The organism is Janthinobacterium goodfellowi, from assembly GCF_051380695.1.
Taxonomy (GTDB): Bacteria; Pseudomonadota; Gammaproteobacteria; order Burkholderiales; family Burkholderiaceae_D; genus Janthinobacterium.
Genome location: NZ_JBNYXN010000003.1, coordinates 257,136 through 312,742, shown reverse-complemented (window position 1 = coordinate 312,742; position 55,607 = coordinate 257,136). Strand labels below are relative to the sequence as shown.

Annotated in this window: 60 protein-coding genes (2 of these 60 cut by a window edge); 50 read left to right on the top strand and 10 right to left on the bottom strand. The window is 59.8% G+C overall.

Annotated features, from left to right (window positions below):
• The 6 genes in view from ACQ4WQ_RS13845 to ACQ4WQ_RS13820 are tightly spaced (at most 28 nt apart) and all read right to left on the bottom strand, a layout consistent with a single transcriptional unit that may run on beyond the window.
• Positions 1–783 carry the 5' portion of a sensor histidine kinase gene (locus ACQ4WQ_RS13845; protein ID WP_436497799.1) on the bottom strand. 534 nt of this gene lie to the left of the window's left edge, so only the first 783 of its 1,317 coding nucleotides appear in the window; it begins with the start codon at positions 781–783; its stop codon lies beyond the left edge, outside the window.
• A gap of 14 nt (positions 784–797) precedes the next feature.
• Complete coding sequence (locus ACQ4WQ_RS13840; RefSeq protein ID WP_436497797.1) at positions 798–2,147, bottom strand: sigma-54-dependent transcriptional regulator; 1,350 nt, start codon at positions 2,145–2,147, stop codon at positions 798–800.
• Positions 2,148–2,175: 28 nt separating this feature from the next.
• Entirely contained in the window at positions 2,176–3,414 is a 1,239-nt protein-coding gene (locus tag ACQ4WQ_RS13835; protein WP_436497795.1) for an ABC transporter permease, read from the bottom strand.
• A 28-nt stretch (positions 3,415–3,442) separates the two neighbouring features.
• A complete protein-coding gene (locus ACQ4WQ_RS13830) occupies positions 3,443–4,765 on the bottom strand; it encodes an ABC transporter permease (RefSeq protein WP_436497793.1) in 1,323 nt (440 codons plus the stop codon).
• A gap of 9 nt (positions 4,766–4,774) precedes the next feature.
• Entirely contained in the window at positions 4,775–5,491 is a 717-nt protein-coding gene (locus tag ACQ4WQ_RS13825; RefSeq protein ID WP_436497792.1) for an ABC transporter ATP-binding protein, read from the bottom strand.
• 28 nt (positions 5,492–5,519) lie between these two features.
• Positions 5,520–6,785, bottom strand: a complete 1,266-nt coding sequence (locus tag ACQ4WQ_RS13820; protein WP_436497790.1) for an efflux RND transporter periplasmic adaptor subunit — start codon at positions 6,783–6,785, stop codon at positions 5,520–5,522.
• Between the two features lie 207 nt (positions 6,786–6,992).
• Here ACQ4WQ_RS13820 and ACQ4WQ_RS13815 point away from each other — a divergent pair, with 207 nt between their 5' ends.
• Positions 6,993–8,558 (top strand): MutS-related protein, encoded by a 1,566-nt coding sequence (locus ACQ4WQ_RS13815; protein ID WP_436497788.1) that lies wholly within the window; start codon positions 6,993–6,995, stop codon positions 8,556–8,558.
• Positions 8,559–8,575: 17 nt separating this feature from the next.
• Here ACQ4WQ_RS13815 and ACQ4WQ_RS13810 read toward each other — a convergent pair whose 3' ends face one another.
• On the bottom strand, positions 8,576–10,501 hold the full coding sequence (locus tag ACQ4WQ_RS13810; protein WP_436497786.1) for a phosphoethanolamine transferase: 1,926 nt from the start codon (positions 10,499–10,501) through the stop codon (positions 8,576–8,578).
• 425 nt (positions 10,502–10,926) lie between these two features.
• Between ACQ4WQ_RS13810 and rpsL the strand changes: the two genes are divergently transcribed.
• From rpsL to ACQ4WQ_RS13775, 7 genes are all read left to right on the top strand, one after another.
• Complete coding sequence (gene rpsL, locus ACQ4WQ_RS13805; RefSeq protein ID WP_010394376.1) at positions 10,927–11,310, top strand: 30S ribosomal protein S12; 384 nt, start codon at positions 10,927–10,929, stop codon at positions 11,308–11,310.
• A gap of 152 nt (positions 11,311–11,462) precedes the next feature.
• On the top strand, positions 11,463–11,933 hold the full coding sequence (gene rpsG, locus ACQ4WQ_RS13800) for a 30S ribosomal protein S7 (protein WP_010394377.1): 471 nt from the start codon (positions 11,463–11,465) through the stop codon (positions 11,931–11,933).
• Positions 11,934–12,041: 108 nt separating this feature from the next.
• Positions 12,042–14,147, top strand: a complete 2,106-nt coding sequence (gene fusA / locus ACQ4WQ_RS13795) for an elongation factor G (protein WP_326459438.1) — start codon at positions 12,042–12,044, stop codon at positions 14,145–14,147.
• Positions 14,148–14,219: 72 nt separating this feature from the next.
• A complete protein-coding gene (gene tuf / locus ACQ4WQ_RS13790) occupies positions 14,220–15,410 on the top strand; it encodes an elongation factor Tu (RefSeq protein WP_077398776.1) in 1,191 nt (396 codons plus the stop codon).
• A 179-nt stretch (positions 15,411–15,589) separates the two neighbouring features.
• Positions 15,590–15,907, top strand: coding sequence for a 30S ribosomal protein S10 (rpsJ, locus tag ACQ4WQ_RS13785; protein ID WP_010394389.1), 318 nt, complete (start codon positions 15,590–15,592; stop codon positions 15,905–15,907).
• Between the two features lie 351 nt (positions 15,908–16,258).
• Positions 16,259–19,066: a TonB-dependent receptor plug domain-containing protein gene (locus ACQ4WQ_RS13780; RefSeq protein WP_436497783.1), complete on the top strand. Its 2,808-nt coding sequence runs from the start codon at positions 16,259–16,261 to the stop codon at positions 19,064–19,066.
• 145 nt (positions 19,067–19,211) lie between these two features.
• A complete protein-coding gene (locus tag ACQ4WQ_RS13775; RefSeq protein WP_436497781.1) occupies positions 19,212–20,057 on the top strand; it encodes a DUF817 domain-containing protein in 846 nt (281 codons plus the stop codon).
• 19 nt (positions 20,058–20,076) lie between these two features.
• Here ACQ4WQ_RS13775 and ACQ4WQ_RS13770 read toward each other — a convergent pair whose 3' ends face one another.
• Positions 20,077–20,625 (bottom strand): tetratricopeptide repeat protein, encoded by a 549-nt coding sequence (locus ACQ4WQ_RS13770; protein WP_436497779.1) that lies wholly within the window; start codon positions 20,623–20,625, stop codon positions 20,077–20,079.
• Positions 20,626–20,801: 176 nt separating this feature from the next.
• Between ACQ4WQ_RS13770 and creB the strand changes: the two genes are divergently transcribed.
• The 33 genes from creB (at position 20,802) to dsbD (ending at position 41,441) form a co-directional block, all read left to right on the top strand.
• Complete coding sequence (gene creB / locus ACQ4WQ_RS13765) at positions 20,802–21,533, top strand: two-component system response regulator CreB (RefSeq protein ID WP_436497777.1); 732 nt, start codon at positions 20,802–20,804, stop codon at positions 21,531–21,533.
• Positions 21,530–22,951, top strand: a complete 1,422-nt coding sequence (creC, locus tag ACQ4WQ_RS13760; protein WP_436497775.1) for a two-component system sensor histidine kinase CreC — start codon at positions 21,530–21,532, stop codon at positions 22,949–22,951. Before creB ends, creC begins: the two co-directional genes overlap by 4 nt.
• A gap of 86 nt (positions 22,952–23,037) precedes the next feature.
• Positions 23,038–24,429, top strand: coding sequence for a cell envelope integrity protein CreD (gene creD, locus ACQ4WQ_RS13755; protein ID WP_436497773.1), 1,392 nt, complete (start codon positions 23,038–23,040; stop codon positions 24,427–24,429).
• A 219-nt stretch (positions 24,430–24,648) separates the two neighbouring features.
• Positions 24,649–24,861, top strand: a complete 213-nt coding sequence (locus ACQ4WQ_RS13750; RefSeq protein ID WP_436497771.1) for a hypothetical protein — start codon at positions 24,649–24,651, stop codon at positions 24,859–24,861.
• 346 nt (positions 24,862–25,207) lie between these two features.
• On the top strand, positions 25,208–25,864 hold the full coding sequence (gene rplC, locus ACQ4WQ_RS13745; protein WP_010394393.1) for a 50S ribosomal protein L3: 657 nt from the start codon (positions 25,208–25,210) through the stop codon (positions 25,862–25,864).
• Positions 25,865–25,867: 3 nt separating this feature from the next.
• Positions 25,868–26,488, top strand: coding sequence for a 50S ribosomal protein L4 (gene rplD, locus ACQ4WQ_RS13740; RefSeq protein ID WP_034753197.1), 621 nt, complete (start codon positions 25,868–25,870; stop codon positions 26,486–26,488).
• A complete protein-coding gene (rplW, locus tag ACQ4WQ_RS13735) occupies positions 26,485–26,802 on the top strand; it encodes a 50S ribosomal protein L23 (RefSeq protein WP_010394398.1) in 318 nt (105 codons plus the stop codon). The genes rplD and rplW overlap by 4 nt, the downstream gene beginning before the upstream one ends.
• Positions 26,802–27,629 (top strand): 50S ribosomal protein L2, encoded by an 828-nt coding sequence (gene rplB / locus ACQ4WQ_RS13730; RefSeq protein WP_034753198.1) that lies wholly within the window; start codon positions 26,802–26,804, stop codon positions 27,627–27,629. Before rplW ends, rplB begins: the two co-directional genes overlap by 1 nt.
• Positions 27,630–27,639: 10 nt before the next feature.
• On the top strand, positions 27,640–27,915 hold the full coding sequence (gene rpsS / locus ACQ4WQ_RS13725) for a 30S ribosomal protein S19 (RefSeq protein WP_008444295.1): 276 nt from the start codon (positions 27,640–27,642) through the stop codon (positions 27,913–27,915).
• On the top strand, positions 27,912–28,244 hold the full coding sequence (gene rplV / locus ACQ4WQ_RS13720) for a 50S ribosomal protein L22 (protein ID WP_170840583.1): 333 nt from the start codon (positions 27,912–27,914) through the stop codon (positions 28,242–28,244). Before rpsS ends, rplV begins: the two co-directional genes overlap by 4 nt.
• Positions 28,245–28,253: 9 nt before the next feature.
• Positions 28,254–29,078 carry a 30S ribosomal protein S3 gene (gene rpsC / locus ACQ4WQ_RS13715; protein ID WP_034753199.1) on the top strand — a complete coding sequence of 275 codons (825 nt, stop codon included), beginning with the start codon at positions 28,254–28,256 and terminating at the stop codon, positions 29,076–29,078.
• A gap of 2 nt (positions 29,079–29,080) precedes the next feature.
• The gene (rplP, locus tag ACQ4WQ_RS13710; protein WP_034753201.1) at positions 29,081–29,500 is read left to right on the top strand and encodes a 50S ribosomal protein L16; all 420 of its coding nucleotides are present in this window, start codon (positions 29,081–29,083) and stop codon (positions 29,498–29,500) included.
• 12 nt (positions 29,501–29,512) lie between these two features.
• On the top strand, positions 29,513–29,704 hold the full coding sequence (gene rpmC, locus ACQ4WQ_RS13705) for a 50S ribosomal protein L29 (protein ID WP_010394412.1): 192 nt from the start codon (positions 29,513–29,515) through the stop codon (positions 29,702–29,704).
• A complete protein-coding gene (gene rpsQ / locus ACQ4WQ_RS13700) occupies positions 29,701–29,973 on the top strand; it encodes a 30S ribosomal protein S17 (protein ID WP_010394415.1) in 273 nt (90 codons plus the stop codon). The genes rpmC and rpsQ overlap by 4 nt, the downstream gene beginning before the upstream one ends.
• A gap of 253 nt (positions 29,974–30,226) precedes the next feature.
• Positions 30,227–30,595 carry a 50S ribosomal protein L14 gene (rplN, locus tag ACQ4WQ_RS13695; RefSeq protein ID WP_008444317.1) on the top strand — a complete coding sequence of 123 codons (369 nt, stop codon included), beginning with the start codon at positions 30,227–30,229 and terminating at the stop codon, positions 30,593–30,595.
• Positions 30,596–30,604: 9 nt separating this feature from the next.
• Positions 30,605–30,919 carry a 50S ribosomal protein L24 gene (rplX, locus tag ACQ4WQ_RS13690; RefSeq protein WP_010394419.1) on the top strand — a complete coding sequence of 105 codons (315 nt, stop codon included), beginning with the start codon at positions 30,605–30,607 and terminating at the stop codon, positions 30,917–30,919.
• 6 nt (positions 30,920–30,925) lie between these two features.
• Positions 30,926–31,465 carry a 50S ribosomal protein L5 gene (gene rplE, locus ACQ4WQ_RS13685; RefSeq protein ID WP_010394421.1) on the top strand — a complete coding sequence of 180 codons (540 nt, stop codon included), beginning with the start codon at positions 30,926–30,928 and terminating at the stop codon, positions 31,463–31,465.
• Between the two features lie 2 nt (positions 31,466–31,467).
• The gene (gene rpsN, locus ACQ4WQ_RS13680) at positions 31,468–31,773 is read left to right on the top strand and encodes a 30S ribosomal protein S14 (protein ID WP_010394423.1); all 306 of its coding nucleotides are present in this window, start codon (positions 31,468–31,470) and stop codon (positions 31,771–31,773) included.
• A gap of 14 nt (positions 31,774–31,787) precedes the next feature.
• Positions 31,788–32,183 (top strand): 30S ribosomal protein S8, encoded by a 396-nt coding sequence (rpsH, locus tag ACQ4WQ_RS13675; protein WP_071325662.1) that lies wholly within the window; start codon positions 31,788–31,790, stop codon positions 32,181–32,183.
• Positions 32,184–32,193: 10 nt separating this feature from the next.
• Positions 32,194–32,727 (top strand): 50S ribosomal protein L6, encoded by a 534-nt coding sequence (rplF, locus tag ACQ4WQ_RS13670; protein WP_065310145.1) that lies wholly within the window; start codon positions 32,194–32,196, stop codon positions 32,725–32,727.
• Between the two features lie 13 nt (positions 32,728–32,740).
• On the top strand, positions 32,741–33,103 hold the full coding sequence (rplR, locus tag ACQ4WQ_RS13665) for a 50S ribosomal protein L18 (RefSeq protein WP_010394431.1): 363 nt from the start codon (positions 32,741–32,743) through the stop codon (positions 33,101–33,103).
• 9 nt (positions 33,104–33,112) lie between these two features.
• A complete protein-coding gene (gene rpsE / locus ACQ4WQ_RS13660) occupies positions 33,113–33,631 on the top strand; it encodes a 30S ribosomal protein S5 (protein ID WP_010394433.1) in 519 nt (172 codons plus the stop codon).
• A gap of 10 nt (positions 33,632–33,641) precedes the next feature.
• A complete protein-coding gene (gene rpmD, locus ACQ4WQ_RS13655; protein WP_010394435.1) occupies positions 33,642–33,821 on the top strand; it encodes a 50S ribosomal protein L30 in 180 nt (59 codons plus the stop codon).
• A 30-nt stretch (positions 33,822–33,851) separates the two neighbouring features.
• The gene (gene rplO / locus ACQ4WQ_RS13650; protein ID WP_034753211.1) at positions 33,852–34,283 is read left to right on the top strand and encodes a 50S ribosomal protein L15; all 432 of its coding nucleotides are present in this window, start codon (positions 33,852–33,854) and stop codon (positions 34,281–34,283) included.
• A 32-nt stretch (positions 34,284–34,315) separates the two neighbouring features.
• On the top strand, positions 34,316–35,650 hold the full coding sequence (secY, locus tag ACQ4WQ_RS13645; protein WP_010394438.1) for a preprotein translocase subunit SecY: 1,335 nt from the start codon (positions 34,316–34,318) through the stop codon (positions 35,648–35,650).
• An 18-nt stretch (positions 35,651–35,668) separates the two neighbouring features.
• Positions 35,669–35,887 carry a translation initiation factor IF-1 gene (gene infA, locus ACQ4WQ_RS13640; protein ID WP_005663428.1) on the top strand — a complete coding sequence of 73 codons (219 nt, stop codon included), beginning with the start codon at positions 35,669–35,671 and terminating at the stop codon, positions 35,885–35,887.
• A 42-nt stretch (positions 35,888–35,929) separates the two neighbouring features.
• Positions 35,930–36,043: a 50S ribosomal protein L36 gene (rpmJ, locus tag ACQ4WQ_RS13635; RefSeq protein ID WP_010394471.1), complete on the top strand. Its 114-nt coding sequence runs from the start codon at positions 35,930–35,932 to the stop codon at positions 36,041–36,043.
• A gap of 14 nt (positions 36,044–36,057) precedes the next feature.
• Positions 36,058–36,423, top strand: coding sequence for a 30S ribosomal protein S13 (gene rpsM, locus ACQ4WQ_RS13630; RefSeq protein ID WP_046681666.1), 366 nt, complete (start codon positions 36,058–36,060; stop codon positions 36,421–36,423).
• A gap of 17 nt (positions 36,424–36,440) precedes the next feature.
• Positions 36,441–36,845 (top strand): 30S ribosomal protein S11, encoded by a 405-nt coding sequence (rpsK, locus tag ACQ4WQ_RS13625; RefSeq protein ID WP_010394475.1) that lies wholly within the window; start codon positions 36,441–36,443, stop codon positions 36,843–36,845.
• Between the two features lie 258 nt (positions 36,846–37,103).
• Positions 37,104–37,727: a 30S ribosomal protein S4 gene (gene rpsD / locus ACQ4WQ_RS13620; protein ID WP_071325659.1), complete on the top strand. Its 624-nt coding sequence runs from the start codon at positions 37,104–37,106 to the stop codon at positions 37,725–37,727.
• Between the two features lie 102 nt (positions 37,728–37,829).
• The gene (locus ACQ4WQ_RS13615) at positions 37,830–38,807 is read left to right on the top strand and encodes a DNA-directed RNA polymerase subunit alpha (RefSeq protein WP_008444343.1); all 978 of its coding nucleotides are present in this window, start codon (positions 37,830–37,832) and stop codon (positions 38,805–38,807) included.
• A 133-nt stretch (positions 38,808–38,940) separates the two neighbouring features.
• Positions 38,941–39,333: a 50S ribosomal protein L17 gene (gene rplQ / locus ACQ4WQ_RS13610; protein ID WP_034753219.1), complete on the top strand. Its 393-nt coding sequence runs from the start codon at positions 38,941–38,943 to the stop codon at positions 39,331–39,333.
• Between the two features lie 158 nt (positions 39,334–39,491).
• Entirely contained in the window at positions 39,492–41,441 is a 1,950-nt protein-coding gene (gene dsbD, locus ACQ4WQ_RS13605; protein WP_436497768.1) for a protein-disulfide reductase DsbD, read from the top strand.
• Between the two features lie 102 nt (positions 41,442–41,543).
• Here dsbD and ACQ4WQ_RS13600 read toward each other — a convergent pair whose 3' ends face one another.
• The gene (locus ACQ4WQ_RS13600) at positions 41,544–42,065 is read right to left on the bottom strand and encodes a Spy/CpxP family protein refolding chaperone (protein WP_436497766.1); all 522 of its coding nucleotides are present in this window, start codon (positions 42,063–42,065) and stop codon (positions 41,544–41,546) included.
• 198 nt (positions 42,066–42,263) lie between these two features.
• On the opposite strand from ACQ4WQ_RS13600, the gene ACQ4WQ_RS13595 reads away from it, so the two are divergent.
• From ACQ4WQ_RS13595 to ACQ4WQ_RS13575, 5 genes are all read left to right on the top strand, one after another.
• Positions 42,264–42,992, top strand: coding sequence for a response regulator (locus tag ACQ4WQ_RS13595; protein WP_034753223.1), 729 nt, complete (start codon positions 42,264–42,266; stop codon positions 42,990–42,992).
• Positions 42,989–44,347 (top strand): ATP-binding protein, encoded by a 1,359-nt coding sequence (locus tag ACQ4WQ_RS13590; protein WP_436497764.1) that lies wholly within the window; start codon positions 42,989–42,991, stop codon positions 44,345–44,347. Before ACQ4WQ_RS13595 ends, ACQ4WQ_RS13590 begins: the two co-directional genes overlap by 4 nt.
• Positions 44,348–44,434: 87 nt before the next feature.
• Complete coding sequence (locus ACQ4WQ_RS13585) at positions 44,435–45,607, top strand: efflux RND transporter periplasmic adaptor subunit (RefSeq protein WP_436497762.1); 1,173 nt, start codon at positions 44,435–44,437, stop codon at positions 45,605–45,607.
• Positions 45,604–48,714, top strand: a complete 3,111-nt coding sequence (locus ACQ4WQ_RS13580; protein ID WP_436497760.1) for an efflux RND transporter permease subunit — start codon at positions 45,604–45,606, stop codon at positions 48,712–48,714. The genes ACQ4WQ_RS13585 and ACQ4WQ_RS13580 overlap by 4 nt, the downstream gene beginning before the upstream one ends.
• 318 nt (positions 48,715–49,032) lie before the next feature.
• A complete protein-coding gene (locus tag ACQ4WQ_RS13575; protein WP_436497758.1) occupies positions 49,033–49,881 on the top strand; it encodes a hypothetical protein in 849 nt (282 codons plus the stop codon).
• 76 nt (positions 49,882–49,957) lie between these two features.
• Here ACQ4WQ_RS13575 and yihA read toward each other — a convergent pair whose 3' ends face one another.
• Complete coding sequence (gene yihA / locus ACQ4WQ_RS13570; RefSeq protein WP_070221698.1) at positions 49,958–50,695, bottom strand: ribosome biogenesis GTP-binding protein YihA/YsxC; 738 nt, start codon at positions 50,693–50,695, stop codon at positions 49,958–49,960.
• Positions 50,696–50,881: 186 nt separating this feature from the next.
• Between yihA and ACQ4WQ_RS13565 the strand changes: the two genes are divergently transcribed.
• From ACQ4WQ_RS13565 to msrP, 4 genes are all read left to right on the top strand, one after another.
• Positions 50,882–51,553 (top strand): c-type cytochrome, encoded by a 672-nt coding sequence (locus ACQ4WQ_RS13565; protein WP_436497756.1) that lies wholly within the window; start codon positions 50,882–50,884, stop codon positions 51,551–51,553.
• Positions 51,554–51,738: 185 nt separating this feature from the next.
• Entirely contained in the window at positions 51,739–53,835 is a 2,097-nt protein-coding gene (locus ACQ4WQ_RS13560; protein WP_436497754.1) for a cytochrome c biogenesis protein ResB, read from the top strand.
• A 64-nt stretch (positions 53,836–53,899) separates the two neighbouring features.
• Positions 53,900–55,051 (top strand): c-type cytochrome biogenesis protein CcsB, encoded by a 1,152-nt coding sequence (gene ccsB / locus ACQ4WQ_RS13555; protein ID WP_152252335.1) that lies wholly within the window; start codon positions 53,900–53,902, stop codon positions 55,049–55,051.
• Between the two features lie 191 nt (positions 55,052–55,242).
• On the top strand, positions 55,243–55,607 hold the start of the coding sequence (msrP, locus tag ACQ4WQ_RS13550) for a protein-methionine-sulfoxide reductase catalytic subunit MsrP (protein WP_326455944.1). It continues 613 nt past the right edge of the window; the window shows 365 of its 978 coding nt (coding positions 1–365); its start codon is at positions 55,243–55,245; its stop codon lies beyond the right edge, outside the window.

Below are 55,607 nucleotides of genomic sequence, written 5' to 3'. Positions count from 1 at the left end.
GCGGCGCACCAGCTCGGCGCCGGAATGGGCCAGCGAGGCCAGGGGCGCCAGCGAGTTGTTGAGTTCATGGCTGATGACGCGGATGACTTTTTTCCAGGTCTGCACTTCCTGGCGCCGCAGTTCCAGGGTCAGCTGGCGCAGCAGCAGCAGTTCGTGCTTGCGCCCGTTCAGGCTGAAGCTGCGCCGCGCCAGGTGGTACACCTCTTCCTGTTCCCCTTCGCCGCTGGTAAACAGGCCATCGTTGCGGCGCGCCAGCGCTTCGGCCAGGGCCGGCGCCGCCTCGCGCACGATGTCCGCCAGGTGATGCCCTTCGAGCCGGCGGCCGTGGTGCAGCAACTGGCGCGCGGCCAGGTTGGCGTAGACGATGGCGCTGCCCTCGGCCACCAGCAGCATGGCCACCGGCGTGTTTTGCACCATGGTGTCGAGCAGCAGTTCGCGCTGCACCAGGTCCAGGCGCTGCTTGCGCAGAACGTCGCCCAGCGCATTGTGGGCCGCCACCAGATCGGCCAGTTCATCGTTCTGCGGCCAGCGCAAGCTGAAGCCGAAGTCGCCGTCCTGGTAGCTGGCGACCGTGCCGCTCAAGGCGCGAAACAGCGACAGCATCGCCTGCAATTGCGCTCGGATGGTAATGACGGCCACCGGCAGCACGCACAGCAGGGTACCGGCCAGCACCAGCAGCGGCTGGCCTGGCAAGAAATGCGCGAGCAGCAGGGCGATGACGATGCCCAGCACCAGCAAGGTGACGATCAGCGCCGTCCAGCGCGTGAGCAGGGAGAGGCGCATGGCGCGGTCTGCCATCAGCCGCGCGCGATGCCCAGGCGCTCCATGCGCCGGTACAGCGCCTGGCGCGACAGCCCCAGTTCCTGCGCGGCCTGCGCCACCACGCCGTGTGCGCGCGCGAGCGCCGCGGTGACGCTGTCGCGGTCCGGTTCCGTCGCGACATCCTGCGGCACGCTTGGCGATGCCGCACCGGCCAGCGGCAAGCCCGTTTCCTGCGCGCCGATGACCGGGCCGGCCGTCAGCAGACTGGCGCGCTGCATGACGTTTTTCAGTTCGCGCACATTGCCCGGCCAGCTGTGGGCCAGCAGGGTGGCCTGCGCCTGTGCGTCCAGCGTTTTTTCGCTGCCCAGGAAATGCCGCGCCAGTACCAGGATGTCCAGCGGGCGCTGGGCCAGCGGCGGCAGGCGCAGTTCGATCACGTTCAGGCGGTAGAACAGGTCTTCGCGAAACGTGCCGGCCTTGATCATCGCCGGCAGGTCGGCGTTGCTGGCGCTGATGACGCGCACTTTCACTTGCCGCTCGCGGTTCGATCCGAGACGCTCGAAGCGTCCCGTTTCGAGCACGCGCAGCAGTTTCATTTGTCCGGCCAGCGGCAGGTTGCCGATCTCGTCGAGGAACAGGGTGCCGCCGTCGGCCGCGTCGAACTTGCCGTCGCGCGCGCGCGTGATGCCCGTGTAGGCGCCGGCCTCGGCGCCGAACAGTTCCGCCTCGATCAGCTCCACCGGCACGGCGCCGCAATTGAGCACGACGAAGGGACCGCCGGCGACCTGCGAATTGGCTTGCACGATGGCGGCGATGCGTTCCTTGCCGCTGCCGTTCGGCCCCGAAATGAGCACGGGCACGTCGGCGCGCGCCACCTGGCACGCCAGGTGCACCACTCTTTCGGTGGCCGGGTCTTGCCACACCATGCCGCGCAAGTCGAAGTCGTGTTCCAGGGCGTGGCGCTGGCGCTGCTCGGCCACCACGCGCTGGCGCAGCGCGCGGTTGGCCTGTCCCAGTTCCAGCAGATTTTGCACGCTGGCGATCAGGCGCCGGTCATCCCAGGGCTTGGCCAGGTAGTCGGCCGCGCCGGACTTGATCAGGTCGACGGCCGCGTCGAGCTGGGTCCATGCCGTCAGCAGGATCACGGGCAGGTCCGGGTAGCGCGCGCGGATGGCGTGGAACAGCGCGCCGCCTTCCTCGCCCGACGTGGTGTCGGCCGTGAAGTTCATGTCCTGCACCACCAGGTCGATGGCGTGGCGCTCGAGCAGGCGCAGGCCTTCCTCGGGCGAGGCGGCGCGCACGGCGTCGATCTCGTGCAGGGAGAACAGCACGTCGAGCGCGACGGCCACGGCGGCATTGTCGTCAATAATCAGTACGGTAGGCATGCGCGCAGCATATCACTCAGGTGCGGGCTCAGGTACTGCGCGTGGCAGTGGCCGGCGAAATGCTGGCCGCGCGCCATGCCGGGCCGTACACTGCGACCAGTCCCAGCAGCCAGAACACCAGCGCGCCGGCCAGCAGGTAGCCGGGGGGCAGGCGCGCCATTTCCAGCTGGCTCACCAGCAGCTGGTTCAAGCCCAGGGCCAGCAGCACGCCGCACGCCACGCCGACGCTGCTGATCATGAAATTCTCGGTCAGGAAGTAGCGCAGGATGTCGATGCGGCGGGCGCCCAGGGCGCGCCGCACGCCGATCTGCTTCTTGCGCTGCGTCACCCACAGGCTGGCGATGCCGACGATGCCGCTGGCGGTGACCAGCAGCAGCAGGGTCGAGACGGCGATCAGCATCCAGGACAAACCCTGGTCGGCCCGGTAGCGTGACGTGCGGTGCTTTTCCAGCGTGTCGGTGCGTACCAGCAGGCGCTCGCTGGTGGCGCTGCGGATGGCTTGCTCGGCCTCCTTCATCAGGCGGTCGCGCTGTCCAGGCTCGGCCCGCACGGCGTACAGCAGCGAGTCGCGCGAACCCGTCAGGCGCGCCGGCAGGATCAGCGAATGCTCGCCCTGCGCGCTGGCCTGGCCGACCTGTGTCTGCAGCCGCTCCACCACGCCGATCACGCGCATTTCGTCGTCATCGTCACCGGTGCCGTTGAACAGGGTCTTGCCGACAAAGCTGCTCTCGCCAGGCCAGATCTTTTGCGCCGCGGCGAGCGTCACGATGACCACCTTTGGAAAGATCGCATCGACGCTTTCATCGATTTCCGGCACTTCGTCGGGATGGAAATCACGGCCTTCCACCAGCTTGAGTCCATATGTCTTGACCAGCGAGTCAGGCGTGAAATACATCGACGTGGTGGCGCTGGCCGTGGGCTGTCCACGCTTGATGGAGACATTGGTGCTGCTGCCGGAACGCGACAGCACGGCCTGCGAGGTCTGCGCCACGGAGAGCACGCCGGGCAGGCTGCGCAGCAAGGCGGCCTGGCGTTTCTGGTCGGCCAGCTGGCGCTGGTGGCTGCCTTTGTCCATGCTTTGGATGTTGACATAAAAGATGTCGTTTTCAGCGGCCACGCCGGTGGGGCGGGCGGCGATCGCCTGGCGCAGGTTAACGATATGCAGGGCGTTGGCCAGGATGGCCAGGCTGATGGCGATCTGCACGGCGACGAGTACGGCACCGGTTTTGCTGCGCATCAGTGCCGACAGGATGGGGCGGATTTCCATGTTGAACCTCATTGCGGTACGGTGAATGTCATTGGGATTTGAGCTGTATCGCCGGCGTCACCTGGCAAGCGCGCCAGGTGGGCAGCAAACCCGCCAGCAGGGAGGCCAGCACGGAGACGGCAAACGTCAGCAGCAGCATCGGCATATCCATGTGCGCCACCGTGCCCAGTTCCTTCGATTGCGAACGCACGACGGCCAGCGCTGCATACGCCAGCAGCAGGCCCAGTACGCCGCCGGCCAGGCCGATGACGCCCGTCTCGATCAGGAACTGGCGAAAGATATCGCGCCGCGTGGCGCCCAGCGCACGGCGGATCCCCACTTCACTGGCGCGCACGGAAAACTTCGCCAGCAGCAGGCCGATGGTATTGACCAGGCATAGCAGCAGGAAACCGAAGGCCAGCCAGGCCGCCAGCTTGTTGTCGTTGTCGACCACGTTCAGGAACACCATCCATTCCTTGACGTTGTACAGGGCGTTGGGCGCGTGGCGCGGCATGCGGCCCAGCTTGCGCTGCTCGGCAGCATAGCTGTCGAGATATGCCTGCAGCTCGCCACGCTGGCCTGCGCTTTCCATCTCGAACCAGAACTGCAGCCAGGTGCAGTCCGACGCCAGGACGCCCTGGAAGCCGGGGCCGCGTTCGACGCCGCTGCAGGCCATGCCGCCGTCATGCCGCGTTTCATGGCGGATGGCGCTGGCAAACGGAATGAAGAATTCATCTTCCGTGCCAAAGGCGCCCTTGCTGCCGATGATGCGGTGTATGCGCGGCACGGGATCCCAGTGATCGAGCACGCCGCTGATCAGATAGGGCTGTCCCAGGACGGTCACGCGCCGCCCCACGGGATTGACCGTACCCAGCAGTTTTTCCGCCAGCGAGCGGCTCAGCACGATGACGTCGGCGCCGCTGGCGTCATCGGCTTCGCTCCATGGCTGACCATACAGGAAGGGGACTTCGAACATGGCGAAAAAGTCGCGCGTGGGCGCCAGGCCCTGGGCCTGGAAGGCGCCGATATCCGTGCGTGCCGGCTCGACCGGGCCGGCCACGCCGTACATGACGGTGCGGCGCACGCCCATGTTGCTGGCCATGAAATTCTTCGCGTCGGTATAGGCCAGCTGCGACTGGCCGAAGCTGGGCTTGGCGCCCGGCACATAACTTTTCAAGGGGACGACGTCGATCATCGGCACGAACAGGCGGTCGCTCTTGTGCGGCAGCGGATCGCCCGACATGGCATGCAGGATGGTGACGGTCGACACGCTGGCGGCCACGCCGACGGCCAGGGTCAGCACCATCAGCGCGGTCAGGGCGCGGTTGCGGCGCAGGCTGCGCAGGCCCAGCGTGAAATAGTAGCGGAACATGGTCTCTCCTTACGCGGTCGCGGCGTGCTGCGGCCTGGCCGACAGCGAGGCGCTGTGCTGCACCAGGTCCGACACCTGGCCGTCGATGATGTGCACGTTGCGCTGGCTGCGCAGCGCCAGTTCGGGATCATGCGTGACCATCAGGATGGTGGTGCCCTGCGCGTTGATGTCTTCCAGCAGCTCCATCACGCCGCGCGCCATCTGTGTATCGAGGTTGCCCGTCGGCTCATCGGCCAGCAGCAGCTTGGGCGAGCCGGCCAGCGCGCGCGCGATCGCCACGCGCTGCTGCTGGCCGCCCGACAGTTCGGCCGGATAATGCTTCATGCGCGACGCCAGTCCTACCTTGGCCAGCGCGTCTTCGATGCGCTCCTTGCGCTCGGCGCGGTTGAAGCCCCGGTAGCGCAACGGCACGTCGACGTTGTCGAACAGCGACAGGTCGGGGATCAGATTAAAACCCTGGAAGATGAAGCCGAGTTTTTCATTGCGCAGACGCGAGCGGGCATTGTCGTTCATGCCTTTCACGTTGACGCCGTCGAGGATGTATTCGCCATCGGTGAATTCCTCCAGCAGGCCGGCGATGTTCAGAAAGCTCGTCTTGCCGGAGCCGGATGGCCCCGTGACGGTGACGAATTCCCCCTGCTTGACGTGGATTTCAAAACCGCGCAGCGCGTGCGTTTCGATCATGTGGGTGCGATAGACTTTGTTCAGGTTTTGCATGCGCAGCATGGCGAGTCTCCGGGTAGATGAGAATGGATTAATTGAGCGAGACGCGGGCCGCGTTCTCGAAGGCTTCCGTGCCGGCGATGACCACCTTGTCACCCTGCTTCAGGCCGCCGAGGATTTCCACGGACGAGACGCTGGTGGCACCCATCCTGATGGGCGTGCGGACGGCCACGCCATCGCGCACCACGTAGGCGAAGCGGCCGCCTTCGGCCTCGACGAAGGGACCGCGCGCCAGCATCAGCACATTCGGTTTTTCGTCGATCAGCAGGCGCGCCGAAACGCGCTGGTTCTGCCGCAGGCCGGCCGGCTGTTCGCCGTTGAAGCGCACGCGCGCCAGCACCTGGTTTTTGACCACTTCGGGCGACAGCGCCGAGAGTTTGCCCGTTGCCTTGACGGCGCCCGTCTCGATTTCCGCGCCCATGCCCAGGCCAATGTCGGCCACATACGTTTCCGGTACTTCCAGCTCCACTTCCAGCTGCGACAGGTCGACCAGCGTCATCAGCGCCGTATTGGCTTGCACCACGCTGCGGTTGGCCACCGAGAGGGTGCCGATGAAACCGTTGACGGGCGCGCGCACGGTCAGCTCGTCGACCCTGCGCTGGGCGTTGTCGCGGACGAGGCGCTGGCGTTCCAGTTCGTTGACCTTGGTCTTCAGCGCCAGGGTCACGTCCTCGCTTTCCAGGCCGGCCGCCTGCGAAGCGTGCTTGCTGCGGATATCGGCCGAATTCAAGGCATCCTTCGCCTTCTGGTAATCGATCTTGGCGATGATGCCCACCTGCGCCACGCTTTCGTAACGCTCGAGCGTGCGCTGCGCGGACAGGCGCTCGATCTCCGCCGTATCGGCTTCGCGCCGCGCCAGCAGCTTCTGCTTCTTGGCCAGGATCTGCTGGCGCGCCACTTCCGCCTCCAGCTGCTGTACGCTCGATTGTTCGCGCTTCAGGGCGTCGAACAGGTCCGGCGACTCCAGCACGGCCAGGATGTCACCCTTCTTGACCGTGTCGCCCGCCTTGGCCTTCAGGGTCACGGTGGCCACCGTGGTCGAGTACAGGGTGGGGCTGATGGCCGCCACCACGCGGCCATTTACGGCGGCATCGCGGATCAGGGTGCCGCGCGTGACGTCGGCGATGCGCAGGCGGCTGGCATTGACGGAATGCTCGCTGTTGCGCCAGCCGGCAACGACAGCGATGGCGGCGCCGATGACGATGACGGCGCCGGCCAGCAGCAGGGCGCGTTTCTTGTGGCGCTGGCCCGGCGGGGCGGACAGTACGGCGTCTTGAGAGGAAGTATCGCGGATCATGGTCATGTCTCGTGAAGGATGACTTTTCCAATGCACGATCCATGCCAGTGATTACGTCGTTGATTTGAATGGGAAAAATTTTTTATGTCCGGCTGTCCGCCGTGTCCGCACCGTCCGGCGTGTCCGTCCGTGCATGCGACGCTTGATAAATTGGCAATCGCCTGCATCTGCTGTTGCATTCCCTTCATCGACTCCTCCTCCGGCGCCATGCATCCATTCCTCCAGCAACTTTTCCCTGCCGCTGCCTTCGCGCCGACGCTCGATTATCCTTTCGCGCGCAGCGACGTGGCGATGCTGCAGCGGCTGACGGGCGAGGCGCCATCGCTCGATGGCCAGACCTGGGACGAGCTGCTGCTCGACCAGTATGCGGCGCAGCTGGCGTGCGAGACCAGCATCTTCGGCCAGCAGGAGCTGCACCGGCGTCTGAGCGGCGGCCAGGCCGATCCGGCCTCTGTCGCGCGCGTCCGGCGATTGCTGGACGATCCGGCCCAAGTGGCCAGCCTGGAGCGCGCCTGCCTTCCCTTGCGCCAGACCGATACAGAGGTGAGCGAGACCCTGTTCGGCGCGGCGCTGCCGCCGGCGCCATGGTGGAGTGCCTGGCTATGGGTGGTGCCGCTGGCCCTGTTGCTGGCCATCGCCGCCACTTGGCTGGTGGGCTGGCCGGCGCTGTTTGGCGTGCTGGCCGCCTGTGTCGCGCTGATGGCTGTACAGGTGCGTTTTTACGAAAGCGCCAAGCTATGGGAACGCACGCTCGCTACCTTGCGCCACCTGCTGAAAACCCGTGCCGCGCTGGCGCGGCTTGACGGGCCGGCAGCCTTGCCATGGGCTGCCGGCGGCGCGCAGGCGGCCAGGCTGACGCGCGCCATCGAGCGTTCGCTGCTGCACTACGTGCCCTTCATCGATACGCTGCTGGTCGAGTATGGCGATTGGCTCCTGCTGAAAAACATCAAGCGCTATTTCCGCACGCGCCAGTTGGTGGCGCAGCAGCTGCCCTTGCTGCGCGACAGCTTTACCCGGGTGGCACAGTTGGAAGCGGACCTGGCGCTGGCGCGGCACCTGCGCGCGCTCCCCGTGTTTTGCTGGGCGGGCACCGCGGCGCCGCGCTCCCTGGCCTTGCAGGGCATGCGGCATCCACTGCTGGAGAATGCCGCACCGCTGTCGTTCGGCGTGCAGGGCAAGGGGAGCTTCATCTCCGGCCAGAACGGGATTGGCAAGAGCACCTTGCTGCGTGGTATAGGCTTGAACCTGGTCTGCGCGCGGGCCTTCGGCTTTTGTCATGCGCACAGCGCCGATGTGCCGCGCCTGGCCGTGTATGCGAGCATGCAGAACGAGGACTCGCTCGATGGCGGCGAAAGTCTATATATCGCCGAATTGCGGCGTGCGCGCGAATTGCTGGCGCTGGCCGAGGAGGGCGCGCCGGCGCTGTTCCTGATCGACGAGATTTTTCGCGGCACGAATCACCTCGAGTCGGTGGCGGCGGCGGCCGCCGTGCTGCATACGCTGGCCGCGCGCCATCTGGTGATCGTCTCGTCGCACAACCTGGTGCTTGGCCCCTTGCTGGAAGACTGCCTGGCGCCCTGGTGCGTGCGCCGCGACGATGCGGGCGCGCTGCTGCTGGCGCCCGGCGTGCTGCAGGCCACGAATGGCATCGCCCTGCTGGCGCAGCGGGGCTTTGGCAGCGCCATCGAAGACAAGGCGGGACGCGTCTTCGACTGGCTCAGCACGCATATGGCGCAGCCGGCCGATTGTAGCGGCGTGCTGGAACGGGCCTGAGGGCGCCCTTACCGCCTTTACTTGTCCTGCTTTTCCGGCGTGCTCTTGTCGATCACTTCGCGGCAATCGCCGCGGATGATGGCGTTGTCGTAGTTGGTCCAGCCGTAGCTGTCGACGTAGCGCTTGTGCTGCTTGAAGCGGGGGCTGACGATGCTCCATTCGGGCTGTTCGCCGGCGAAGCGGATGTCGCCCAGGTCGAGCAGGGTGTGGAACATGTTTTCCGTCGACAGGCGCGCCTTCTGATGGCGCCGCAGCTGCGCCACCTTGTCCGGGTAGTGCTGCTGGAATTGCGGCGAATACCAGACGAAGGCGGGCACGTGGAATTCGAACTGCGTGTTGTGGCCATGGAAGGCCAGGCGGCAGGTGCCGTCATACAGGGTCTGGCCGTGATCGGCCACGTAGACGAGCGAGCTGCGCAGGGCAGTGCGCTGGCCATCGTCCTTCAGCATCCCGATCACGTTCGACAGGAACCAGTCCGTGTACAGGATGGAGCTGTCGTAGCTGTTGTTCAGCTGCGGCTTGATGGCCGTGTCCGTGTAGACGGGCTTGTCGACGCCGAACAGCGACGGCTGCCACTTGTCGAACGATTTCGGATAGCGCTGGCTGTAGTTCCAGTGGCTGCCCAGGGTGTGCAGCACGATGAGTTTTTTCGGCGCCGGGTCGGCCAGCGCATTCTTGAACGGATCGAACAGGATCTGGTCGAAATTCGAACTGTTGGTAAAGCCGCCCAGGTTCAGGAATTGCACCACGTCCGCTTCCTTGGCAAAGACGGACACGGGTGTGTCGAACTGGCCGAACGAGATCTGGTTCGACAGCCAGTAGGTCTTGAAGCCCGCTTCCTTGTAGGCGGTGAGGAAGGATTTTTCCGAGAAGCCATCCTTGAGGCTTTGCGTGGCCGGCTTGCGCGAGATGATGACGGGCACGGACAGGCGCGTGGCGGAAACGGCCGTGATGACGTCGGCCAGCGGCACCAGGTTGGCTTCCTGCTTCAGCAGGGGATTGGTGTCGCGTTCGTAGCCGTTCAGGCTCCAGCGGTCGTAGCGCGACGATTCGCCGATCACCATGACCACCACTTCCGGATGGGGATCGGGTTGTTGCTGGTGCGCGCCGAAACGGAAGGTGCTGCTCTTCTGTCCCAGCTCGGCCAGGTATCTGCGTTCCTTGTAGAAATCGAAGCCGCGCGCGGCCAGGCCGAAGGGCCAGGAATTGCTGATGGTGTCGAAGGCGTAGGGCAGGCGCGCCCAGTGGGGCAGGCTGGGCCAGCCCAGGCCCGTCTCGTCGGCGCCGGCGATGCTGGCGTTCTCGGGCTTGCTGCTTTCTTCGTCTTCCTCGGCCGTCTCGTCGTCGGCCGAACTGGCGTCGCCGAAGCCGGAGGCGCCCGCCTTGCCGCTGGCCGCCGGATGGCTGGCCTTGGCGGACGCGGGGGCGCTGTGCAGCACCTTGGCCTCGAAACCGAATTCGTAGCCATACCACCAGAAGCCGCCCAGCAGGATCAGCAGCACGAAGGCGGCCGGGCGCGTCTTGCCGCGCCAGTCCAGGTCGCGCGTGCGCGTGGCCGCATACCAACTCAGGGCGCACCAGGCGATCACGCCCAGCATGACGGCGCCCATCAGCCATACTTTTTGCCCGAGGAATTCCATCGCTTCCTTGGGACTGGTTTCGAAGATGATGCCCAGGTGGTGCGTGGAAATGCCCTGGCCATAGAAGACGAACAGGTAGATTTCCGTCGGCAGGGCCAGGAAGGCCGGCACCAGCAGCCAGTGGAAGTAGGCGGGGCGCTGGAACACGCTCCAGACGGCCAGCCATGCCAGCAGCTCGAACGTGAGCATCTGCCACGGATGCTCGAGCGCGCGCCCCAGCAGCGTGGGGATGAAGGGCACGGCCGTCAGCAAGGCATACGTCAGGAGCAGGAACAGATTGGCGGGGCGAAGCAAGGAGCGCATAAGGGAAGGCAGCGAAAAATGTCCGCTATTATCAATCCTTTTGTTGTCTCGCGTTCATACAAGAATGCGACCGTGCATTTCGTGGCCGCAAGGAAAGAATGCCAAATCATCAATCGTTTTCGGATGCCGGCGTCCCTATGGTACCGCCAGAAATTAGTCAAAATGCCACAAATGCCCCCGTTCTTTGCCTTTTTTTATAGCAAAAAGCGGTAAACTGATTGACCCCCTGTAACACAAGGTCTAAACTAGCGAGTTCTCGATTTTATTCTGCTCATCGTTTACGCATTACTTGGCATTTCACGGCCGCTCCTTATCGAGTGGCTGCGGGCGCCTCCGGTGCGCAGTAGATGAAAGCGGGACGAGGTTTTAGTCGCCGGGCATCTTGCCCGGGTTATTAATCGTAGTTTTTTGTTGGATTTATAACGATGCCAACCATCAATCAATTGATTCGCAATCCACGCGTCGCTTTGACCGTGAAGAGCAAATCGCCGGCGCTGGAAAACAGCCCGCAAAAACGTGGCGTCTGCACACGTGTTTACACCACGACTCCAAAGAAGCCTAACTCGGCTCTGCGTAAAGTCGCTAAAGTTCGCCTGACCAATGGTTTCGAAGTCATTTCGTACATTGGCGGTGAAGGCCATAACCTGCAAGAGCATAGTGTTGTGCTGTTGCGCGGCGGCCGCGTCAAGGATTTGCCGGGTGTGCGTTACCACATGGTTCGCGGTGCCCTGGATACCCAAGGCGTTAAAGACCGTAAGCAATCGCGTTCGAAGTACGGTACCAAGCGCGCTAAAGCTGGCAAGAAGTAATAAGTTGTACGCAGCAAACCCAAGTTTCGCTCAGTGGCAACTAGCTAAGTGAATGTAGTCGACCGCATCTGGTCGAGTAAGTGGAAGACTATGATGGTCGTCCGCGAGTGTGCGAAGAACGCGCGCTCAACTGAAGATTGAAAGGAATTGATATGCCACGTCGTCGTGAAGTACCCAAGCGCGAAATTTTGCCAGATCCAAAATTCGGCAACACTGATGTCGCTAAATTTGTAAACGTGCTGATGCTGTCCGGTAAGAAATCGGTTGCAGAAAACATCATCTACGGTGCTTTCGAGCACATCGCAGCAAAATCGGGCAAAGATCCGCTCGAAGTTTTTGCTACCGCAATCAACAACGCCAAGCCGCTGGTTGAGGTGAAATCCCGTCGCGTCGGTGGTGCAAACTACCAGGTGCCGGTCGAAGTTCGCCCAGTCCGTCGTATGGCCCTGTCCATGCGTTGGTTGCGTGAAGCTGCTAACAAGCGCAGCGAAAAATCGATGCCACAACGCCTCGGCGGTGAGCTGATGGAAGCGGCTGAAAGCCGCGGCGGCGCGATGAAAAAACGCGACGAAGTCCATCGTATGGCTGAAGCGAACAAAGCGTTCTCGCATTTCCGCTTCTAATATAAAGCCAGCTACCGCAAGGCGGCTGTCAAGCATCTGTTGTTCGAGGCCGGGCTCATTTTTGCAAAAAAATGCTGCTCGGTTTTGTCCATTCATTTAGGATTAATTATGGCCCGCAAGACCCCCATTGAGCGCTACCGCAATATCGGTATTTCCGCTCACATCGATGCAGGTAAGACGACCACGACCGAGCGCGTCCTGTTCTACACAGGCGTGAACCACAAGCTGGGCGAAGTCCATGATGGCGCAGCCACCACCGACTGGATGGCACAAGAGCAAGAGCGCGGTATCACGATTACCTCGGCTGCTGTTACGTGCTTCTGGAAAGGCATGGCAAACAACTTCCCAGCGCACCACATCAACATCATCGACACCCCAGGCCACGTTGACTTCACCATTGAAGTGGAACGTTCGATGCGCGTGTTGGATGGCGCCTGCATGGTTTACTGTGCAGTCGGCGGCGTGCAGCCACAATCGGAAACGGTATGGCGTCAGGCTAACAAGTACAAAGTGCCACGTCTGGCCTTCGTGAACAAGATGGACCGTACCGGCGCCAACTTCTTCAAGGTCTACGATCAGATGCGTTCGCGTCTGAAAGCGAACCCAGTACCTATTCAGATGCCTATCGGCGCTGAAGACGTCTTCACCGGTGTTATCGATCTGGTCAAGATGAAAGCGGTTATCTGGGACGACGCTTCGCAAGGCATGAAGTTTGAATACGGCGACATTCCTGCACATCTGGCCGCTGATGCTGCCAAGTGGCGCGAGAACATGGTCGAAGCCGCTGCTGAAGCGTCGGAAGAACTGATGAACAAGTACCTGGAAGAAGGCGACCTGTCGGAAGCCGAGATCAAGGCTGCTCTGCGTCAGCGTACCATCGCCAGCGAAATCGTTCCAATGTTGTGCGGTACCGCCTTTAAAAACAAGGGCGTGCAAGCCATGTTGGACGCGGTCATCGAGTACCTGCCATCGCCTATCGACATTCCGCCTGTCCCAGGTCTGGACGAGGACGAGCAGCCAGTCGAGCGCGCAGCTGACGACAATGAGAAATTCTCGGCATTGGCGTTCAAGATCGCAACCGATCCGTTCGTCGGTCAGTTGTGCTTCATCCGTTGCTACTCGGGTACCCTGAATTCGGGCGACTCGGTGTTGAACTCCGTGAAGCAGAAGAAAGAGCGTATCGGCCGTATCGTGCAGATGCAAGCGAACGAACGCGAAGAAATCAAGGAAATGCGCGCTGGCGACATCGCCGCTGTCGTGGGTCTGAAAGACACCACCACGGGCGATACGCTTTGCGATGAAAAAGCCAGCGTCGTTCTGGAGCGCATGGTCTTCCCTGAGCCGGTGATTTCGCAGGCAGTCGAGCCAAAAACCAAGGCCGACCAGGAAAAAATGGGCCTGGCGCTGAACCGCCTGGCTGCAGAAGATCCATCGTTCCGCGTGCGTACCGATGAAGAATCGGGCCAGACCATCATCGCCGGTATGGGCGAGTTGCATCTGGACATCATCGTTGACCGCATGAAGCGCGAATTCAACGTTGAAGCGACCGTCGGCAAGCCACAAGTGGCTTACCGCGAAACGATCCGTAAAGTGTGCGAAGAGTCGGAAGGCAAATTCGTCAAGCAATCGGGTGGTCGTGGTCAATACGGTCACGTGGTTCTGAAGATCGAACCGCAAGAACCGGGCAAGGGCTTCGAATTCGTTGACGCGATCAAGGGCGGTACCGTTCCTCGCGAATACATCCCTGCAGTTGAAAAAGGTGTGCGCGACACGCTGACTTCGGGCGTGATGGCTGGTTACCCAGTCGTTGACGTAAAAGTCACGCTGTTCTTCGGTTCGTACCATGATGTTGACTCGAACGAAAATGCATTCCGCATGGCCGCTTCGATGGCATTCAAAGATGGCTGCCGCAAGGCATCGCCAGTCATCCTGGAGCCGATGATGGCCGTGGAAGTGGAAACGCCGGAAGACTACGCCGGTACCGTGATGGGCGATCTGTCGTCGCGTCGCGGCATGGTGCAAGGTATGGATGAAATTGCTGGTGGTGGCGGCAAGATCATCAAGGCCGAAGTACCTCTGTCGGAAATGTTCGGTTACGCCACATCGTTGCGTTCGTCGACCCAAGGTCGTGCGACTTACACGATGGAATTCAAGCACTATGCTGAAGCACCTAAGCATGTGACTGAAGCAATCGTAAGCTCGAAAGCTAAGTAATAGAAGTTCCGGGCCGGCTTTCACGAGAATGCCGGTCCCTACATTTAAATCATTGTTCTAAGGAAGAATAAAATGGCAAAAGGTAAATTCGAACGGACCAAGCCGCACGTCAACGTCGGCACCATCGGCCACGTCGACCACGGTAAAACCACGCTGACCGCTGCAATCGCAACGGTTCTGTCGAAGAAATTCGGCGGCGAAGCCAAAGCATACGACCAGATCGATGCGGCTCCAGAAGAAAAAGCGCGCGGTATCACGATTAACACCGCCCACGTCGAGTACGAAACGGAAACGCGTCACTACGCGCACGTTGACTGCCCAGGCCACGCCGATTACATCAAAAACATGATTACCGGTGCAGCCCAGATGGACGGCGCGATCCTGGTGTGCTCCGCAGCTGACGGCCCAATGCCACAGACCCGCGAACACATCCTGCTGGCCCGCCAAGTTGGCGTTCCATACATCATCGTGTTCCTGAACAAGTGCGACCTGGTCGACGACGCAGAACTGCTGGAACTGGTTGAAATGGAAGTGCGCGAGCTGTTGTCGAAGTACGAATTCCCAGGCGACGACCTGCCAATCATCAAAGGTTCGGCACGTATGGCGCTGGAAGGCAAAGAAGGCGAAATGGGCGTGGACGCAGTGCTGCGTCTGGCCGATGCGCTGGATGCTTACATCCCAACGCCAGAGCGCGCTGTTGACGGCGCCTTCCTGATGCCAGTGGAAGACGTGTTCTCGATCTCGGGTCGCGGTACCGTGGTCACCGGTCGTATCGAGCGCGGCATCGTCAAAGTCGGCGAAGAGATCGAAATCGTCGGTATCACCGATACCGTCAAAACGACTTGCACCGGCGTGGAAATGTTCCGCAAGCTGCTGGACCAAGGTCAAGCTGGCGACAACGTTGGTCTGCTGCTGCGCGGCACCAAGCGTGAAGACGTGCAACGTGGTCAAGTTCTGGCCAAGCCAGGCTCGATCAAGCCGCATGCGCACTTCACCGGCGAGATCTATGTGTTGTCGAAAGACGAAGGCGGCCGTCATACGCCATTCTTCAACAACTATCGTCCACAGTTCTACTTCCGTACGACGGACGTGACCGGTTCGATCGAGTTGCCAGCAGACAAAGAAATGGTCATGCCAGGCGATAACGTGTCGATCACCGTCAAGCTGATCAACCCGATCGCGATGGAAGAAGGTCTGCGCTTCGCTATCCGCGAAGGCGGCCGTACCGTCGGCGCTGGTGTTGTTGCAAAAATCATCGCTTAATTATTAAGCGAATATAAAAGAAGACGCGTCGTCGCCCGGCGCCCTTCTTTTTATTCAACTGCCGGGGTTGGCAAGCATTTTGGTGCTATCATGTCGACCCTGACGGTTGTTGCGTCAGAAATTCCCGTATCACCTCATTGCCGTGCAGACTGCGCGGTTCGTTCTTTTAAGGAAATATCATGTCGGCACCAAACCAGAAAATCCGTATCCGCCTGAAGGCTTTCGATTACAAACTGATCGACCAGTCCGCTCTGGAAATCGTTGAAACCGCGAAGCGCACCGGCGCTGTCGTCAAAGGCCCAGTACCACTGCCTACCCGTATTCAACGTTTCGATGTGCTGCGTTCCCCGCACGTCAACAAAACTTCGCGCGATCAGTTCGAGATCCGTACGCACCAACGCCTGATGGACATCGTTGACCCAACGGACAAAACCGTTGACGCGCTGATGAAGCTGGACCTGCCAGCTGGTGTTGATGTTGAAATCAAACTGCAATAATCGTTTTTAAGAAGGCCGGCGGGGTATCCCGCTGCCTGATGATGGGGCCGGGCCTGCTCACGATCGTGAGTGCGCCCGGCCCCATTGCTTTGGCGCCCTGCTTTTTGCGGTGCTGCCGTCCTTTCCCTCATCCCATTTCCTCTCTCGTTCTTCTTTTCGCCTCTCCTCGTCGGTCCTATAAAGTTGGATTAAAACAACAATTGTTAATTGTTTCCTTCCCCGGTCGCGTCAAATGTGAGAAATTTGTAACATGCGTGAGAATGTGTGACTATTTTACAAAAATGGTCAGTACAACGCATCGATTTATAAAACGAAAACAATATCTGAGGAGTGGTTTTGAAAAGTTTAGTGATGAGCAATACACCCCGTTTGAAGAAAAGCACACTGGCAATAGCATTGACACTGGCCTTCTCCCAATATGCTGTGGCGCAAGAAGCTGCCGCACCTGCAGAAAAACTGCAACGCGTTGAAGTCACCGGCAGCAGCATCAAGCGTACCGAAGCTGAAACAGCCGGCTCGCTGCAGGTTCTGACCCGCGACGACATCGAGCGCACCGGCCAGACCACGGCGCTGGGCATCCTGAATTCCTCCGCTGCCATCAGCACCTCGATCGACTCGTCGAACAACAGCTCGGGCAGCTTTGCCACGGGTTCTTCGGGCGTGGGCATGCGTGGCCTGGGCAAGGTCGCGACCCTGGTGCTGGTCAACGGCCGCCGCATTGCACAATACGGCCTGGCCGATGGCGCGCAGCAAAACTTCACCAATCTGGACGCGATCCCGGCTGCCGCCATCGAGCGCATCGAGATCCTGAAAGACGGCGCCTCGGCAATCTATGGTTCCGACGCCATCGCTGGCGTGATCAACATCATCCTGCTGAAGAACTTCGAAGGCGCCAAGATCACCGGCAACTACAAGGAAACCGAAGGCTTCAGGGACCAGCGCAGCCGCAACGTTTCCGGTATCGTCGGTTACGGCGATATCGACAAGGACGGTTTCAACACCTACCTGACGTACGAAGCGTACAAGAACGATGGTTACACCGCTGACGACCTGCGCGGCCACTATCCTGAATGGCACCGCCAGACTCCGGGCCGTTCGACCTGGGACGCCCTGAGCGCGTTCTCGCCAACCGGCAACTATTTCTTGAGCAGCACGAACATCGTCGCCGCGCCAGGCTGCCCGGCCGACAAGATCGATGCCAAGGACAAGCTGTGCAAGATGGATGTCCTGCCGTACACCGGCCTGACCACCAATGCCAAGCGCTATGCGCTGGCCAGCAATACGCATTTCCGCATTGGGAAGAACATCGACGCCAACTTCGAGATCACCAATGCCGGCGCCAGCAACGACTACATCGTCGCCCCGTTCAACGTCAGCAACGGTAGCGCCACCACGTCGTCGAGCACCTGGTACGACGCGATCAACGGCAAGATGGTCGGTCCATACTTCTATCCAAAGTTGCCAGTTGGCCACGCGATGAATCCGTATGCGACGCCGGTGGAATACCGTGCCCGCATGATGGATACCGGTGAGGGCTTCAACTTCAACCGCACCGAATCCGATCAGACGCGCGTCATGCTGAGTCTGAACGGCGACATCGGCAATTTCGACTGGAAATCCGCGGTCGGCTACATGAACTCGAAAGCCAACAAGGCCACCCGTGCCGTGAGCGCGACCGGTTACACCAATGCCATCGTCAACGGCACCTACAAGTTCGGCCAGCAAAACGATGCCGCGCTGCTGGAGTCGATGTTCCCGGTGCGTACCACCAAGGGCGAGTCGAAGATCACCTTCATCGACGCGACCGTGTCCGGTGAAGTGGCGCAACTGCCTGCTGGTCCTTTGAATGTGGCATTCGGTACCGACATCCGCCGCGAAAAGTATGAAATGGCCAGTTCGGACAACGTGCTGCGTGGCGACCTGGTCGGCATCGCCGGCCTGCAAGTCAAAGACACCATGGATCACTACGCGCTGTTCGCCGAAGCGACCATTCCGGTGGTCAAGCGTGTGGAAGTGAGCGCAGCGGTACGTGCCGACAAGTCCACCAACAGCGACGTGCACTTCTCGCCGAAGCTGGGCTTGCGCGTCAACGCCACCGACACCCTGTTGCTGCGCGCTACGGCCGCTGGCGGCTTCCGCGCGCCTAACATCGTTGAAACCGGTAACGGCCTGGGCCGCAGCTCGTTCGCGACCAGCGTCAGCGATCCGCGTCGTTGCTCGACTGCCAGCACCCTGAACAACCTGGTGCAGAACAATCCGGCAGCCACCACCGTCGACAAGGCGCAGGCGAATACCTTCCGCAACAGCGATTGCTCGGGCGGCGTGCCTAGCTTCGTGTCGGCGAACAAGGACCTGAAACCGGAAACCTCGCGTTCGATCACCGCTGGTTTCGTTTTCGAACCGGTCAAGAACTGGACCGTGGCACTGGACTACTACCATATCGAACGCAAGGACGAAATCGGTACCCGTGCCGTGGCCGACATCCTGCGCGGCGAAGCTGGCCTGCCAGCCGGACAGCTGGTGCGTGTCGATAACTCGGCTTCCGATGCGCAATTCCTGGCACTGGTGAAAAAATACGCACCGGGCAATACCACCAACTTCGGCGGCGTTGGCGCGATCGGCCTGTTGTACAACCCATACGTCAACAGCGGCAAGACCCGTGCTTCGGGCTTCGACTTTGACGCGGGTGGCCGTTTCAACACCGGTATCGGCCAGGTTCGTTTGAAACTGGAAGGTAGCTATCTGTGGAAATACCAGGAATTCAGCGTGACCGACAATGCCTATGACACCAACCTGGCCGGTAACTATGACCTGGGTTCGCGCCTGAAAACCAAGCTGCGCGCCAGCCTGAAGACCGGCGAGTTCGACCACGGCATGACCCTGAACTACGCCAGCGGCTTTAGCAACGACAACCAGACTTCGCCAACCTACTGTGTTACCAACAAGGTTTCGGCTGAGAACATGGGTGTTTGCTCGCGCGTGGGCAGCAACACCACGGTCGACTACAACCTGTCGTACGGTGGCATCAAGAACACGCGTCTGAGCCTGTACATCGACAATCTGTTCGACAAGGCTGCACCGATTCAATGGCGCAAAGGCTACGCTGAATCGTTCCAGATGCGTCGTATCGGCGTAACGGCCAGCTACACCTTCCTCTGATCGGCGTCAGCTGATACCCCACCGTCCGGCAGCGATGCCGGGCGTGTCAAAGACCAGGCCTCGTGCCTGGTTTTTTTTTGCCTTGCCATCGCGGCACAGGGGAATTTCTCTTTACAGTGCTGCGGCTGGACGATAAGGTTGCCGCATGCTTAACGCCCTCGATACCCACCTGCTCAATGCGGCTCCCCGCCATCGCCTGCGCGGCTGGCCGCGCTTCCTGACCGAGTTCCTGTATTTCGGCATCAAGGAGGCGAGGTCCTGCCTGTTCGTGGGACTGTTTTTTGCCGCCGTCTTCCTCGTGCCGCGCGCCGGCCTGTTTGGCCTGCCGCGCTATGACGTGCTGCTGCTGGCGGCGCTGGCGATCCAGGGCGCGATGGTCTGGAGCGGGCTGGAAACGTGGGATGAGCTGAAAGCCATCTGCCTGTTTCATGCGGTCGGCTTCGCGCTGGAAGTGTTCAAGGTATCGGGGACGATACAGTCGTGGAGCTATCCCGACTTCGCCTACAGCAAGGTGCTTGGCGTGCCCCTGTTTTCCGGCTTCATGTACGCGGCCGTCGGCAGCTACATCATCCAGACCTGGCGTCTGCTCGACATGCGGATCCGCCACCATCCGCCGTACTGGATGGCGGTGCTGATCGCGCTGCTGATCTACGCCAACTTCTTTACTCACCACTACATCGGCGACTATCGCTGGTACCTGGCCGCCTGCGCGCTGGGTCTGTATGCGCGCACCACCGTGGTGTTCCGGCCGCTCGACCGCGACCGCAGCATGCCCTTGCTGCTCGGTTTCGTGCTGGTCGGTTTCTTTATCTGGCTGGCTGAAAATATCAGCACCTTCTGGGGCGTGTGGCGCTATCCGAACCAGCTTGGCGCGTGGTCGGTCGTGCATGTCAGCAAATGGAGTTCATGGTCGCTGCTGGTGATGATGACATTCACCATCGTGGCCCACCTCAAGCACATCAAGGCCAGCATCCACGTCGCCCAGCCGTAGGCCGGGCCCCGGGAGCCGCTTATTGCAAGGTGGCCGCCACCACGTCGAAGCGCGCGCCCAGTGCCGCCTGCGGGCCGCCTTGCAGCTGTTTGGCATACTGGCGCAGCACTTCCGCCGAATACGTGCGCGAGGCGGGCGACAGCTTCGGCAGCAGCGGCAGCACGCGTTCCAGATAGCCCGTGCCTTCCTGCCACTTGCCTTGCGCGGCCAGCGCCGACGCCAGTTCCACCATGCGGCGGCCGATGCGCGCATCGCTGCGCGGCTGTGCCGCTTCTTCCGTGGCCAGCGCTTGCCGGTACAGTTGTTCCGCTTCCGCATTCTTGCCCTGCAAGCGCTTGATGCGGCCCAGGTTGTACTGGCGCTGCGAGAGGATGTCCGCGCTGGCCCCGGCCTGCTCGGCGCTGCGCAGCGCCTGTACGCAGGCCAGTTCCGCTTCGCCAAACTGGCCTTTGAGTTCGGCCGCGTTGCAGGCATCTTGCTGTTCATTGGAGGTGGTGAGTGTCGCTGGCGCCGCGCAGGCGGCCAGCAGGCTGACAGCGCATAGCAGGCTGATGGTATGGTTCTTCATAGTCTCCTCGGACGGGTGTCAAACACGGTGTATCGGTGGAGTCATGCCGTAATAAATATACTATAAGTTTTTTGGGATGGGCGGCTTTTCGCCGGCGCACGCGATGGACGCCGGATTGACGCCGCTTGCGTGCTTCAGGGATACTCCGGGCTTGTCCATTAATGCGTGCCGCCGCCATGTCCAAGACTGTCCTGATCGTGGAAGATGAACAGGCGATTGCCGACAGCATCGCCTATGCCTTGCGCACGGACGGCTTTACGCCGCGCCATGTGATGTTGGGCGAGCAAGCCCTGGCCGCGCTGCGCCCGACGCCCGCCGAAGCCGCGCCCATGCCCGTTCTGGTGGTGCTCGACGTGGGCTTGCCCGACATGAGCGGGCTGGAAGTATGCCGCCGGCTGCGCCAGTTTTCCGAGGTGCCGGTAATCTTCCTGACGGCCCGCAGCGACGAGATCGACCGCATCGTCGGTCTGGAAATCGGTGCCGATGACTACGTGACAAAACCGTTTTCGCCGCGCGAACTGGTGGCGCGCATCCGCGTCATCCTGCGCCGCGCAGGCGTCGCGCCAGCCCCGCGCGAGACTGGCATGACGATAGCCGCGCCTGTCGCCGCGACGGCGCCGGCGCGCTTCGAGTTGCGTGCGCTCGAGGCGCGCGTACTGTTTCACGGCCAGCCGCTGGACCTGACCCGCTATGAATACCTGCTGCTGAAAACCCTGCTCGAGCATCCGGGCCACGTGCTGTCGCGCGCGCAGCTGATGCAGCGCGTGTGGAGCGGGGCGCCCGACACGCTCGAGCGCACCGTCGATGCGCACGTCAAATCGCTGCGCGCCAAGCTGCGCGCCGTCGATGCGCAGGTCGACCCCATCCACACCCACCGTGGCCTCGGCTACAGCCTGGCCGGCGCATGAAGATCGGCCTGCGCATCCTGCTCGGCTACTTTCTGGTCGTCGGCCTGGCCGCATGGTTCCTGCTGAATGTCTTCATGGAACAGGTCAAGCCGGGCGTGCGCTCGACCCTGGAAGACACCCTGGTCGATACCTCGCAACTGCTGGCCAGTCTGGTGGCGCCCGACGTGAAGGCGGGCACGCTGGCGCAGTCGCCCGTGGCCGGGCGCATGCAGGATTACGCGCGCCATGGCGTGGACGTCAATATCAACGGCGTGCGCAAGCGCACGCTCGACTACCGCATCACCATCACGGACCGGCATGGCATCGTGCTGTTCGATTCCAGCGGGCGCGATGTGGGGCGCGACTATTCGCGCTGGAATGACGTGTATCTGACCTTGCAGGGCAAGTATGGCGCGCGCAGCACGCGCAGCCGGCCCGACGACGAGATGTCGACGGTGATGCACGTGGCCGCGCCGATTCGCGATGGCGATGAGGTAATCGGCGTGCTGACGGTGGCCAAGCCGAATGCCAGCGTGCAAGCGTTTGTCGAGCGCAGCCAGCGCAAGATCCTGCAGCGCGGCGCCGTGCTGTTGCTGCTGTCGCTGCTGATCGGCCTGGCGTTCGCCTGGTGGCTGCACCATGCGCTGGGCAAGCTGATGAGCTATATCGGCGACGTGGAGGCGGGGCGCAAGGTGGCGCTGCCGGCGCTGGGCAAGAACGAGATCGGTACCCTGGGGCGGGCGCTGGAGGCGATGCGCACGCGCCTGGAGGGCAAGGAATACGTGGAGCAGCTGATGCATACGCTGACGCATGAATTGAAAAGCCCGATCGCCGCCATCCAGGCCTCGGCCGAGCTGCTGCAGGAAGACATGCCGCCAGCCGAGCGGCGCCGGTTCCTCGCCAGCATCCTGGAACAGAACGCGCGCCAGCGGCAGCTGATCGACAAGCTGCTGGCCCTGGTGCGCGTGGAAAAGCAGCAGCGCCTGGACCACCCCGAGCGCATCGCGCTGGCGCCGCTGCTGGCGCAAGTGGCGCAGGATGCGGCCGCCACGCTGGCGGCGCGCGGGGTGCGCCTGCAGTTGCAGTGCGACGAGTTGAGCGTGGACGGCGATGCCTTGCTGCTGCGCCAGGCGCTGGGCAATCTGCTCGACAATGCGGCCGGCTTTGCGCCGCCGGGCAGTTGCATCGACCTGACGGCGCATCGCCAGGGCACGCACGTGGAAATTGCCGTGCGCGACCGCGGCGCAGGCATTCCCGCGTATGCGCTCGAACGCGTCTTCGAACGCTTCTATTCCCTGCCGCGCCCGGCCGCCGGCAAGAGCACGGGCCTGGGCCTGCCCTTCGTGCGCGAGGTCGCCTCGCTACATGGCGGCACGGTCGAGGTGCTCAATCATCCGGACGGTGGCGCCTGCGCGCGCCTGTGCCTGCCGTTGGTGTAGCACATTTTATTTGCCCGCTTCACACAGACTGCATCGTCAGCGCATACAGCTTTTTTACACTGGCCCCCTTACTTCAAGGATGCGCCATGCAAAAAACTCTGTTAGTCAAAGCGTTGATCGTGTTCGGCCTGATGCTGCTGATCGGCCTGCCTTTGCTGATGATTCAGGAAACGATCAAGGAGCGGATGGAATTCCGCCAGGAAGCCGTCAACAGCATCGCCGCCGATTCGGTGCGCGAACAAACCATCATCGGCCCCATTCTGGTGATCCCCTACACGGAGCAGTACGAAGAGCGCGTGGAGGTGGCCAAGGGCGACGACAAGGCACAGGAAGTGAAAGTGCCGGTACGCACGGAGTTGCTGCGTCGCACGGTGCAGCGCCGTCTGCTTGTCTACCCGAACAATTTACTGCTTAACGGTAACATCGAGACGGACCGCCGCTACCGCGGCATCCACCAGGTGCTGGTCTACAGCGGCCAGCATGCGTTCAAGGGCGACTTCACGGTGCCGGCCGGCAGCCAGCTGCCGCGCAAGTCGCCGGATTCGCGCGTGACCCTGGGGGCGCCGTTCGTGGCCCTGTCCATCGAGGACGTGCGCGGGATCCGCAACATCCCGAAAATCGACTGGGGCGGCCAGAAGATCGAGTTCGAGCAGGGCACCGACCTGTTTGCCTTCCGCAGCGGCCTGCATGCGCCGCTGGGCGCCATGCCGCTGGCGGCGCCGCAGCAGGTGCATTTCAGCTTTGACCTGGGCCTTGACGGCATCGAACGCCAGCACTTCGTGCCGGTGGCGAAAAACAGTCAGATCAGCATCAAGTCGAACTGGCCCCATCCGCAGTTTGGCGGACGCTTCCTGCCGTCGCCGAAATTCCGCCAAATCAACGCCGATGGTTTTCAGGTCGAGTGGAGCATCTCCTCGCTGGCCACCAATGCGCAAACGCAGCTGAGCACGATCGAGGGGGAATTCAAGGTGCCTGACAGCGCGCCGCTGGGCCAGATCGACCGCTTCAGCGTAGGTTTCATCGAGCCGGTGAATGTGTATTCGCAATCGGACCGGGCCACCAAATATGGCTTGCTGTTCGTGGCGCTGACCTTTGCCGCCTTTTTCATCTTTGAAATCTTGAAAAGCCTGCCGATCCATCCGGTGCAGTACCTGCTGGTGGGCCTGTCGCTGGTGATCTTCTTCCTGCTGCTGGTGGGCCTGGCGGAACACATCGCCTTCCTGGCCGCTTATCTGATCGCCAGCGCCGCCTGCATCGTGCTGACCAGCTTTTATCTGGTGCACGTGCTGCATAACGCCTGGCGCGGCATCGGCTTCGGCGTGGGGCTGACCATGCTGTATGGTGCCCTGTATGGCTTGCTGAGTTCGGAAAACAATGCGCTGGTGATGGGCAGCATCCTGCTGTTCGCCGTGCTGGCGGCCATCATGGTGGCGACGCGCAAGGTGGACTGGTATCAGATTGGCAAAGGCACCCAATAAACTGGCGTGATCGCGTGGCGCATGAAAAACATTGCTGATTTGGTAAATAAGTGGTTTTAAGTTGGTATTGTTTACGGTACTCTTTGGTATTGATTGCCGAGAAGCACGAAACTACGTGCGGCGGCGCAGCGGCGTAGTAGGGCGGTGGCAGGCAGGATGGTTTGCCGCCGCTTGGCAAGACCTTCCATCCCCACTGATAAAAAACCTGGAGACAGCACCATGATCAAGAAACTGGCTTTTTTCCTCTTCGCCTGCAGTCTGAGCGGCAGTTATGCCTATGCCACGAGTGCTGAATTGCAGCAATGCTATTACGGTTGCTGGCAAAAGGTTGCCAGCTGCACCGGTGGCGGCGGCCTGGGCGGAAGCAGCCCGATCTGCCAGATGATTCTCGATACCTGCACCGCCAGCTGCGATCGCACGTACGGCGGCTAAGGCGGCAAGTCCGTCAGTGCCCGTCCGGCGTACCGGCGCGGCGCTGTTTGGCGGCCGGAAGCATGCGGCGCGAGCAGGGCGGCAAGCCCTTCTCGCGCCGTTTTTCCTCATGGCGTCGTCCCGCATGGATGGCCCTCCCGCATTGCTTTCCCTCTCGATTTCCCTGACCTGACAACTCCCGCAGGGGCGTCGCGCAACACTTTGACATACCTCGTGTTAACTTGTTGCGTCAAGGGTTTTTGTGCTATATACTAGCCGGCTTCGGTATGGATTCGTCTTTTTTGAGTCCTACGTTACTTTGTAGTTAAACAAGCCCCGCCCAATCGCAGGTGGGAATGGAGAAAAAATGAGCCTAGGCCTTCTCGGTCGCAAGGTTGGTATGATGCGCATTTTCACGGATGAAGGGGATTCGATTCCTGTCACCGTGTTGGACGTATCGAACAACCGTGTTGCGCAAATCAAAACCCCTGAAACAGATGGCTACTCCGCTGTTCAGGTCGCATTCGGTCAACGTCGCGCTTCCCGCGTGACCAAAGCTGTTGCTGGTCATCACGCTAAAGCTGGTGTTGAAGCCGGTACTCTGTTGAAAGAGTTCCGTGTCGACGCTGCCAAAGCCGCTGAACTGAAAGCTGGCGATGTTGTCGCTGCTTCCCTGTTCGAAGTCGGTCAAAAGATCGACGTGCAAGGCGTTACCATCGGTAAAGGCTATGCAGGCGTTATCAAACGTTACCACTTCGCTTCTGGCCGTGCAACGCACGGTAACTCGCGTTCGCACAACGTTCCAGGTTCCATCGGTATGGCACAAGATCCAGGTCGCGTTTTCCCTGGTAAGCGCATGACCGGTCATCTGGGTGACGTTAACCGTACGATCCAGAACCTCGTGATCGCCCGTATCGATGCCGACCGTCAGCTGCTGCTGGTCAAAGGCGCGATTCCAGGTGCGAAAAATGGCCAGGTAGTTGTCTCGCCAGCCATCAAAACCAAAGCCAAGAAGGGAGCTTAAACGATGGAACTCAAGCTTCTGAATGCGCAAGGTCAAGCCGCCTCGAACGTTGCTGCAGCCGATACGATTTTCGGCCGTGACTACAATGAAGCGCTGATCCACCAAGTCGTCATCGCTTATCAAGCGAATGCACGTAGTGGTAACCGCAAGCAAAAAGACCGTGAAGAAGTTCACCACACGACGAAAAAGCCATGGCGCCAAAAAGGTACCGGCCGCGCTCGTGCTGGTATGTCGTCGTCGCCACTGTGGCGCGGCGGTGGTCGGATTTTCCCGAACTCGCCTGACGAAAACTTCACCCACAAAGTGAACAAAAAAATGTATCGCGCAGGTATCTGCTCGATCCTGTCGCAGCTGGCTCGCGAAGAGCGCCTGATCGTCATCGACGATCTGACGATCGACGCGCCAAAAACCAAGCTGCTGTCGCAAAAATTGAACGGCCTGGGCTTTGATTCGGTTCTGATCATCACCGACGTTCTGAACGAAAACCTGGAACTGGCATCGCGCAACCTGCCTAACGTACTCGTCGTTGAGCCACGTCACGCAGACCCGATGTCCCTGGTGTTCTACAAGAAGATCCTGGTCACCAAAGCTGCATTGGCCAAGATTGAGGAGATGCTGGCATGAGCGCGATTTTGAAACATAGCGAAGAACGCTTGATGAAGGTGCTGTTGGCGCCCGTGATTTCCGAAAAGGCCACCATGGTCGCGGAAAAGAACGAGCAAATTGTATTCCGCGTACTGCCGGATGCAACCAAGCCTGAAATCAAGGCAGCGGTCGAACTGCTGTTCAAGGTTGAAGTTCTGTCCGTGCAAACTGCAAACCGCGAAGGTAAGCAAAAGCGCACCGGCAAGTTCAACGGTCGTCGTAACCATACCAAGCGTGCTTTCGTGTGCCTGAAGCCTGGCCAGGAAATCAACTTCTCCGAGGAGGCTGCATAATGGCACTCGTTAAGATGAAACCAACCTCGCCAGGCCGTCGCGGCATGGTGAAGGTGGTGAATGCCGACCTGTACAAAGGTCGTCCGTTCGCTGCCCTGGTTGAAAAGAAATCCAAGACCGCTGGTCGTAACAACAACGGTCACATCACCACCCGTCATATCGGTGGTGGTCACAAGCAACACTACCGCCTGATCGACTTCAAGCGCACCAAAGATGGTATTCCAGCGAAAGTGGAACGTATCGAATACGATCCAAACCGCACCGCGAATATCGCTCTGCTGTGCTACGCCGACGGCGAACGTCACTACATCATCGCAACCAAAGGCATGGCCGTTGGCGACAGCGTGATGAACGGTTCGGAAGCACCGATCAAATCGGGTAACTGCTTGCCAATCCGTAACATCCCAGTCGGTACCGTGATGCATTGCGTTGAAATGCTGCCAGGTAAAGGTGCCCAAATGGCACGTACCGCCGGCGCTGGCGTTGTGCTGATGGCACGTGAAGGTACCTACGCTCAAGTGCGTCTGCGCTCGGGTGAAGTACGTCGCGTGCACATCGAGTGCCGTGCAACGGTTGGTGAAGTCGGCAATGCCGAGCACAGCCTGCGTAAAATCGGTAAAGCTGGCGCGATGCGCTGGCGCGGTGTTCGTCCTACCGTTCGCGGTGTGGTCATGAACCCGGTCGATCACCCGCACGGTGGTGGTGAAGGTAAAACAGCAGCTGGTCGTCATCCAGTTTCGCCTTGGGGCCAACAGACTAAGGGTAAGAAGACACGCAGCAACAAGCGTACTACTTCCATGATCGTCTCGCGCCGCGGCAAGAAATAAGGGGTAGCACATGACACGTTCATTGAAAAAAGGGCCGTTCTGTGACGCCCACCTGGTGAAAAAAGTTGAAGCCGCGCAAGCAGCCAAAGACAAAAAGCCAATCAAAACCTGGTCGCGTCGTTCGACAATCATGCCTGACTTTATCGGCCTGACGATCGCGGTGCATAACGGCAAGCTGCACGTGCCGGTTTATGTTTCCGAAAACATGGTTGGTCACAAGCTCGGCGAATTCGCACTGACCCGTACGTTCAAGGGCCATGCAGCTGACAAAAAGGCTAAGAAATAATGGAAACTAAAGCTATCCTCAAAGGTGTGCGCCTGTCGGACCAAAAGGGCCGCCTGGTTGCTGACCTGATCCGTGGCAAGAAAGTTGACGCTGCACTCAACATCTTGCAATTCAGCCCGAAAAAAGGTGCTGCGATCATCAAACGCGTTCTGGAATCCGCTATTGCGAATGCCGAGCACAATGATGGCGCGGACATCGACGAATTGTTCGTGAAAACGATCTACGTCGAAAAGGGCCCGGTCCTGAAGCGCTTCACCGCGCGTGCAAAAGGCCGTGGCGACCGTATTTCGAAACAATCCTGTCACGTTTACGTGACTGTCGGTAACTAAGGAGCCACGATGGGTCAGAAAATTCATCCAACCGGTTTCCGTCTGGCGGTCACCCGTAACTGGGCTTCGCGCTGGTATGCAGGCAACGGTAATTTCGCTGCCATGCTGAACGAAGACTTGAAAGCACGTGCTTACCTGAAAAAGAAACTGAAGAACGCTTCCGTTGGCCGCATCGTTATCGAGCGCCCAGCCAAGAACGCGCGCTTCACGATCTACAGCTCGCGTCCAGGCGTGGTCATTGGTAAAAAAGGCGAAGACATCGAAGTACTGAAGTCGGCGCTGACCAAGATCATGGGCGTACCTGTTCACGTGAACATCGAAGAAATTCGCAAGCCAGAAATCGACTCGCAACTGATCGCCGATTCGATCGCTCAGCAGCTGGAAAAACGGATCATGTTCCGCCGCGCCATGAAGCGTGCAATGCAAAATGCAATGCGCCTGGGTGCTCTCGGTATCAAGATCATGTCGTCCGGCCGTCTGAACGGTATCGAAATCGCGCGTAAAGAGTGGTACCGCGAAGGCCGCGTGCCTCTGCATACCCTGCGCGCCGATATCGACTACGGTACCAGCGAAGCGTCGACCACCTACGGCATCATCGGTGTCAAGGTGTGGGTATACAAAGGTGACCGCGCGCCTAACGGCGATGCACCAGTCATCGATACCCCAGCTGACGAGAAGAAAAGCCGCGGCCCACGCCGTGACGATGGCAAGCCAGCTGGCCGTCCACGTCCAGCCGGTGCCGGTGCGAAACCATCCACAGCACCAGGTGCACGTGTGCGTACCGCCGCTAAACCGGCCGCCGCAGCAGCACCAGCTGAGAAAGCAGGAGAATAATCATGCTGCAACCAGCACGCAGAAAGTATCGTAAAGAGCAGAAAGGCCGTAATACCGGTATTTCGCACAGCCGCGGCACCGCCGTGTCGTTTGGCGAATTCGGTCTGAAGGCAGTTGCGCGCGGTCGTATCACTGCGCGTCAAATTGAAGCGGCGCGTCGTGCAATGACGCGTCACATCAAGCGCGGTGGCCGTATCTGGATCCGTATTTTCCCGGACAAACCGATTTCGAACAAACCGGCTGAAGTCCGTATGGGTAACGGTAAAGGTAATCCTGAGTACTACGTCGCTGAAATTCAGCCAGGCAAAGTACTGTACGAAATGGATGGCGTTGATGAAGCGCTGGCACGGGAAGCATTCCGTCTTGCCGCCGCTAAACTGCCACTGGCGACGACGTTTGTCATCCGCCAAGTCGGCCAATAATTGGAGTTGTATATGAAAGCATCTGAACTCCGCGGCAAGGACCAGCCAGCTCTGCAAAAAGAGCTGAATGACCTGTTGAAGGCACAGTTCGGCCTGCGCATGCAAATCGCTACGCAGCAGCTGAGCAACACTTCGCAGCTCAAGAAGGTACGCCGCGATATCGCGCGTGTGAAGACGGTAATGAATCTGAAGGAAGCCAAATGAACGAACCAGTGAAACAGTCGCTCAAGCGCACGCTGATCGGTAAAGTGGTTTCGGACAAGATGGACAAGACCGTTACCGTTCTGATCGAGCGCCACGTAAAACATCCTTTGTATGGCAAGATCATCATGCGCTCGAACAAGTATCACGCGCATGACGAGACCAACCAAGTCAAGGCCGGTGATACGGTCGAGATCCAGGAAGGTCGCCCGATCTCCAAAACGAAGGCATGGACGGTGACACGTGTGGTTCAAGCCGCACCAACCGTTTAAATAAAAACCACCGTTTCGGCGGTGGCTTTTAATTAGTACTTGCAGGCCCGCAAATTGTATGTAATACTTGCGGGCTTCGTTCATGTAACGCCGCAAAGTGTCTGGCCACAGACAGTAGCATTCGCGGTCAGTTGATGTATGAAGGTCATGCACCCAAACAGTGAAGCCCAGCAGGGCGGCTCTGGCGGGACCAAGACTGACCGTGGGTCTACATTGTGTGGATTCTTCGGCTTAAGTTGGGAAAGAGAATACTATGATTCAAACTGAAAGCCGGCTCGAAGTGGCTGACAATACCGGTGCCAAAGAAGTAATGTGCATCAAGGTATTGGGCGGCTCCAAGCGCCGTTATGCTGGCATTGGCGATGTGATCAAGGTAACCGTTAAGGTTGCTGCGCCACGTGGCCGTGTCAAAAAAGGTGAAATTTATAACGCCGTGGTTGTGCGCACCGCTAAAGGTGTTCGCCGCCAAGACGGTTCCCTGGTGAAGTTCGACGGCAACGCCGCCGTTCTGTTGAACGCCAAGCTGGAACCGATCGGTACCCGTATTTTTGGACCTGTCACGCGCGAACTGCGCACTGAGAAGTTCATGAAAATCGTGTCCCTGGCACCGGAAGTCCTGTAAGGAGTCGTAATGGATAAGATTCGTAAAAACGACGAAGTCATCGTTCTGACCGGGAAAGACAAGGGCAAACGTGGTGTGGTACAGCAGCGTATCGATGCTGAACATATCGTGGTTGACGGCATTAACATCGCTAAAAAAGCGACTAAGCCAAACCCGATGACTGGCGTAACTGGTGGTATCGTCGATAAGACCATGCCAATTCACGTGTCCAACGTTGCATTGTTTAATGCAGCGACTGGCAAGGCAGATCGCGTGGGTTTCAAAGAAGTGGATGGCAAAAAAGTCCGCGTCTTTAAATCCTCCGGCGAAGTAGTGAAGGCTTAAGAAATCATGGCACGTCTCCAAGAATTCTATAAAGAAAAAGTCGTTGCCGACCTGACCAGCAAGTTTGGTTACAAGTCGGTAATGGAAGTTCCACGCCTGACCAAGATCACCCTGAACATGGGTGTTGGTGAGGCTATCGCGGATAAAAAAGTTCTCGAGCACGCAGTTGCTGACTTGACCAAGATCGCCGGCCAGAAGCCAGTGACCACCAAGTCCCGCAAAGCGATCGCAGGCTTCAAAATCCGTGAAGGTTACCCGATCGGTACGATGGTCACCCTGCGCGGCGCTCGCATGTACGAGTTCCTGGATCGCTTCATTACCGTGGCTCTGCCGCGCGTACGCGATTTCCGTGGTGTGAACGGCCGTGCATTTGATGGTCGTGGCAACTACAACATCGGTGTCAAGGAACAGATCATTTTCCCTGAAATCGAATACGACAAGATTGACGCGTTGCGCGGTATGAATATCAGCATCACGACAACCGCTAAGACCGATGACGAAGCCAAAGCTTTGCTCGCCGCCTTTAAATTCCCTTTCAGGAACTGATCATGGCCAAACTGTCACTGATTAATCGTGAGATCAAGCGTGCTGACCTGGTGGCGAAATTCGCCCCTAAGCGCGAAGCTCTCAAGGCCATCGTCGATGACCAATCGAAATCGGAAGAAGAGCGCTACGAAGCTCGCCTGAAACTGCAGGCGCTGCCACGTAACTCGAACCCGACGCGTCAACGTAATCGTTGCGCCATCACCGGTCGTCCGCGCGGCACATTCCGTAAATTCGGTCTGGGTCGTATCAAGCTCCGTGAATTCGCCATGCGTGGTGAAATTCCGGGTATGACAAAAGCAAGCTGGTAATAGGAGAATATGCAATGAGTATGAGCGATCCTATCGCCGATATGCTGACCCGCATTCGCAACGCACAAGGCGTGCAAAAAACGACCGTGGCCATGCCATCGTCGAAAGTCAAAATTGCGATTGCCAACGTCCTGAAGGACGAGGGTTACATTGAAGATTTCGCTGTTGCCGAAGCTGGTGGCAAGGCGGAACTGAAGATCGGTTTGAAGTATTATGTTGGCCGTCCCGTTATTGAGCGCTTGGAGCGCGTGTCCCGTCCGGGTCTGCGCGTCTACAAGGGTAAAGACGAGATCCCTGTTGTGATGAATGGCTTGGGTGTGGCGATCGTGTCGACTCCGCAAGGCGTCATGACTGACCGCAAAGCACGCGCTACCGGTGTCGGCGGCGAAGTTATTTGCTACGTGGCTTAAGGAGTTACACATGTCTCGAGTAGCTAAAATGCCTATCGTAGTGCCAGCTGGCGCCGAAGTCGCCATCTCCGCACAAGCGATCACCGTAAAAGGCCCGCTGGGCGTACTTTCCCAGGCCCTCACCGGCCAGGTCAAAGTGGAAAACAATGCAGGAACCCTGAGTTTCGACGTGGCGAACGACAGCCGCGAAGCCAATGCCATGTCCGGCACGCTGCGCGCACTGGTCAACAACATGGTTGTTGGCGTCACCAAGGGTTTCGAGAAAAAGCTGAACCTGGTAGGCGTGGGTTACAAGGCGCAAGCTCAAGGCGACAAGCTGAATCTGTCCCTGGGTTTCTCGCACCCTGTAGTGCATGACATGCCAGCCGGCGTTACCTGCGCAACACCAACCCCGACCGAGATCCTGATTAAAGGTATCGACCGTCAACAGGTTGGCCAGGTAGCCGCTGAAGTTCGTGCTTACCGCTCCCCTGAGCCTTACAAGGGCAAGGGCGTTCGCTATGCGGACGAAGTGGTTAAGCTTAAAGAAACCAAGAAGAAGTAATTAGGGGCTGACGATGGATAAGAAAGAATCACGGCTTCGCCGCGGACGCCAAACCCGCATCAAGATTGCGGAATTGAAAGTAAATCGCTTGTCGGTGCATCGCACCAACCTGCACATTTACGCCAACCTGATCAGCCCGGACGCTAAAGTCCTGGTTTCGGCCTCGACGGCTGAAGCGGAAGTTCGCGCTGAACTGGCAGGCCAATCCGGCAAAGGCGGCAATGCCGCTGCTGCAGCCTTGATCGGCAAGCGCGTCGCTGAAAAAGCGTTGAAAGCAGGAATTACCGAAGTTGCGTTCGACCGCTCCGGTTTCCGTTACCACGGCCGTGTTAAAGCGTTGGCAGAAGCCGCACGCGAAGCCGGTCTGAAGTTCTAAGGATCAATCATGGCAAAAATGCAAGCAAAAATGCAAAGCGACAAGCCGGATGATGGCATGCGCGAAAAAATGATCGCGATCAACCGCGTGACCAAAGTGGTCAAGGGTGGTCGTATCATGGGTTTCGCCGCGCTGACCGTAGTTGGTGATGGCGATGGCCGCGTCGGCATGGGCAAGGGCAAATCGAAAGAAGTGCCAGTTGGCGTGCAGAAGGCAATGGAAGAAGCCCGTCGCAACCTGATCAAAGTACCGCTCAAAAACGGTACCTTGCATCACACGGTTGTTGGTCGTCACGGCGCCTCCAAGGTCCTGATGAACCCGGCTAAGCCTGGTACTGGCGTTATCGCTGGTGGCGCAATGCGCGCTATCTTCGAAGTGATGGGCGTGACGGACGTGGTGGCGAAATCCACCGGTTCGAACAACCCATACAACCTGGTACGCGCTACGCTGGACGGCCTGTCGAAAATGAGCACTGCTTCCGATATCGCTGCCAAACGCGGCAAGTCGGTCGAAGACATTCTGGCTTAAGGTGGACAAAATGACAAACACAGTCAAAGTGCAATTGGTCAAGGGCTTGATCGGTACGCGCGAATCGCATCGCGCTACCGTGCGCGGTCTGGGTCTGCGTCGTGTAAATTCGGTTTCCGAATTGCAAGACACCCCATCCGTACGCGGCATGATCAATAAAGTATCGTATCTCGTTAAAGTTGTCGGGTAAGCCTTCGGGCTTACACGAACGGAGCAAATCATGGAATTGAATACTATTGCACCAGCCGAAGGCGCTAAGCACTACAAGCGTCGCGTCGGTCGCGGTATCGGCTCCGGCCTGGGTAAAACCTCGGGTCGTGGTCACAAAGGTCAGAAATCGCGTTCGGGCGGCTTTCATAAAGTCGGTTTCGAAGGCGGTCAGATGCCTCTGCAACGCCGTCTGCCTAAGCGCGGTTTCAAATCGATGCACGCAACCTTCAAAGCTGAAGTGCGCCTGTCCGATCTGAACAACCTGGCTGTTGGCGATGTCGACATTCTGGTCTTGAAGCAAGCTGGCGTTCTGGGCGTGTTGGCCCGTGACGTGCGCGTGATCTTGTCCGGCGAAATCACCAAAGCGGTGAATTTGAAGGGCTTGAAAGTGTCCGCTGGCGCGAAAGCCGCCATCGAAGCAGCCGGCGGCTCGGTAGCCTGAGTTGACCGCTAACAGCTTGATCGGAGCGAAAATTGGCGACTAATCCACAACTTGCTAAAAGTGCAGCGGCCGGTTTCCCTTGGGGACGGCTCTGGTTTTTGCTTGGCGCATTGGTGGTTTATCGTATCGGTGCTCACGTCCCGGTTCCCGGGATTGACCCGACACAATTAGCCTCGCTGTTCAAGGAGCACGAAGGCGGCGTCCTGGGCATGTTCAACATGTTCTCGGGCGGTGCCTTGTCTCGTTTTACAGTGTTTGCGCTGGGTATCATGCCTTATATCTCGGCCTCGATCATCATGCAATTGCTGTCGATCGTGTCACCGCAGATGGAAGCGTTGAAAAAAGAAGGCGAAGCAGGTCGTCGCAAGATCACCCAGTACACCCGGTATTTCACGGTTGCCCTGGCACTGTTCCAAGCGTTAGGCATTGCAGTCGCACTGGAGTCGCAAGCTGGTCTGGTGTTGGAACCTGGTCTTGCATTCCGCTTCGTGACGGTCGTCACTTTGTTGACCGGAACAATGTTTTTGATGTGGTTGGGTGAGCAAATTACCGAGCGTGGCTTGGGGAATGGCATCTCGATCATCATTTTTGCCGGGATTGCAGCAGGTCTGCCGTCGGCGTTGGGTGGCTTGTTCACTCAGGTGTCGAATGGTTCGATCGGCAGCTTCAGCGCGATTTTCATCGTGATCCTGGTAGCACTGGTAACGTACTTCGTCGTATTCGTCGAACGTGGTCAGCGCAAAATATTGGTCAATTACGCGAAGCGCCAGGTAGGCAACAAGATTTATGGCGGTCAAACCAGCCATTTGCCGTTGAAGCTGAACATGGCCGGCGTGATCCCGCCGATCTTTGCTTCTTCGATCATCTTGTTCCCGGCCACTATCGTGGACTGGTTTTCAAAGGGCGCCGACAATGCTAACCCTGCGGTGCGGTTCTTGAAAGATTTGGCAGCATCGATGGGGCCTGGTGAGCCTATCCATGCGCTGTTGTACGCAGTGGCGATCGTGTTTTTCTGTTTCTTCTATACAGCGCTGGTCTTTAACAGCAAGGAAACAGCGGATAACTTGAAGAAAAGCGGTGCGTTCATTCCCGGGATCCGTCCAGGCGAGCAGACAGCCCGTTACATCGACAAGATCCTGACACGCTTGACACTTGCCGGCGCAGTCTACATCACCCTGGTGTGTTTATTGCCGGAATTTATGCAAGCCCAGTGGAAAGTACCATTCTATTTCGGCGGTACTTCTTTATTGATTATTGTAGTTGTCACCATGGATTTCATGGCGCAAGTACAGAACTACGTGATGTCGCAGCAATATGATTCGCTGCTGCGCAAAGCAAATTTCAAGGGCGGAATTCCGACGCGTTAAGCGCGGTAAACATACCGAATGGCAAAAGACGACGTCATACAGATGCAGGGCGAGATTCTTGAGAATCTCCCAAATGCAACATTTCGAGTGAAGCTGGAGAACGGACACGTGGTGCTCGGGCATATTTCAGGTAAAATGCGGATGAACTATATTCGCATTCTCCCTGGAGACAAGGTGACGGTGGAGTTAACGCCGTACGACCTGAGCCGAGCCCGCATTGTGTTCCGTACCAAGTAACACACTGAATCAAACCAAAGAAGCGAAAGAAAGAGCCCAAAAATGAAAGTTCTCGCATCAGTCAAGCGGATCTGCCGCAACTGCAAGATCATCAAGCGCAAAGGCGTAGTCCGCGTAATCTGCGTGGAACCACGTCACAAGCAGCGTCAAGGTTAATCGAGGAATAACAAATGGCACGTATTGCAGGGGTTAATATCCCAAATCATCAGCATACCGTTATCGGCCTGACGGCCATCTACGGTGTGGGCCGTCCACGCGCAGAGAAAATCTGTGCATCGACCGGTGTAGCAACCAACAAAAAGATCAAAGATCTGGATGACAGCGAACTGGAAAAACTGCGCGATGAAGTAGGTAAATTCATCGTCGAAGGCGATCTGCGTCGTGAACTGTCCATGAACATCAAGCGTTTGATGGATCTGGGTTGCTACCGCGGCATGCGTCATCGTAAGGGTCTGCCTTGCCGTGGCCAGCGTACGCGTACGAACGCACGTACCCGCAAGGGACCGCGTAAAGCCGCTCAATCGCTGAAAAAATAATCCGCTAGGGAATAATTATGGCTAAGTCGCAAAATAACGCCGCATCAGCACGCGTGCGTAAAAAAGTTAAAAAGAACGTCGCTGAAGGCATCGCACATGTCCACGCATCGTTCAATAACACCATCATTACCATCACCGATCGTCAAGGCAATGCCTTGTCGTGGGCTACCTCCGGCGGTGCAGGCTTCAAGGGTTCGCGTAAATCGACCCCGTTCGCAGCGCAGGTCGCCGCGGAAGCCGCTGGTAAAGTGGCTGTTGAGTGTGGCGTCAAGAACCTGGAAGTACGTATCAAGGGCCCAGGTCCTGGTCGTGAATCCGCTGTTCGCGCGCTGAACAACCTGGGCATCAAGATCACCGAGATCCAGGACGTGACGCCGGTACCGCACAACGGTTGCCGTCCACCGAAACGTCGTCGTATCTAAGATAGTGTTGCAGAGGGCGCTTCGGCGCCAGCTGCTTTGCTGTCTGTTGTAACTCAGTACAGTTGTGTGAAAACGCTGGAGCAGGGAGCCGGAAACGGTTATACTGCCCGGCTGTTCTTGCCTGTCAAATCCTGTTTGACGGGTTTTTCGTTTTCAGCCACCGTCTGATTGAAACCAAATCAGACTAGCGCCTAACCGCATCAGTGTGTTTGATCATGCATGTGGCTGGGGCGTTATCATTTAAAAAAAGGAAGTATCGTGGCACGTTATATCGGACCTAAAGCAAAACTTTCCCGCCGTGAAGGTACAGACCTGTTCCTGAAGAGCGCCCGTCGCTCGCTGGACAGCAAGTGCAAACTGGACGTCAAGCCAGGCCAGCACGGTGTCAAATCCGGCGCCCGCACCTCGGACTACGGTAACCAACTGCGCGAAAAGCAAAAAGTCAAGCGCATGTACGGCGTGCTGGAACGTCAATTCCGCCGCTACTTCGCTGAAGCAGACCGTCGTAAAGGCAACACCGGCGAAACGCTGTTGAAGTTGCTGGAAACGCGTCTGGACAACGTTTGCTACCGCATGGGCTTTGGCTCGACCCGCGCTGAAGCGCGTCAATTGGTCAGCCACAAAGCGTTCACCGTGAACGGTATCGTTGTGAACATCGCTTCGTACGCAGTCAAAGTTGGCGACATCATCGCTGTTCGTGAAAAATCGAAAAAGCAAGTGCGTATCGTTGAAGCACTGTCGCTGGCTGAACAAGTTGGTATGCCTAGCTGGGTTTCGGTTGATGCCAAGAAAATGGAAGGTACCTTCAAGTCCCTGCCAGAGCGTAACGAAATCGCTAACGACGTCAACGAATCGCTGATCGTCGAGCTGTACTCGCGTTAATAGCAGTTAGCACCACCTCCGCCCACTCGATCGAGTGGGCGTTTTACTAATGCCATCAGCCTTATCGGTGTAATGAGCCGAGGGTATTGAAAAGGACATTTCATGCAAAACAGTTTGTTGAAGCCACGTATTATCGATGTTGAAGCTCTCGGTGCAGGTCACGCCAAAGTCGTGATGGAACCGTTCGAGCGCGGCTATGGCCACACATTGGGTAACGCGTTGCGCCGCGTTCTGCTGTCGTCGATGGTGGGCTACGCGCCGACCGAAGTGACGATCGCTGGCGTCGTCCACGAATACTCCTCCCTCGATGGCGTGCAAGAAGACGTCGTCGATCTGTTGCTGAACTTGAAGGGTGTGGTTTTCAAAGTCCACAACCGCGATTCGGTAACCCTGACCCTGAAAAAAGAAGGCGAAGGCGCGATCCTGGCCTCCGACATCGACCTGCCGCATGACGTCGAACTGATCAACCCTGACCACGTGATCGCCCACCTGACCGCCGGTGGCAAGCTGGACATGCAGATCAAGGTTGAAAAAGGCCGCGGCTACGTTCCTGGTAACGTGCGTCGCCTGTCGGAAGACACGAACAAGACCATCGGCCGCATCATTCTCGATGCATCGTTCTCGCCAGTGCGCCGTGTATCGTACTTCGTTGAATCGGCCCGCGTTGAACAGCGTACCGACCTGGACAAGCTGATCATCAACATCGAAACCAACGGCGTGATCTCGCCGGAAGAAGCGATCCGCCAGTCGGCCCGCGTTCTGGTGGATCAGTTGAATGTGTTCGCTGCCCTGGAAGGCACGGAAGCCGCCGCCGAAGCGCCATCGCGCGCTCCGCTGGTCGATCCTATCCTGTTGCGTCCAGTCGACGATCTGGAGTTGACCGTGCGTTCGGCAAACTGCCTGAAAGCGGAAAACATCTACTACATCGGCGACCTGATCCAACGTTCGGAAAACGAACTGCTGAAAACGCCAAATCTGGGCCGCAAGTCCCTGAACGAAATCAAGGAAGTGCTGGCATCGCGCGGCTTGACCTTGGGCATGAAGCTGGAAAACTGGCCGCCTGCCGGCCTGGAAAAGTAATTCGTAGTTGTAGCAAACTGCCTGGGACAGGTGTCCCAGGCTTTTATTTTGTAGTACCAAACCGGCCCGCGATGAAGCTTCTGCCTCATTGATCGAAGAGCTGGAATTTAAACACTCACCGAAAGGATTTATCATGCGTCACGGTCACGGCCTCCGTAAACTGAATCGTACCTCGTCCCACCGTCTGGCAATGCTGCGCAACATGACAGTATCGCTGCTGCGTCACGAAGCGATCAAAACCACCCTGCCAAAAGCGAAAGAACTGCGCCGCGTTGTCGAGCCAATTCTGACCCTGGGCAAAACCGACTCCCTGGCAAACAAGCGTCTGGCCTTCAACCGCCTGCGCGACCGTGAAATGGTCGTCAAACTGTTCGCTGAACTGGGCCCACGTTTCGCCAACCGTAACGGTGGTTATGTGCGTATCCTGAAAATGGGTTTCCGCGTCGGCGATAACGCTCCTATGGCGTTCGTTGAACTGATGGATCGTCCAGATACGACCGAAGCAGTTGAAGTTGCTGGCGAGTAATCCCAGTAATTGCATCTGAGAAAGCCAGGCCTAGCCTGGCTTTTTTGTTTTCTGCTGCAGCTATCCTTGCTGCGGTGTACTATTCTTCTTTCGCGCCGGCCCGGCACAAGCGCTGCCTGCTCCGCGCGTCCTCTGTCGAATGGTCGAAAAGGTAGTTCATGTCCCGTTTCCTCTCCAGCGCCACCACGCGCGCCGCTCCCCTACCTCAACTGCTGATCTGGTTTGCCACCTGTTTGCTGCTGGCCATGGCCGTCTTTGGCGCCAGTCACGCCCGCGCCGACGATGAATTCCTCGATCCGGAACTGGCCTTCAAGTTTTCCGCACGCATGCAGGACCCGTCCACCATTGCCGTCACCTATGTGATCGCCGATGGCTACTATATGTATCACGAGCGCTTCAAGTTCGAGGCCGTGGGCGCCAAGCTGGGCACACCGGTGTATCCCGCCGGCAAGGTCAAGTTCGACGACACCTTCCAGAAGAACGTGGAAACCTTCCGCAAGACCCTGACCATCACCATTCCCGTCGAGGCGGCCGGTGCGTTCACCCTGAAGGCGACGGGCCAGGGCTGCTCCGACAAGGGCCTGTGCTATGCGCCGCAGGATGCGACAGCCCAGCTGGTGGGCGCTGGCGGCGGCCAGAGCGTGGCGCCCGGCGGGGGCCTGCCGTCGAAATTCGCCTTGCCGGCAGCGCCTGCGGTCGACACGGCGGCCGTCAACGGTCCGCAGGCACAGGCGTCGCCTGGCGTGTCCGTGTTGAGCATTCCCCAGCCCGATATCACCAGCACGCCCGAGCCGGTCGCGGTGGCCCCCGTGGCAGCAAGTCCCGCGCCCGCGCAAAGCGAGATGGGCAAGATCGAAGCGGCCTTGAAGGGCGGCAAGCTGCTCGTCATCGTGCCCCTGTTCATGCTGCTGGGCCTGGGCCTGGCGTTTACGCCGTGCGTGCTGCCGATGGTGCCGATTTTGTCGTCGATCATCATCGGCGATGGCGCCAAGGTCAGCCGCTCGCGCGGCTTGCTGCTGTCGCTGACCTACGCGCTGGGCATGGCCATCGTCTACACGGCCCTGGGTGTGGCGGCCGGCCTGGCGGGCGAAGGCCTGGCGGCGCAACTGCAAAACCCGTGGGTGCTGGGCTTCTTTGCCCTGCTGATGGCGGGCCTGGCGCTGTCGATGTTCGGCTTGTATGAGCTGCAAGTGCCGGCTTTCCTGCAAGGCAAGCTGACGAGCGTGTCGAACCAGCAATCGTCGGGCCGCCTGGCGGGCGTGTTCGTCATGGGCGCCATTTCCGCGCTGATCGTGGGGCCTTGCGTGGCCGCGCCGCTGGCCGGCGCCTTGCTGTACATCAGCCAGACGCGCGACGTCGTCATCGGCGGCAGCGCCCTGTTTGCCATGGCCGTGGGCATGAGCGTGCCGCTGCTGCTGGTGGGCGTGTCGGCCGGCACCTTGCTGCCGCGCGCCGGCGCCTGGATGGATGCCGTCAAGCGCTTCTTTGGCGTGCTGCAGCTGGGCGTGGCCTGGTGGCTGGTCTCGCCCGTGCTGCCGGGCGCCGTGCAGATGCTGGGCTGGACGGTCCTGTTCGTCGGCTACGGCATGTATCTGCTGGTCGGCAAGAGCGGCGCGCAACACGCCTGGATCGCCAAGGCCTTCGGCCTCGTGTTTGCCGTGCTGGGCGCGATGCAGCTGGTGGGCGTGGCCAGCGGCGGCCGGGACCCGCTGGCGCCGCTGGCGCACCTCGGTGGCGGCCAGGTGCATGCGCAACCGTTTACGCGCGTAAAGACCGTGGCGCAGCTCGATGCGGCGCTGGCCCAGCTGAACGGCAAGCCGGCCTTGCTGGACTTTTATGCGGACTGGTGCGTGTCGTGCATCGAGATGGAAAAGCTGACCTTCGTCGACCCCGCCGTGCGCGCGAAGATGGGGCAAGCCGTGCTGCTGCAGGTGGACGTGACGGCCAATGACGCGGACGACAAGGCCATGCTGAAACGTTTCCAGCTGTTCGGCCCGCCGGGCATCATCATGTTCAATCCGCAGGGGCAGGAAATCGCCCAGTCGCGCGTGATCGGCTTCCAGAACGCTGCCACCTTCCTGACCTCGTTGCGCAAGCTTGACGAGTAGGGCGGGTAGGTCGGGTTAGCCCGTCAGGGCGTAAGCCGACACCACCGCATACATCAACGATGTCGTCGGATTACGCGGCGTTGCCGCTAATCCGACCTACTTTCAGCCTGCTTTATGGTTCGCGCCATGACCACGATGGTGGCCGCGCATTCCTCCATCTTTGCCGCCAGGCACGCTGTCATCAAACACTTTCTTCTGTTCCGGCGTCAGCACGGCATAAAAGGTTTTCAGTGCAGCCAGGCGGCTTTCCTGGTCCGCGATGCGTTCCTTCGACATGGCGATCCATTGCTCCATGCGTTCCGGCGCCGACAGCTTGGCCATCGCTTCGTGCCTGGCTTTCCAGTCGCCCATCGGTTTTTTCGGCGCGTTGGCGGCAGTAAATGTGGCCCAGGCCGGTTCCTGCGCGGCCGTCAGCTTCAGCTTGTCATGCAGACGCGCCTGGTACTTGGCCATGCGTTCGGCGGGATTGCCGCCGCGGTGCTGGCCGCGCTGGCCATCATGTTGCATCTTGGTGCTGGCGGCAGGCGCGCTGGCGGCCGCTTCCTGGGCGTAGACGGTCAGCGATGCCGCGCCCATGCCGAGTACGCTCATGGCGATGATCAAGTTTTTGCGTAAAGTCTTCATTGAGGCGTTCATCTGGATTCCTTTGTAAAAATGAGAGGTGTGCATGCTGCTGCACATGAATCCATGTTGGACGCGCCATGTTTCCCCGAAGTGTCCGCTGCCAGACAGTTTGTATCTATATGTTTCTTCGGGTCTCCTATATACAAGACGATACAAATGCGCTGTGCAAGGGTGGGGGAAGTGGGGATAATTCGTACCATGGAACCCACTTCTACAATTCTCATCGTCGACGATGACCGCGATATCCGCAGCTTGCTGGCGGACTACCTGGAAACGAACGCCTACCGCACCCTGGGCGCGGCAGATGGCACGGCCATGTGGAAAATCCTCGATGAAACGCGGCCCGATCTGATCGTGCTCGACTTGAACTTGCCCGGCGACGACGGCCTGACCTTGTGCCGCAAGCTGCGTGCCCAATCGACGGTGCCGGTGATCATGTTGACGGCGCGCAATGAGCCGCTGGACCGCATCCTGGGCCTGGAAATGGGGGCCGACGATTATTTGCCGAAACCGTTCGAACCGCGTGAATTGCTGGCGCGCATACGCAGCGTGTTGCGCCGCAGCCATGCCATGCCGTCGAACGTGCCGTCGGACAAGGCGCAGCAAATCCGCTTTTCCGGCTGGACGCTGGACTTGACGGCGCGCCACCTGCTCAATCCCAGCGGCCTGGTGATCATGCTGTCGGGCGCGGAGTTCCGTTTGCTGCGCGTGTTCCTGGAACACCCGAACCGCGTGCTCAACCGCGACCAGCTGCTGAACCTGACGCAGGGCCGCGACGCCGATCCGTTCGACCGCTCGATCGATATCCAGATCAGCCGCCTGCGGCAAAAGCTCGGTGAAGATGCCCGTTTGCCGCAAATCATCAAGACGGTGCGCAACGGCGGCTATGTGCTGGCCGGCCAGGTCAATGTGGAGCCGCACGCGTGAAGGCCTTCCTGGGATCGATGACGGGCCGTGTCTTCATGTTTTTGCTGATCGGCATCGTCGCTTCGGCTGCGCTGACCCAGTGGCTGGCCGTGGGCGAACGCCAGCGCGCCATCGAGCAATACCGCGACTACCATGCCGTCGAGCGGGCCGAGCAGCTGGTGATGGCGGCCGACGTGGTGCCGCTGGCCTCGCGCGCCGCCTACCTGAAGGTCGCCAACAAGGGCAGCGTGCGCCTGGAATTGCGTCCCGACACGGAGCACACGCCTGGCGCGCCGACGGAATTTTCCACTGCGCTGCAAGCCAAGCTGGGCGAGGGTTTCAAGGTCAGCGCGCTGGCCGAACGCCCGGAAGCCTGCGTCAAGCCGCGCCAGTCGCCGGGCAAGTTCGGCGCCAAGCCATGGGGCGGTACCTGCGAAAACCTCGATGTGCGCATGCAGGACGGCCACGTGCTGCGCCTGATGGTCTTGCCGCCGCGCCAGCAGCCACCGTTCAATGAACATAACGACTGGATGACCCTGCTGCCTTTCCTGATCAGCATTGCCATCCTCGCGTACCTGGTCACGCGCATGACCATGCGCCCGCTCAAGCAACTGGCGCAGGCGGCGAAAGACCTCGGTAACGACATCAACCATCCGCCGCTGACCTTGTCGGGCGCCAGCGAGATCCGCCAGGCCAGCGCCGCTTTCAATGCCATGCAGGCGCGCATCCGCCAGCACATTTCCCAGCGCACGCAAATGCTGGCCGCCATCACCCATGATTTGCAGACGCCGCTGACGCGCTTGCGCTTGCGCCTGGAAAAAGTCGCCGATACGGAACTGTACGACCGCCTGGTGGGCGACTTGTCCGCCATGCAGAGCATGGTCAAGGAAGGACTGGACCTGGCCCGCTCGATGGATAGCACGGAAGCGATGCAGGCGCTCGATCTCGATTCGCTGTTAGATAGCGTCTGCTCCGACGCGGCCGATGCCGGGCAGAAGGTGACCCTGGCCGGGCAGGCCGGCATGGCCTTGATGGCCCGGCCGATCGCCATGCGGCGCTGCCTGGTGAACCTGATCGACAATGCCGTCAAGTATGGCCAGTACGCGCAGGTAACCGTCGAGCGCATTGCCGGCGCGGCGCGCATCCGCATCCGCGATGGCGGGCCGGGGATTGCGCCAGATCAACTGGCCAAGGTGTTCGAACCGTTTTACCGGATAGAAACCTCGCGTTCGCGCGAATCGGGCGGCACGGGCCTGGGCCTGACCATCGCGCGCAATATCGCCGAGCAGCACGGCGCCACGGTTTTGCTGGCCAATCACGTCGACGGTGGACTGGAAGTCACCCTGATCGTGCCAGAGTATTACGCTGGAAAGTGAGCATTTCCGTGCGACAATATTGTGCCTTAGGCTTCCTGGCACCTACATTCAACCTGCAGCCCTGCGCTGCGACAGCATGACAGAACAATGAAAAAGACTAGTCTGGCAATCCTCGTGGGTGCGGCCCTGTGTATCGGTGGCGGCATCTGGTATTTCAATCATCAGCCAGGCAAAACGGCCGGTGGGCAGGATGGCAAAGGGGGCAAGGGCGGACAGGCGCCGACGACGGTGAGCGTGGTCGCGCCCGTACGCCAGGATGTGCCGATGCTGCTGCAAGCCAATGGCAGCGTGACGCCGATCAGCAGCGTCGACCTGCATCCGCAGACGACCAGTACGATTACCAAGGTGCACATCCGCGAAGGCCAGTTCGTCAAGCAGGGCGAGCTGATGTTTACGCTGGACGCGCGCAGCGAGCACGCGAATGTCGACAAGGCGCAGGCGCAGGTGTTGCGCGACCGCGCCTCGGTCGCCGATCTCGAACGCCAGCTCAAGCGCAGCCAGGATTTGCTGAGCAAGAACTTCATCGCCCAGGGCGCCGTGGACACGCTGCAAAGCCAGCTCGACGCGGCACGCGCCCTGCTGGCCGCCGACCAGGCCGCCTTACGCGCGGCCCAGGTCGACTCCAGCTACACCGTCCTGCGCGCGCCGCAGAGCGGCCGCGTGGGCGCCATCAATGTCTATGCGGGCAGCCTGGTGCAGCCGACCACCTCGCTGACCAGCATCACCCAGCTCGACCCGATCGACGTGGTCTTCACCTTGCCGGAAAGCAGCCTGTCGGGCTTGCTGGCGGCGCAGAAGGCGGGCGAGGTGCCGGTCAAGGCGCTGCTGTCGGACGCGGGCGGCAAGCAACTGGAAGGCAAGCTGAACTTTATCGACAATGCCGTCGATCCCGCCACGGGCGTGATCAAGGTCAAGGCCCGTTTCAACAATAGCGGCACAGACCTGTGGCCTGGCCAGTATGTGAATACGCAGCTGACGGTGCGCACGCTCAAGGATGCGCTGGTCATTCCGCAAAACGCCATCATCACCAATACCACGGGCGTCTTCGTGTATTCGATGGAGCCCGACAACACGGCCAAGGTGCGCAAGATTGCCCGCGTGTATGCGTTCGGCCCGAATGCCGTCGTCACCGGCTTGACGGGCGATGAAAAAGTCATCGTCGATGGCAAGCAGAACCTGCGTCCTGGCGGCAAGGTGCGCCTGGCGGAAAAACACAAGGCCGCCGATGGCGCCGCCGCACCGCAGGGCAAGCCAGCATGAACCTGTCCGAACTGAGCATCCGCCGCCCCGTCATGGTGGTGCTGCTATCCTTGAGCATCATCCTGGCCGGCGTGCTGGCGTATGGCCACATTCCCGTGGCCGCCTTGCCAAGCTACAACACGCCCGTCATCAACGTCAGCGCCGACCTGGCCGGCGCCAGCCCCGAAACCATGGCGTCCTCGGTGGCCTTGCCGCTGGAAAAGCAGTTTTCCACGATTGCCGGCCTGAGCCTGATCACTTCCACGAGTACCCTGGGCAATACGTCGCTGACCCTGGAGTTTGACGCCAGCATCAATGTCAACGAGGCCGCCGTTGACGTGCAGGCGGCGCTGCTGCGCGCGCAGCGCCAGTTGCCGACGGAAATGACGGACTTGCCGTCCTATCGCAAGGTCAATCCGGCCGATGCGCCCGTGCTCTTCATCCAGATGACGTCGCCATCGCTGAACTTGTCGGATCTCAACGATTATGCGGAAAACCTGATCGCGCCCAGCCTGTCGACCTTGCCTGGCGTGGCTCAGGTCAGCGTGAATGGCCAGAAACGCTTCGCCGTGCGCGTGCGTGCCCGTGCCGACCTGATGAACGCGCGCAACCTGACGATGGACGAGTTGGCCACGGCCCTGCGCGCCTCGAACACGAATTCGCCGCTGGGCATCCTCGACGGCCCCAGCCAGACCTTGACCATCCAGGGCAACCCGCAGATGATGAAGGCGGCCGATTTTGCCGAACTGATCGTCGCCACGCGCAACGGGCAGCCCGTGCGGCTGAAGGAAGTGGCCGAAGTGGAAGACAGTTTCCAGTCGACCAAGACGGCCGGCAGTTTCAACGGCGAGCGCTCGATCACCTTGCTGGTGCAGCGCCAACCGGATGCGAACACGGTGCAAGTGGTCGATGCCGTGCGCAAACTCTTGCCCGGTTTCAAGGCACAATTACCCGCTTCCATCCAGATCAGCCTGGTCAACGACCGTTCCGTCTCGATCCGCGAAGCCATCCACGACGTCAACCTGACCCTGGCGCTGACGGTGATCCTCGTGGTGCTGGTGATCTTCCTGTTCCTGCACCGCGCGGCGGCCACCTTCATTCCGGCCGTCACCATGCCCATTTCCCTGCTCGGTGCGCTGGCCCTGCTGTACTGGCTAGGCTACAGCCTCGACAACGTTTCCCTGCTGGGCATCACCCTGGCCGTGGGCCTGGTGGTCGACGATGCCATCGTGGTGCTGGAAAACATCGTGCGGCATATCGAGATGGGCAAGAAACCGATCCAGGCGGCCCTCGTGGGCGCCAAGGAAATGGGTTTCACCATCATCTCGATTTCCGTCTCGCTGGTGGCCGTGTTCATTCCCATCTTCTTCATGCCGGGCGTGATCGGCTTGCTGTTCCACGAGTTCGCCGTCGTCGTCTCGCTGTCCATCCTCGTCTCGGCCATCGTGTCGCTGACCCTGGTGCCGATGCTGGCCAGCCGCTTCCTGCCGGCCGATGCACGCGAACACAATGACAGCGACCCCACGCACGGCGAAAAGTCCTTCATCGGCCGCCACTTCGAGGCCGGTTTCACGAAATTGCGCAACGGATACGTGCATCTGCTCGACAAGGCCCTGGCGCACCGCAACGTGGTGCTGTTCATCGCCGTGTGCACGTTCGCGCTGACGGTGCTGCTGTACGCGACCATTCCGAAGGGGTTCTTCCCCGAGGAAGACCTGGGCCAGATCCAGGTGAATACGGAAGCGTCGGAGGATATTTCCTCGGCGGCCTTGCAGGACTTGCAAGCCCGCGTGGCGGCCGTGCTCAAGGCGGACCCCAGCGTGCAGGATGTGACGTCGTTCGTCGGCGGCGGCAACACGGGCCGCATGTTCATGGTCTTGAAACCGCGCAGCGAGCGGCCGAAAATGCCCGTGGTGCTGGAAAACCTGCGCCGCGCGACGAGCACCGTGCCCGGCATGGCCGTGTATTTCCGTCCCGTGCAAAACTTGCAGCTGGGCGGACGCCAGAGCAAGAGCCGTTACCAGTACACCTTGCAAAGCGTCAGTCCCGACGCCTTGAACGACTGGGCTGAAAAGTTTATTGCAGGCATGCGCGCCGACCCCGCTTTCCGCGACGTCACCAGCGATTCGCAGATCAAGGGTTTGCAGGCCTCCCTCAGGATCGACCGCGACAAGGCCAATCTGCTGGGCGTGCAGATGTCCGACATCCGCACGGCCCTGTACAGCGCCTTTGGCGAGCGGCAAGTGTCGACCATCTATTCCTCGGCCGCCAGTTATTACGTGATCCTGGAAGCGGCCACGCCGGACCGCCAGTATGACGATGCGCTCACGCGCGTGTCCGTGCGCAGCAAGTCGGGCGAGCTGGTGAAACTGTCGAGTATTGCCTACGTGGAACGCACGATCGGTCCCACCTCCGTCAATCACCAGGGGCAGCTGCAGGCCGTGACGATCTCCTTCAACCTGGCGCCGGACGTGCCGCTGGGCATCGCCACGGGCAAGATCGACGTGATGGGCAAGGACATGAGCTTGCCGGCCTCCATCATCACGCGCTACGGCGGCGACGCGGCCGTGTTCCAGGATTCGCAGTCGAGCCAGATCATCCTCATCATCGCCGCGCTGGCCGTGATCTATGTGCTGCTCGGCGTGCTGTATGAAAGCTACATCCACCCGCTGACCATCCTGGCCGGCTTGCCGTCGGCGGCCGTGGGGGCGCTGTTGACCTTGCGCCTGTTCGGCATGGACCTGACCATGATCGCCATCATCGGTATCTTGATGCTGATCGGTATCGTCAAGAAAAACGCCATCATGATGATCGACTTTGCCCTGCATGCGCAGCGCAATGAGGGCATGAGCCCGCCTGAGGCCATCCGCCAGGCGTGCATCCTGCGCTTCCGCCCCATCATGATGACCTCGGCGGCGGCCCTGATGGGCGCCTTGCCCATCGCCCTGGGCCTGGGCGCCGGCGCCGAGCTGCGCCAGCCGCTGGGCCTGGCCGTGGTCGGCGGATTGCTGTTTTCGCAAGTGATTACCCTGTTCATCACCCCCGTCATCTATTTGTTCCTGGACAAGTACAGCGGCACGGGGCCGGTGACGGACGAGCAACTGGTGGCGCTCGACAACCAGGCTTGAGCACGTGCGTGAGCTGTGACCCGTGACCGGCGTCCCATTCCTGCGTGAATGGGGCGCCGGTTTTGTATGGGCAGTGATACATACGGTAACAACCGTCAAGGGACGGCTCGGGTACTCTGGTCAGCGCTGCAAGGAATGTCGCTATCCTGTACGCTGCGGGTTGGAAAGGCCGAGGAAGTGTTCCCAAAAGCAAGGGACTCTGGCACTATGGCTGCCCTGTAATGTTATTTCTTCGCTACACAGAAAGCACGATTCATTTTGCATGACACGACCCATTTGTTGGCTGCCGATTCCGATGTTTGCCCCACCTGCGGGCAAGTGATCCAGCCACCTCCGGCCTACGGGTCCAAGACCAGCACCACGCGCAAGGTTGCGCTCGGCGTGTCCGTCTTGCTGCACGTGCTGCTGGCGGCGTATGTTTTGTTGCGCAGTGACAAGATCGAAAAGATTCCGCCGCCGAAGAAGGAAAGCGCGATGGTCTACATCGCGCCGCTGAAGGACAAGCCGCAACCGAAGCCGCAGCCGAAACCCACGCCCAAGCCGAAGGACACGAAAGTGGCCAAGGTGAAACCGCCGCCGGCCCCGAGCAAGCGCGTGGTCACAAAAGACGTGCCGCGCGACAAACCGAAACTGGAGACGTACACGCCGCCGCTGGTGTCGAAAGTGCCGTTGCCGCCGCCGCCCGCTGAAGACATGAGCTCGATGATCGAGCAGCGCCGCAAGCAGCGCGAGGCGCAGAATCCCACGCCGCCGGCCGAGGAAAGCGAAAACGACCGCGCCATGCGCGTGGCCAAGGCGAATATCGCCGGCGCGCAGGGACGCAATTCCGGCAGCGACCGCGAGGATTCGGGCGGCGTGTTTTCCATCGTCAACCAGACCTCGTTCAGCGCCGAAGTCAAGTTCAAGGGCTGGAACGGCAACTTCAAGCGCAACTGGCTGAAGCAGGAAAAAGTAGAACTGGGCAATGAGCCCGATATCGAGACGGCCATCATCAAGAAGATGATCCAGCTGATCCGTGCCGAAAAACCCGGCGATTTCGTCTGGGAATCGCGGCGCCTGGGGCGTAACGTCAACCTCAGCGCCCGCGTGGAAGACACGGCCGAGCTGACTGCCTTCCTGCGCCAGGAATTCTTCTCGGAGAAGCGGGCGGGACCGGGACGGCGCTAGGCGCCAGGACGCGCTGCAATAAAAAAAGGCTGCACCGTGTGAACGGGCAGCCTTTTTTACGCAGCGTTGATCTCGATCAAGCCGGCTTGTCGGATTCCGGCTCGACGTCGTCTTCCATGTCGATCAGGTCGACCATCTGGGCCGCGCCGTCTTCGCTGATGCCGGCCAGTTCCATGATCTTGTCATTGGCTTCGTCGATGCCGACGCGTTTCAAGGCCGAGAACAGTTGCACGGTGAACGGGAAGCCGACGCCGTCTTCATCCACATAGCTGTCGAGCTTGGCTTTCGCCTGGCGCAAGGCATTCACCGATTCATTGCGGTTCAGCTTATCGACTTTCGTCAGGATGCAGTGAATCGGTTTACCCGTCGGGGCGAACCATTCCAGCATCTGGATGTCCAGGTCGGTGAACGGGCGGCGCGAATCCATGATCAGGATCAAACCGGCCAATTGCTCGCGGCGCTGCACGTAATCGCCCAGCAGGCGCTGCCAGTGCAATTTGGCCGAGCCCGATACTTCCGCGTAGCCGTAGCCCGGCAAGTCGACCAGCAGGCATTCGATCTCTTCGACGATGGTGGCATCCTTGCGGTGCTGCGCCACGTGGGCGCCGCCGATGGAGAAGTAGTTGATGTGCTGGGTACGGCCAGGTGTCTTGGAGGCGAACGCCAAGCCTTTCTGATTACACAAGATGTTGATGGCGGTCGATTTACCGGCATTGGAGCGGCCGGCAAAGGCGATTTCCGGCACCGTGGTATCGGGCAGGTCACGCAATTGGTTGACGGTCGTAAAGAAGCGGGCTTGCCAGAGTTTTGACATGGGAGTAGTAAAGCAACAAAAGGGAGCGATAAGGGAGCGATAACGCCAAGAAGCTATTGTACAATAAGGGGTTGTTTATTGTTGCCGGCGTAGCAGCGATGCGGCTTGCGGCCCTGAAAATAAAGCAAAAATCCCCAGGGCGCGGCAATGTCCACCACTAATTTCTCACTGTCTCAGGGTGCCTGAATGAATCGTGCGTTTTCACCGTTGTTCAAATCCATGCTGCTCGCTTTGCTGGCTGTATCGGCAACTGCCTCCGCGGTCGAAGCACCGAAACCGGCCGTCAAGGCTGATGCCGCCAAGGGCGCTACCCTGTACGCCGATGGCGATGCGGCACGCGGCTTGCCTGCCTGCGTATCGTGCCATGGCGCGGCCGGCAATTCGACTATTTCCGTCAATCCGAAGCTGGCCGGCCAGCACGAAAGCTATATCTACAAGCAACTGGTCGACTTCACCACGCCGGAGCGCAACCAGCCCGTCATGACGACCTACGCGAAAATGCTCAGCGACGCCGACAAGAAGAATATCGCCGCTTACCTGGGCACGCAGGTCTCCAAGCCGGGCGCCGCGAAAAACAAGGATACGATTGACCTGGGCAAGAAAATCTACCGTGGTGGCATTGCTTCCAAGCAAGTTTCCGCCTGCGCCAGCTGTCATGGTGCGACGGGCAATGGCATTCCCGTCCAGTATCCGCGCATCGCCGGCCAGCACCAGGATTACACGGTGGCCCAGTTGACCATGTTCCGCAGCACCAAGGCCGATGCCCGCAAGAACAGTGCGCAAATGCACACCATCGCCGCCCGCATGTCGGATGACGAGATCGCTGCCGTGGCCGACTATATCGCCGGCCTGAAGTAAGTTTTCATAGTGGCAAGAGATTGCCAGGCGCACCAGCGCGCATGAACAAGGGCGGCCGTTTCCACAGGCTGCCCTTTTTTATGGCAGGGGCCAAACAGGAGTATGCTGCCGCCTTGCGCGGAGAAACATTCTGCTCCATGCCTACATTTTCTTGAAGATTGCATATCCCGTATGAGTATCCACGTATGAGCACAGGCACGACCGGAATCGAGTTAAAGACCCAACGCCGCAGCCTGGCTGAATTCGTCGAGCTGGTCTCGTCGATGCGCTTTGCCATCAGTTTGCTGACCCTGATCGCCATCGCCTCCATCATCGGCACCGTGCTCAAGCAAAACGAGCCCATGCCCAATTATGTGAACCAGTTCGGCCCGTTCTGGTTCGCCGTCTTCGACAAGCTGAGCCTGTACTCCGTGTATTCGGCCTGGTGGTTCCTCGTGATCATGGGCTTCCTCGTCGCCTCGACCTCGCTGTGCATCGTGCGCAATGCGCCGAAGATGCTCAAGGATATGCGCAGCTGGCGCGAAACCGTGCGCGAGCAATCGCTGCGCAATTTCCACCACAAGCTGGAATGGCAGGCACCGCTGCCGCGCGCCGTGCTGGCGCAGCAGATGGTGATGCGCCTGAAAGACGCCGGCTATGGGGCCAAGGTGGTCGAGAAGGACAACGCCACCCTGGTCGCGGCCAAGCGGGGCGCGGCGAATAAATGGGGCTATATCTTTGCCCATGGCGCCATCGTCATCATCTGCGTGGGCGGCTTGCTCGATTCGGAAATGCCGATCCGCGTACAGCAATGGTTCTTTGGCAAGACACCGTTTTCCGGCAGCGGCGTGATCGCCGATATTCCCGCCCAGCACCGTCTGAGCCTGTCGAATCCTACTTTCCGCGGCAACACCATGATCCCGGAAGGCTCGTCGAGCAACACGGCCATCATTCCCCAGGCCGATGGCGTGCTGATCCAGGATCTGCCCATCACCATCCTGCTGAAAAAATTCCACATCGATTTCTACAGCACGGGCATGCCCAAGCTGTTCGCCAGCGATGTCGTCATCACTGACCATGCAACGGGCGAGACGTTCCCTGCAACCATCAAAGTCAACCAGCCGCTGCTGTACAAGGGCCTGGCCCTGTACCAGTCCAGTTTTGAGGATGGCGGCAGCAAGCTCAAGTTGACGGGCTATCCCATGACGGGCAAGACGACGAAACGCTTCGATATCGGCGGCGAAGTGGGCGGCAGCACGCCGCTCGAGCGCAGCGACGGCAATTCCTACACGGTGGAATGGTCGGGTTTCCGTCCGTTTAACGTGGAAAACCTCAGCGCGGGCCAGGACGTGCGCGCCGTCAACAAGGCGGAAAGTTTCAACGATAAATTCGCCGTCGGCCTCGATAAACGCCTCGGGTCGGCCGCGAAGAACGCGCATAACAAGGATCTCAAGAACGTGGGGCCCTCGGTGCAATACAAATTGCGCGACAAGACGGGGCAGGCGCGCGAGTACCAGAACTACATGCAGCCCGTCACGGTCGATGGCACGACGGTGTTCCTGGCTGGCATGCGCATCAACCCCAGCGACCCGTTCAGCTATCTGCGCATCCCCGCCGATGACAATGTCAGCGTGAACGAATGGATGCGCTTGCGTGCCGCGCTGCAAGATCCCGCGCTGCGCCAGCAGGCCGCCGCGCGCTATGCGGCGCGTGCCATGCCGCAGGCGAACGCGGAAGCCTTGCGCGGCCAGTTGCAGGAATCGGCGGCGAAAAGCCTGGGCATCTTTGCCGGCAATGGGCAAGAGGGCGGTTTCCTCGCCATTTCTCGTTTCTTGGAGAAAATTCCTGCCGCCGAGCAAGAAAAAGCGGCCGATATCTTCATGAAAATCCTCAACGGCAGCCTGTGGGACTTGTGGCAGGCGGCACGCGCCCAGGATGGCTTGAAAGCCATCGAGGCCGATGACAAGCATGGCCGCTTCCTGCAACTGGCCACGAATGCGCTGTCCGACAGCTTCTTCTATGGCGCACCCGTGTATCTGCAGCTTGACGACTTTACGGAAATCAAGGCGTCCGTGCTGCAGGTGACGCGTTCGCCGGGCAAGAGCGTGGTCTACCTCGGTTGCCTGTTCCTCGTGATCGGCGTATTTTCCATGTTTTATATCCGCGAGCGCCGCCTGTGGGTGTGGATCAAGGATGGCGAGGGCGGCAGCGAGGCCCTGATGGCCATGAGCACGCAGCGCAAGACGCTGGATTTTGAAAAAGAATTTGAGAACTTGAAGGCAAAGCTGCCGCAATCGGCGTAAGCTGCGCTGAGTTGGATTGGCTGAGTTTCGGGACGCTTGCGCGTCGCCGGGAATGGAGAAAATGATGGAATTGGCAAACAAGCAAATATATACGCAGGAACCAGGATTTTTCAAGCGCCTGAGCCTGATCGATTGGCTGTACGGCGCCGGCTTGCTGGCGGCCTCGCTGTTCGGCCTGATGCGCTTTGGCGCCTTCATGGATATCTATGAAAAGGCCATCCTGCTGGCCGCGGCGCCCACGTTCGCGTGGCTGGGCTGGCACTGGAAGCCCGTGCGCTGGCTGATCCCGCTGGCGGCCGTGCTGTCGCTGTTCGCCATCGAGCTGTACGCGGGCCACCTGGAAATGGCGAACCAGAAATTCTTCCTGAAATACATCTTGTCGAGCCAGTCCGCCATTTTGTGGATGGGCACCCTGTTCGTGCTGTCGACCCTGTTCTACTGGATCGGCCTGGTGGCGCGCTCGGAATTCGGCTCGTCCGTCGGCTCCCTGCTGTGCTGGGCCGGCGTGGTGCTGGGCCTGACGGGCATGCTGGTGCGCTGGTACGAGTCTTACCTGATCGGCGCCGATGTGGGCCACATTCCCGTGTCGAACCTGTATGAAGTGTTCATCCTGTTTTCCCTGATCACGGCCATGTTCTACCTGTATTACGAGCAGCATTATGCGACGCGCCAGCTGGGCGCCTTCGTCATGCTGGTCATTTCGGCGGCCGTCGTGTTCCTGATGTGGTACACGGTCACGCGCGACGCGGCGGAAATCCAGCCGCTGGTGCCGGCCCTGCAAAGCTGGTGGATGAAGATCCACGTGCCCGCCAACTTCATCGGCTACGGCACGTTTGCCCTGTCGGCCATGGTGGCGGCCGCCTACCTGCTCAAGTCGAGCGGCTACCTGGTCGACCGCCTGCCGTCGCTGGAAGTGCTCGACGACGTCATGTACAAGGCCATTTCCGTGGGCTTCGCTTTCTTCACGGTAGCGACCATCCTGGGCGCCCTGTGGGCGGCCGAAGCGTGGGGCGGCTACTGGTCGTGGGACCCGAAAGAAACGTGGGCGCTGATCGTCTGGCTCAACTATGCAGCCTGGCTGCACATGCGATTGATGACGGGCTTGCGCGGTCGCGTCGCCTCGTGGTGGGCGCTGGTGGGCTTGCTGGTGACGACGTTTGCCTTCCTGGGTGTCAACATGTTCCTCTCCGGCCTGCATTCTTACGGAAAACTGTAAAAGTACCCGAGAAAAAGCCCATGGCGGCGTTGCCTTGCCTTGTCGTACTATGCGTACTGCCTGCGGCAAGGCGCCTTGCCCTGAACTTTTTTCGGGCACTTTAGTAACGTTTTTTTGCATGACAGAAGCGTCATGAACGGCCCGGAAAAACTGGTGTAAGGTATATCCAATCACCTTTTTCCGGAGCCGCCATGTTGATCAAGCGCAGTCCCAACGGCATTGAGTTGCCGTATTCTTCCGAAATCACGCCGCGCGCCGTGTTTGAATCGCGCCGCAGCTTCATCAAGCAAGTGGCGCTGGGCTCGATGTCCAGCGCGGCCTTGCTGGAAATGGCCAGCCGCGAAGCGTTCGCGCAAGGCACGAATCCCAAGCTGGCAGCCAAACTGAATCCCGCCTATTCGGCGCTGGAAAAGCAGACGGCCTATAAAGACGCCACCAGCTACAACAATTTCTACGAGTTCGGCACGGACAAGAGCGACCCGGCGCAAAACGCGGGCACCTTGCGCACGCGGCCCTGGACGGTCAGCATCGAAGGCGAAGTGAAAAAGCCGATGAC

Excerpts from the sequence above, each read along its gene's own strand:
- rpsE (WP_010394433.1), top strand. The coding sequence starts at position 33,113 with ATGGCAAAAATGCAAGCAAAAATGCAAAGCGACAAGCCGGATGATGGC.
- rplX (WP_010394419.1), top strand. The coding sequence starts at position 30,605 with ATGGATAAGATTCGTAAAAACGACGAAGTCATCGTTCTGACCGGGAAA.
- dsbD (WP_436497768.1), top strand. The coding sequence starts at position 39,492 with ATGTCCCGTTTCCTCTCCAGCGCCACCACGCGCGCCGCTCCCCTACCT.
- rpsJ (WP_010394389.1), top strand. The coding sequence starts at position 15,590 with ATGTCGGCACCAAACCAGAAAATCCGTATCCGCCTGAAGGCTTTCGAT.
- rplR (WP_010394431.1), top strand. The coding sequence starts at position 32,741 with ATGGATAAGAAAGAATCACGGCTTCGCCGCGGACGCCAAACCCGCATC.
- infA (WP_005663428.1), top strand. The coding sequence starts at position 35,669 with ATGGCAAAAGACGACGTCATACAGATGCAGGGCGAGATTCTTGAGAAT.
- ACQ4WQ_RS13780 (WP_436497783.1), top strand. The coding sequence starts at position 16,259 with ATGAGCAATACACCCCGTTTGAAGAAAAGCACACTGGCAATAGCATTG.
- ACQ4WQ_RS13750 (WP_436497771.1), top strand. The coding sequence starts at position 24,649 with ATGATCAAGAAACTGGCTTTTTTCCTCTTCGCCTGCAGTCTGAGCGGC.
- rplW (WP_010394398.1), top strand. The coding sequence starts at position 26,485 with ATGAGCGCGATTTTGAAACATAGCGAAGAACGCTTGATGAAGGTGCTG.
- rplC (WP_010394393.1), top strand. The coding sequence starts at position 25,208 with ATGAGCCTAGGCCTTCTCGGTCGCAAGGTTGGTATGATGCGCATTTTC.
- ACQ4WQ_RS13580 (WP_436497760.1), top strand. The coding sequence starts at position 45,604 with ATGAACCTGTCCGAACTGAGCATCCGCCGCCCCGTCATGGTGGTGCTG.
- rpsQ (WP_010394415.1), top strand. The coding sequence starts at position 29,701 with ATGAACGAACCAGTGAAACAGTCGCTCAAGCGCACGCTGATCGGTAAA.
- rpsL (WP_010394376.1), top strand. The coding sequence starts at position 10,927 with ATGCCAACCATCAATCAATTGATTCGCAATCCACGCGTCGCTTTGACC.
- ACQ4WQ_RS13600 (WP_436497766.1), bottom strand. The coding sequence starts at position 42,065 with ATGAAGACTTTACGCAAAAACTTGATCATCGCCATGAGCGTACTCGGC.
- rplB (WP_034753198.1), top strand. The coding sequence starts at position 26,802 with ATGGCACTCGTTAAGATGAAACCAACCTCGCCAGGCCGTCGCGGCATG.
- ACQ4WQ_RS13565 (WP_436497756.1), top strand. The coding sequence starts at position 50,882 with ATGAATCGTGCGTTTTCACCGTTGTTCAAATCCATGCTGCTCGCTTTG.
- rpsM (WP_046681666.1), top strand. The coding sequence starts at position 36,058 with ATGGCACGTATTGCAGGGGTTAATATCCCAAATCATCAGCATACCGTT.
- tuf (WP_077398776.1), top strand. The coding sequence starts at position 14,220 with ATGGCAAAAGGTAAATTCGAACGGACCAAGCCGCACGTCAACGTCGGC.
- rplN (WP_008444317.1), top strand. The coding sequence starts at position 30,227 with ATGATTCAAACTGAAAGCCGGCTCGAAGTGGCTGACAATACCGGTGCC.
- creD (WP_436497773.1), top strand. The coding sequence starts at position 23,038 with ATGCAAAAAACTCTGTTAGTCAAAGCGTTGATCGTGTTCGGCCTGATG.
- rplP (WP_034753201.1), top strand. The coding sequence starts at position 29,081 with ATGCTGCAACCAGCACGCAGAAAGTATCGTAAAGAGCAGAAAGGCCGT.
- rpsH (WP_071325662.1), top strand. The coding sequence starts at position 31,788 with ATGAGTATGAGCGATCCTATCGCCGATATGCTGACCCGCATTCGCAAC.
- rpsK (WP_010394475.1), top strand. The coding sequence starts at position 36,441 with ATGGCTAAGTCGCAAAATAACGCCGCATCAGCACGCGTGCGTAAAAAA.
- ccsB (WP_152252335.1), top strand. The coding sequence starts at position 53,900 with ATGGAATTGGCAAACAAGCAAATATATACGCAGGAACCAGGATTTTTC.
- ACQ4WQ_RS13820 (WP_436497790.1), bottom strand. The coding sequence starts at position 6,785 with ATGATCCGCGATACTTCCTCTCAAGACGCCGTACTGTCCGCCCCGCCG.
- rpmC (WP_010394412.1), top strand. The coding sequence starts at position 29,513 with ATGAAAGCATCTGAACTCCGCGGCAAGGACCAGCCAGCTCTGCAAAAA.
- rplD (WP_034753197.1), top strand. The coding sequence starts at position 25,868 with ATGGAACTCAAGCTTCTGAATGCGCAAGGTCAAGCCGCCTCGAACGTT.
- ACQ4WQ_RS13770 (WP_436497779.1), bottom strand. The coding sequence starts at position 20,625 with ATGAAGAACCATACCATCAGCCTGCTATGCGCTGTCAGCCTGCTGGCC.
- rpsS (WP_008444295.1), top strand. The coding sequence starts at position 27,640 with ATGACACGTTCATTGAAAAAAGGGCCGTTCTGTGACGCCCACCTGGTG.
- rplQ (WP_034753219.1), top strand. The coding sequence starts at position 38,941 with ATGCGTCACGGTCACGGCCTCCGTAAACTGAATCGTACCTCGTCCCAC.
- rplE (WP_010394421.1), top strand. The coding sequence starts at position 30,926 with ATGGCACGTCTCCAAGAATTCTATAAAGAAAAAGTCGTTGCCGACCTG.
- ACQ4WQ_RS13615 (WP_008444343.1), top strand. The coding sequence starts at position 37,830 with ATGCAAAACAGTTTGTTGAAGCCACGTATTATCGATGTTGAAGCTCTC.
- ACQ4WQ_RS13825 (WP_436497792.1), bottom strand. The coding sequence starts at position 5,491 with ATGCTGCGCATGCAAAACCTGAACAAAGTCTATCGCACCCACATGATC.
- yihA (WP_070221698.1), bottom strand. The coding sequence starts at position 50,695 with ATGTCAAAACTCTGGCAAGCCCGCTTCTTTACGACCGTCAACCAATTG.
- ACQ4WQ_RS13585 (WP_436497762.1), top strand. The coding sequence starts at position 44,435 with ATGAAAAAGACTAGTCTGGCAATCCTCGTGGGTGCGGCCCTGTGTATC.
- ACQ4WQ_RS13560 (WP_436497754.1), top strand. The coding sequence starts at position 51,739 with ATGAGCACAGGCACGACCGGAATCGAGTTAAAGACCCAACGCCGCAGC.
- rplF (WP_065310145.1), top strand. The coding sequence starts at position 32,194 with ATGTCTCGAGTAGCTAAAATGCCTATCGTAGTGCCAGCTGGCGCCGAA.
- ACQ4WQ_RS13775 (WP_436497781.1), top strand. The coding sequence starts at position 19,212 with ATGCTTAACGCCCTCGATACCCACCTGCTCAATGCGGCTCCCCGCCAT.
- creC (WP_436497775.1), top strand. The coding sequence starts at position 21,530 with ATGAAGATCGGCCTGCGCATCCTGCTCGGCTACTTTCTGGTCGTCGGC.
- ACQ4WQ_RS13815 (WP_436497788.1), top strand. The coding sequence starts at position 6,993 with ATGCATCCATTCCTCCAGCAACTTTTCCCTGCCGCTGCCTTCGCGCCG.
- ACQ4WQ_RS13840 (WP_436497797.1), bottom strand. The coding sequence starts at position 2,147 with ATGCCTACCGTACTGATTATTGACGACAATGCCGCCGTGGCCGTCGCG.
- creB (WP_436497777.1), top strand. The coding sequence starts at position 20,802 with ATGTCCAAGACTGTCCTGATCGTGGAAGATGAACAGGCGATTGCCGAC.
- rpsN (WP_010394423.1), top strand. The coding sequence starts at position 31,468 with ATGGCCAAACTGTCACTGATTAATCGTGAGATCAAGCGTGCTGACCTG.
- rpmJ (WP_010394471.1), top strand. The coding sequence starts at position 35,930 with ATGAAAGTTCTCGCATCAGTCAAGCGGATCTGCCGCAACTGCAAGATC.
- ACQ4WQ_RS13835 (WP_436497795.1), bottom strand. The coding sequence starts at position 3,414 with ATGGAAATCCGCCCCATCCTGTCGGCACTGATGCGCAGCAAAACCGGT.
- ACQ4WQ_RS13810 (WP_436497786.1), bottom strand. The coding sequence starts at position 10,501 with ATGCGCTCCTTGCTTCGCCCCGCCAATCTGTTCCTGCTCCTGACGTAT.
- fusA (WP_326459438.1), top strand. The coding sequence starts at position 12,042 with ATGGCCCGCAAGACCCCCATTGAGCGCTACCGCAATATCGGTATTTCC.
- ACQ4WQ_RS13830 (WP_436497793.1), bottom strand. The coding sequence starts at position 4,765 with ATGTTCCGCTACTATTTCACGCTGGGCCTGCGCAGCCTGCGCCGCAAC.
- rplO (WP_034753211.1), top strand. The coding sequence starts at position 33,852 with ATGGAATTGAATACTATTGCACCAGCCGAAGGCGCTAAGCACTACAAG.
- ACQ4WQ_RS13595 (WP_034753223.1), top strand. The coding sequence starts at position 42,264 with ATGGAACCCACTTCTACAATTCTCATCGTCGACGATGACCGCGATATC.
- rpsG (WP_010394377.1), top strand. The coding sequence starts at position 11,463 with ATGCCACGTCGTCGTGAAGTACCCAAGCGCGAAATTTTGCCAGATCCA.
- rpsC (WP_034753199.1), top strand. The coding sequence starts at position 28,254 with ATGGGTCAGAAAATTCATCCAACCGGTTTCCGTCTGGCGGTCACCCGT.
- rpmD (WP_010394435.1), top strand. The coding sequence starts at position 33,642 with ATGACAAACACAGTCAAAGTGCAATTGGTCAAGGGCTTGATCGGTACG.